This window comes from Clostridium sp. UBA871, from assembly GCF_002295255.1.
Classification (GTDB): Bacteria; Bacillota; Clostridia; order Clostridiales; family Clostridiaceae; genus Clostridium_J; species Clostridium_J sulfidigenes.
In genome coordinates this window covers 230,687-288,357 of sequence record NZ_DBFV01000004.1, presented here as the reverse complement: position 1 = coordinate 288,357, position 57,671 = coordinate 230,687, and the positions used below count along the sequence as shown (strand labels likewise).

At 29.1% G+C, this 57,671-nt stretch carries 59 protein-coding genes and 1 other RNA gene (2 of these 60 running past the window's edge); 16 read left to right on the top strand and 44 right to left on the bottom strand.

The genetic code is table 11. The features are described 5' to 3' along the window. A protein-coding gene (locus B3086_RS07365) for a hypothetical protein (RefSeq protein WP_346848182.1) crosses the window boundary here: on the top strand, window positions 1-289 show its 3' portion. The gene continues 254 nt to the left of window position 1, outside the view; 289 of the gene's 543 nt are visible here — the last part of the coding sequence; its start codon lies beyond the left edge, outside the window; its stop codon occupies window positions 287-289. Window positions 290-400: 111 nt separating this feature from the next. Here the strand turns inward: B3086_RS07365 and B3086_RS07360 are convergent, their stop codons facing one another. From B3086_RS07360 to B3086_RS07345, 4 genes are all read right to left on the bottom strand, one after another. Beyond that, window positions 401-1,792: a hypothetical protein gene (locus B3086_RS07360; RefSeq protein WP_346880290.1), complete on the bottom strand. Its 1,392-nt coding sequence runs from the start codon at window positions 1,790-1,792 to the stop codon at window positions 401-403. A 222-nt stretch (window positions 1,793-2,014) separates the two neighbouring features. Continuing rightward, entirely contained in the window at window positions 2,015-2,521 is a 507-nt protein-coding gene (gene lepB, locus B3086_RS07355; RefSeq protein WP_346848184.1) for a signal peptidase I, read from the bottom strand. 153 nt (window positions 2,522-2,674) lie between these two features. Continuing rightward, window positions 2,675-3,046, bottom strand: a complete 372-nt coding sequence (locus B3086_RS07350) for an antitoxin Xre-like helix-turn-helix domain-containing protein (RefSeq protein WP_346848185.1) — start codon at window positions 3,044-3,046, stop codon at window positions 2,675-2,677. Beyond that, complete coding sequence (locus B3086_RS07345) at window positions 3,043-3,264, bottom strand: ParB N-terminal domain-containing protein (protein WP_346893360.1); 222 nt, start codon at window positions 3,262-3,264, stop codon at window positions 3,043-3,045. Before B3086_RS07345 ends, B3086_RS07350 begins: the two co-directional genes overlap by 4 nt. 69 nt (window positions 3,265-3,333) lie before the next feature. On the opposite strand from B3086_RS07345, the gene B3086_RS07340 reads away from it, so the two are divergent. Further along, entirely contained in the window at window positions 3,334-3,831 is a 498-nt protein-coding gene (locus B3086_RS07340) for a DUF4829 domain-containing protein (protein WP_346848186.1), read from the top strand. A 510-nt stretch (window positions 3,832-4,341) separates the two neighbouring features. On the opposite strand, the gene B3086_RS07335 is transcribed toward B3086_RS07340, so the two are convergent. The 4 genes from B3086_RS07335 to B3086_RS07320 form a co-directional block, all read right to left on the bottom strand. Next, a complete protein-coding gene (locus B3086_RS07335; RefSeq protein ID WP_346880291.1) occupies window positions 4,342-4,749 on the bottom strand; it encodes a helix-turn-helix domain-containing protein in 408 nt (135 codons plus the stop codon). A 2-nt stretch (window positions 4,750-4,751) separates the two neighbouring features. Continuing rightward, window positions 4,752-5,051, bottom strand: a complete 300-nt coding sequence (locus B3086_RS07330; RefSeq protein ID WP_346848188.1) for a tyrosine-type recombinase/integrase — start codon at window positions 5,049-5,051, stop codon at window positions 4,752-4,754. 1 nt (window position 5,052) lies between these two features. Continuing rightward, entirely contained in the window at window positions 5,053-5,640 is a 588-nt protein-coding gene (locus B3086_RS07325; protein ID WP_346880292.1) for a tyrosine-type recombinase/integrase, read from the bottom strand. Window positions 5,641-5,786: 146 nt separating this feature from the next. Continuing rightward, window positions 5,787-7,802 (bottom strand): ATP-dependent helicase, encoded by a 2,016-nt coding sequence (locus B3086_RS07320; protein WP_346848190.1) that lies wholly within the window; start codon window positions 7,800-7,802, stop codon window positions 5,787-5,789. A 169-nt stretch (window positions 7,803-7,971) separates the two neighbouring features. Here B3086_RS07320 and B3086_RS07315 point away from each other — a divergent pair, with 169 nt between their 5' ends. Together B3086_RS07315 and B3086_RS07310 are read left to right on the top strand one after the other, a co-directional pair. Beyond that, window positions 7,972-9,450, top strand: a complete 1,479-nt coding sequence (locus B3086_RS07315) for a nicotinate phosphoribosyltransferase (protein ID WP_346848191.1) — start codon at window positions 7,972-7,974, stop codon at window positions 9,448-9,450. Window positions 9,451-9,485: 35 nt separating this feature from the next. Further along, window positions 9,486-9,872: a hypothetical protein gene (locus B3086_RS07310; protein ID WP_346848192.1), complete on the top strand. Its 387-nt coding sequence runs from the start codon at window positions 9,486-9,488 to the stop codon at window positions 9,870-9,872. A gap of 142 nt (window positions 9,873-10,014) precedes the next feature. Here B3086_RS07310 and B3086_RS07305 read toward each other — a convergent pair whose 3' ends face one another. The 3 genes from B3086_RS07305 to B3086_RS07295 all read right to left on the bottom strand — a co-directional run bounded on the left by B3086_RS07305 (window position 10,015) and on the right by B3086_RS07295 (window position 11,693). Beyond that, the gene (locus B3086_RS07305) at window positions 10,015-10,236 is read right to left on the bottom strand and encodes a hypothetical protein (RefSeq protein WP_346867269.1); all 222 of its coding nucleotides are present in this window, start codon (window positions 10,234-10,236) and stop codon (window positions 10,015-10,017) included. Between the two features lie 184 nt (window positions 10,237-10,420). Then, window positions 10,421-11,020: a hypothetical protein gene (locus B3086_RS07300; RefSeq protein ID WP_346848193.1), complete on the bottom strand. Its 600-nt coding sequence runs from the start codon at window positions 11,018-11,020 to the stop codon at window positions 10,421-10,423. 61 nt (window positions 11,021-11,081) lie between these two features. Continuing rightward, complete coding sequence (locus B3086_RS07295) at window positions 11,082-11,693, bottom strand: CoA pyrophosphatase (RefSeq protein WP_346848194.1); 612 nt, start codon at window positions 11,691-11,693, stop codon at window positions 11,082-11,084. A gap of 174 nt (window positions 11,694-11,867) precedes the next feature. Here B3086_RS07295 and B3086_RS07290 point away from each other — a divergent pair, with 174 nt between their 5' ends. Beyond that, window positions 11,868-13,124: a D-alanyl-D-alanine carboxypeptidase family protein gene (locus B3086_RS07290; RefSeq protein ID WP_346893125.1), complete on the top strand. Its 1,257-nt coding sequence runs from the start codon at window positions 11,868-11,870 to the stop codon at window positions 13,122-13,124. Window positions 13,125-13,331: 207 nt separating this feature from the next. Here B3086_RS07290 and ppaX read toward each other — a convergent pair whose 3' ends face one another. The 5 genes from ppaX to B3086_RS07265 all read right to left on the bottom strand — a co-directional run bounded on the left by ppaX (window position 13,332) and on the right by B3086_RS07265 (window position 19,249). After that, the gene (ppaX, locus tag B3086_RS07285; protein WP_346891616.1) at window positions 13,332-13,961 is read right to left on the bottom strand and encodes a pyrophosphatase PpaX; all 630 of its coding nucleotides are present in this window, start codon (window positions 13,959-13,961) and stop codon (window positions 13,332-13,334) included. Between the two features lie 6 nt (window positions 13,962-13,967). After that, window positions 13,968-14,699 (bottom strand): hypothetical protein, encoded by a 732-nt coding sequence (locus B3086_RS07280; protein ID WP_346848197.1) that lies wholly within the window; start codon window positions 14,697-14,699, stop codon window positions 13,968-13,970. A gap of 118 nt (window positions 14,700-14,817) precedes the next feature. After that, window positions 14,818-17,085, bottom strand: a complete 2,268-nt coding sequence (locus tag B3086_RS07275; protein ID WP_346848198.1) for a VIT and VWA domain-containing protein — start codon at window positions 17,083-17,085, stop codon at window positions 14,818-14,820. A gap of 133 nt (window positions 17,086-17,218) precedes the next feature. Beyond that, a complete protein-coding gene (locus tag B3086_RS07270; RefSeq protein ID WP_346848199.1) occupies window positions 17,219-18,160 on the bottom strand; it encodes a dipeptidase in 942 nt (313 codons plus the stop codon). A 96-nt stretch (window positions 18,161-18,256) separates the two neighbouring features. Continuing rightward, window positions 18,257-19,249, bottom strand: coding sequence for a WG repeat-containing protein (locus B3086_RS07265; protein ID WP_346848200.1), 993 nt, complete (start codon window positions 19,247-19,249; stop codon window positions 18,257-18,259). 257 nt (window positions 19,250-19,506) lie between these two features. On the opposite strand from B3086_RS07265, the gene B3086_RS07260 reads away from it, so the two are divergent. Continuing rightward, complete coding sequence (locus B3086_RS07260; RefSeq protein ID WP_346893123.1) at window positions 19,507-20,724, top strand: 6-phosphofructokinase; 1,218 nt, start codon at window positions 19,507-19,509, stop codon at window positions 20,722-20,724. A 67-nt stretch (window positions 20,725-20,791) separates the two neighbouring features. Here the strand turns inward: B3086_RS07260 and nagB are convergent, their stop codons facing one another. From nagB to B3086_RS07245, 3 genes are all read right to left on the bottom strand, one after another. Continuing rightward, window positions 20,792-21,535 carry a glucosamine-6-phosphate deaminase gene (gene nagB, locus B3086_RS07255; protein ID WP_346848202.1) on the bottom strand — a complete coding sequence of 248 codons (744 nt, stop codon included), beginning with the start codon at window positions 21,533-21,535 and terminating at the stop codon, window positions 20,792-20,794. Window positions 21,536-21,891: 356 nt separating this feature from the next. Next, the gene (locus B3086_RS07250; protein ID WP_346848203.1) at window positions 21,892-22,296 is read right to left on the bottom strand and encodes a type II secretion system protein; all 405 of its coding nucleotides are present in this window, start codon (window positions 22,294-22,296) and stop codon (window positions 21,892-21,894) included. A 182-nt stretch (window positions 22,297-22,478) separates the two neighbouring features. Beyond that, entirely contained in the window at window positions 22,479-24,557 is a 2,079-nt protein-coding gene (locus B3086_RS07245) for a hypothetical protein (protein ID WP_346893121.1), read from the bottom strand. A 197-nt stretch (window positions 24,558-24,754) separates the two neighbouring features. Between B3086_RS07245 and msrA the strand changes: the two genes are divergently transcribed. Next, window positions 24,755-25,321 carry a peptide-methionine (S)-S-oxide reductase MsrA gene (gene msrA / locus B3086_RS07240; RefSeq protein WP_346893119.1) on the top strand — a complete coding sequence of 189 codons (567 nt, stop codon included), beginning with the start codon at window positions 24,755-24,757 and terminating at the stop codon, window positions 25,319-25,321. 26 nt (window positions 25,322-25,347) lie between these two features. Continuing rightward, entirely contained in the window at window positions 25,348-26,694 is a 1,347-nt protein-coding gene (locus B3086_RS07235; RefSeq protein ID WP_346893117.1) for a [Fe-Fe] hydrogenase large subunit C-terminal domain-containing protein, read from the top strand. A gap of 91 nt (window positions 26,695-26,785) precedes the next feature. Here the strand turns inward: B3086_RS07235 and B3086_RS07230 are convergent, their stop codons facing one another. Then, complete coding sequence (locus B3086_RS07230; protein WP_035131426.1) at window positions 26,786-27,148, bottom strand: metal-dependent transcriptional regulator; 363 nt, start codon at window positions 27,146-27,148, stop codon at window positions 26,786-26,788. A gap of 230 nt (window positions 27,149-27,378) precedes the next feature. Between B3086_RS07230 and B3086_RS07225 the strand changes: the two genes are divergently transcribed. The 4 genes from B3086_RS07225 to B3086_RS07210 all read left to right on the top strand — a co-directional run bounded on the left by B3086_RS07225 (window position 27,379) and on the right by B3086_RS07210 (window position 30,097). Next, on the top strand, window positions 27,379-27,588 hold the full coding sequence (locus B3086_RS07225) for a FeoA family protein (protein ID WP_035131427.1): 210 nt from the start codon (window positions 27,379-27,381) through the stop codon (window positions 27,586-27,588). 21 nt (window positions 27,589-27,609) lie between these two features. Beyond that, window positions 27,610-27,831, top strand: coding sequence for a FeoA family protein (locus B3086_RS07220; protein ID WP_035131429.1), 222 nt, complete (start codon window positions 27,610-27,612; stop codon window positions 27,829-27,831). A gap of 87 nt (window positions 27,832-27,918) precedes the next feature. Beyond that, window positions 27,919-29,943 (top strand): ferrous iron transport protein B, encoded by a 2,025-nt coding sequence (gene feoB, locus B3086_RS07215; RefSeq protein WP_346876243.1) that lies wholly within the window; start codon window positions 27,919-27,921, stop codon window positions 29,941-29,943. Window positions 29,944-29,956: 13 nt separating this feature from the next. Next, complete coding sequence (locus B3086_RS07210; RefSeq protein WP_150845475.1) at window positions 29,957-30,097, top strand: FeoB-associated Cys-rich membrane protein; 141 nt, start codon at window positions 29,957-29,959, stop codon at window positions 30,095-30,097. A 133-nt stretch (window positions 30,098-30,230) separates the two neighbouring features. Here B3086_RS07210 and brxC read toward each other — a convergent pair whose 3' ends face one another. Continuing rightward, on the bottom strand, window positions 30,231-33,761 hold the full coding sequence (gene brxC / locus B3086_RS07205) for a BREX system P-loop protein BrxC (RefSeq protein WP_346893115.1): 3,531 nt from the start codon (window positions 33,759-33,761) through the stop codon (window positions 30,231-30,233). Window positions 33,762-34,046: 285 nt separating this feature from the next. Between brxC and B3086_RS07200 the strand changes: the two genes are divergently transcribed. After that, window positions 34,047-34,604 (top strand): hypothetical protein, encoded by a 558-nt coding sequence (locus B3086_RS07200; RefSeq protein ID WP_346848209.1) that lies wholly within the window; start codon window positions 34,047-34,049, stop codon window positions 34,602-34,604. A 148-nt stretch (window positions 34,605-34,752) separates the two neighbouring features. On the opposite strand, the gene B3086_RS07195 is transcribed toward B3086_RS07200, so the two are convergent. Further along, window positions 34,753-36,012 carry a cytochrome P450 gene (locus tag B3086_RS07195; protein WP_346893113.1) on the bottom strand — a complete coding sequence of 420 codons (1,260 nt, stop codon included), beginning with the start codon at window positions 36,010-36,012 and terminating at the stop codon, window positions 34,753-34,755. A 214-nt stretch (window positions 36,013-36,226) separates the two neighbouring features. Next, complete coding sequence (locus B3086_RS07190) at window positions 36,227-37,240, bottom strand: type II CAAX endopeptidase family protein (protein WP_346893111.1); 1,014 nt, start codon at window positions 37,238-37,240, stop codon at window positions 36,227-36,229. A gap of 310 nt (window positions 37,241-37,550) precedes the next feature. On the opposite strand from B3086_RS07190, the gene ssrS reads away from it, so the two are divergent. Further along, a non-coding RNA gene (gene ssrS / locus B3086_RS07185) (6S RNA) lies at window positions 37,551-37,743 on the top strand. Window positions 37,744-37,913: 170 nt separating this feature from the next. On the opposite strand, the gene abc-f is transcribed toward ssrS, so the two are convergent. The 4 genes from abc-f to B3086_RS07165 form a co-directional block, all read right to left on the bottom strand. After that, the gene (gene abc-f, locus B3086_RS07180) at window positions 37,914-39,890 is read right to left on the bottom strand and encodes a ribosomal protection-like ABC-F family protein (RefSeq protein WP_346893109.1); all 1,977 of its coding nucleotides are present in this window, start codon (window positions 39,888-39,890) and stop codon (window positions 37,914-37,916) included. A 524-nt stretch (window positions 39,891-40,414) separates the two neighbouring features. Beyond that, window positions 40,415-40,990 (bottom strand): GNAT family N-acetyltransferase, encoded by a 576-nt coding sequence (locus B3086_RS07175; protein ID WP_346876715.1) that lies wholly within the window; start codon window positions 40,988-40,990, stop codon window positions 40,415-40,417. Window positions 40,991-41,132: 142 nt separating this feature from the next. Beyond that, complete coding sequence (locus B3086_RS07170; RefSeq protein WP_346878847.1) at window positions 41,133-41,702, bottom strand: HD domain-containing protein; 570 nt, start codon at window positions 41,700-41,702, stop codon at window positions 41,133-41,135. Window positions 41,703-41,878: 176 nt separating this feature from the next. Continuing rightward, entirely contained in the window at window positions 41,879-42,382 is a 504-nt protein-coding gene (locus B3086_RS07165) for an Rrf2 family transcriptional regulator (protein ID WP_346871548.1), read from the bottom strand. Between the two features lie 206 nt (window positions 42,383-42,588). Between B3086_RS07165 and B3086_RS07160 the strand changes: the two genes are divergently transcribed. Then, entirely contained in the window at window positions 42,589-42,960 is a 372-nt protein-coding gene (locus tag B3086_RS07160) for a pyridoxamine 5'-phosphate oxidase family protein (protein WP_346880311.1), read from the top strand. A gap of 256 nt (window positions 42,961-43,216) precedes the next feature. Here the strand turns inward: B3086_RS07160 and B3086_RS07155 are convergent, their stop codons facing one another. The 13 genes from B3086_RS07155 to B3086_RS07095 all read right to left on the bottom strand — a co-directional run bounded on the left by B3086_RS07155 (window position 43,217) and on the right by B3086_RS07095 (window position 54,445). Further along, the gene (locus B3086_RS07155; protein WP_346876719.1) at window positions 43,217-43,345 is read right to left on the bottom strand and encodes a hypothetical protein; all 129 of its coding nucleotides are present in this window, start codon (window positions 43,343-43,345) and stop codon (window positions 43,217-43,219) included. Window positions 43,346-43,729: 384 nt separating this feature from the next. Next, window positions 43,730-44,572 (bottom strand): hypothetical protein, encoded by an 843-nt coding sequence (locus tag B3086_RS07150; protein WP_346880312.1) that lies wholly within the window; start codon window positions 44,570-44,572, stop codon window positions 43,730-43,732. A gap of 186 nt (window positions 44,573-44,758) precedes the next feature. Further along, window positions 44,759-45,415: an HAD family phosphatase gene (locus B3086_RS07145; RefSeq protein WP_346846887.1), complete on the bottom strand. Its 657-nt coding sequence runs from the start codon at window positions 45,413-45,415 to the stop codon at window positions 44,759-44,761. Window positions 45,416-45,562: 147 nt separating this feature from the next. Continuing rightward, on the bottom strand, window positions 45,563-46,120 hold the full coding sequence (locus B3086_RS07140; RefSeq protein WP_346893107.1) for a hypothetical protein: 558 nt from the start codon (window positions 46,118-46,120) through the stop codon (window positions 45,563-45,565). 131 nt (window positions 46,121-46,251) lie between these two features. Beyond that, window positions 46,252-46,722, bottom strand: coding sequence for a GNAT family N-acetyltransferase (locus tag B3086_RS07135; RefSeq protein WP_346893105.1), 471 nt, complete (start codon window positions 46,720-46,722; stop codon window positions 46,252-46,254). Between the two features lie 188 nt (window positions 46,723-46,910). Next, window positions 46,911-47,363, bottom strand: a complete 453-nt coding sequence (locus B3086_RS07130; protein ID WP_346880315.1) for a GNAT family N-acetyltransferase — start codon at window positions 47,361-47,363, stop codon at window positions 46,911-46,913. Window positions 47,364-47,743: 380 nt separating this feature from the next. Beyond that, a complete protein-coding gene (locus B3086_RS07125; RefSeq protein ID WP_346880316.1) occupies window positions 47,744-48,157 on the bottom strand; it encodes a RidA family protein in 414 nt (137 codons plus the stop codon). A gap of 177 nt (window positions 48,158-48,334) precedes the next feature. Then, window positions 48,335-48,604: a CD3324 family protein gene (locus B3086_RS07120; protein WP_346876724.1), complete on the bottom strand. Its 270-nt coding sequence runs from the start codon at window positions 48,602-48,604 to the stop codon at window positions 48,335-48,337. Window positions 48,605-49,135: 531 nt separating this feature from the next. Continuing rightward, window positions 49,136-51,538: a heavy metal translocating P-type ATPase gene (locus B3086_RS07115; RefSeq protein ID WP_346893358.1), complete on the bottom strand. Its 2,403-nt coding sequence runs from the start codon at window positions 51,536-51,538 to the stop codon at window positions 49,136-49,138. A gap of 107 nt (window positions 51,539-51,645) precedes the next feature. Further along, window positions 51,646-52,014 carry a metalloregulator ArsR/SmtB family transcription factor gene (locus B3086_RS07110; protein ID WP_346880317.1) on the bottom strand — a complete coding sequence of 123 codons (369 nt, stop codon included), beginning with the start codon at window positions 52,012-52,014 and terminating at the stop codon, window positions 51,646-51,648. A 307-nt stretch (window positions 52,015-52,321) separates the two neighbouring features. Then, a complete protein-coding gene (locus B3086_RS07105) occupies window positions 52,322-53,233 on the bottom strand; it encodes a metallophosphoesterase (RefSeq protein ID WP_346880318.1) in 912 nt (303 codons plus the stop codon). Between the two features lie 102 nt (window positions 53,234-53,335). Beyond that, on the bottom strand, window positions 53,336-53,905 hold the full coding sequence (locus B3086_RS07100) for a hypothetical protein (protein ID WP_346880319.1): 570 nt from the start codon (window positions 53,903-53,905) through the stop codon (window positions 53,336-53,338). Between the two features lie 249 nt (window positions 53,906-54,154). Continuing rightward, window positions 54,155-54,445: a cytochrome b5 domain-containing protein gene (locus B3086_RS07095; protein ID WP_346880320.1), complete on the bottom strand. Its 291-nt coding sequence runs from the start codon at window positions 54,443-54,445 to the stop codon at window positions 54,155-54,157. Between the two features lie 254 nt (window positions 54,446-54,699). Here B3086_RS07095 and B3086_RS07090 point away from each other — a divergent pair, with 254 nt between their 5' ends. Beyond that, window positions 54,700-55,047 carry a four-helix bundle copper-binding protein gene (locus B3086_RS07090; RefSeq protein WP_035131464.1) on the top strand — a complete coding sequence of 116 codons (348 nt, stop codon included), beginning with the start codon at window positions 54,700-54,702 and terminating at the stop codon, window positions 55,045-55,047. 165 nt (window positions 55,048-55,212) lie between these two features. Here the strand turns inward: B3086_RS07090 and B3086_RS07085 are convergent, their stop codons facing one another. The 4 genes from B3086_RS07085 to B3086_RS07070 form a co-directional block, all read right to left on the bottom strand. Then, window positions 55,213-55,743, bottom strand: coding sequence for a dihydrofolate reductase family protein (locus B3086_RS07085; RefSeq protein WP_035131467.1), 531 nt, complete (start codon window positions 55,741-55,743; stop codon window positions 55,213-55,215). Between the two features lie 164 nt (window positions 55,744-55,907). Continuing rightward, window positions 55,908-56,417, bottom strand: a complete 510-nt coding sequence (locus B3086_RS07080) for a shikimate kinase (protein WP_414632275.1) — start codon at window positions 56,415-56,417, stop codon at window positions 55,908-55,910. Between the two features lie 84 nt (window positions 56,418-56,501). Then, window positions 56,502-57,131, bottom strand: coding sequence for a hypothetical protein (locus tag B3086_RS07075; RefSeq protein ID WP_346880323.1), 630 nt, complete (start codon window positions 57,129-57,131; stop codon window positions 56,502-56,504). Window positions 57,132-57,250: 119 nt separating this feature from the next. After that, window positions 57,251-57,671, bottom strand: the 3' portion of a protein-coding gene (locus B3086_RS07070) for an SDR family NAD(P)-dependent oxidoreductase (protein ID WP_346880324.1). Its footprint extends 788 nt past the window's final position; only the last 421 of its 1,209 coding nucleotides appear in the window; its start codon lies beyond the right edge, outside the window; it ends in the stop codon at window positions 57,251-57,253.

Here is a 57,671-nt window from a genome sequence, read left to right as displayed (position 1 = left end):
AAATCTAATGGATGAAGATTTACGGGATAGTAATGTTATTATTCTTATCGATGATTTATTAGCAGACCGAAGAATAGATAGTATGAAATTTGAAAAAGAGTTATTGATAATTATGCGTGATGCACTTAATCAAGAGTTAACATATAATATTGATGATAATAAATATTGGACTGAATTTCCTGCTGGTAAACACTTGTATGATAAGCTAAAAGAAGTATATGCAAAATATGTAATTGGTTATTATCAATCTATGATAGAAATAGCTCGAACTGATGTATATTATATATAAAGTTATTATCACGTTTTATACCTAAGTAGTATGTGTAGATGAAGACTAAGGCTGTCCCCAAAATGGTACGGTCTTTTTCTTCACAATAAAAAAGAGAGCTTTTAAACTCTCTTAATCATTTTTATATTCATTTATTAATTCGCGAATTGTTTTATTAAATGGCATTCTTTTCAATTCTTTTATATCTTTATCTCTAATCTTGTTAATTGAAAAATTATTTTTATAACTAAAAATCTTATACACACTTCCCTTAATTCTTTCTTTAATAATACCTTCAAACTTCATAATTATATTGAAGTTAGTTAATAAATAAAAATCAGCATTTGTAACAGAATTAAATGTTGTTATTGTATATTTTTTTATTATCTTTTCTTTAGTACTATTAATCTCTATTTCTATCTCTAGAGATAATTCAATGGTATTTGTATTATATATAATTTTTTTATTTGGTATGTATAGAATATCGTCAATTAATATATTTGTAAAATCTAAATATGTAATCCTATTATATCTTTTTAAAAATTCCAACGTGAGTCCACGTAATATACAATTATCTTTTTTATCAAAAGATAATTTCTCCGTTTCTATGCACTCAATATATTTAACATCAATAAAAATTTTACCATTGTAATTAAAGTTTACTATGCGGAAACACAATCCATATTCTAAATTTCTATTATTGGAAGTAACTCCTAATCTATAATGGTAATCTAAATTATTCACCAATGTATCCAGAGACATAAATTTCAAGATATGTCTAATGCTAAAATATATTTCATCATAATACGTTGATTTCATATCATGAGAAAATAACTTATCTCTAGATAATTCTTTTAATTTATAACTATATAAAATGCTTCTAACTTTATTTATTGGTATATTTTCTTCTACTTTAACATTTAATTCTTTTCCAAAATTAAAATCAAATTCATCTATATATATATCCCCAACTATATTATTATCATCATCTATATATGCTCTATAAGAAAATGTTTTCTTCCGATTTAATTTATAAGATACTTCTATGCAATTTCCGTTTATTTTTATATCTTTTATATCAATATCGCTCAAATCAATGAATATATATATCCAGAACTTTTCTTTTTTATTATAGTACTCTCTACTATGTTCTATTTTAGGAATTATCGAACTCTCAATAATATCCAAATTAAATATAATTAATTCAATATTAGAATTTTTTCTAATTTCTTCATAAATTAGTGGCTCTTTATTATTGCAACTTCCACCAAATAATATTCCTTTCATCGGTTTACCAATATTGTTGTTCTTAATAATATAATCTAAATTCCAGTAATCATCTTCCTCTATATCTTGATATTTAACCTCAATCACATAGTAATAATTTTCATCTTTAGCTAATAAATCTATTGCTTTTAACTGCTCCAAGAAATTTACTTCATTTTGTAATATATAACTTCCTCTTCCATTTAATAATTTTTCAATATGTGGATAAAGTATTATTTCTTTTTGTATATTAATCACCCTCCTATTTCTCTATTACTTATTCGGCTTTTAAAACTGCATAATTTCAATGTTTCCAACCCTTAATATATACCTCTTAGTGTAGTACAATTTTATAGGTATAATTTAAATTATATAAATCTTTTATTTAAGCATAAAAAAGAAGTGCTAATTAAACACTTCTAATACCTTTAAATTATGAGGTTTTATTTGGTTAATTCACCCTCTAGCATCATTATCAATTTATATCCCATTAAACAATCTCTCATTAAAATTAAATCTATATATAGCTTTACCTAGCACATCTTCTATTTTAACTACTCCTATGTGTCTACTATCTTTACTATTCCCTCTATTATCACCTAGTACAAATATATGACCTTCTGGAACAATAACTTTCATATCAGGATATGTTCTAATGTCCTTATCTAAATATTCTTCCTTAAGTAACTCTCCATTTATATAAATATAACCATTCTTAATTTCAACTGTTTCATTAGGTAACCCGATTACTCTTTTAATTATCCTTTTATCAAGAATTTCTTCATTGATAACAATTATATCCGACCTATTATAATCATCTGTAAACTGCTTATATTTCTCAAGTATAACCTTATCATGGGATTCATTTAAAGTTGGATACATAGAACAACCTTGAACACTTATAACATCTATTACAAACAACCTTATAGCTAATACAAATATTATTATTAATGCATATTGACCATACTCTTTAAATTTACTATTCATATAACAAACCACCTACTACTCTATTTTTATATTCATCACTTACTGATAAATATAAAAGATATTTGACTGGATATTTTTCTTTTTCAATTTCAATTTCAATTTTCATTTTTATACCCCCAATATTTATAATTACATAATAATATTAACATGTTTTCAAATATTAGTATATAACTGTATATATTCCTCTGTAGCTTTCTGTGTAAGACTTTTAATCTTATCTCTACCTAAGTCCTCTATAAGTTTAGATTGTTCTTCTTGGCTTAATTTAGACCATACAGAGAGTGCTGTAGTGTACTTTACCGTACCATCTGATATTAATTCTTGTAGGTCAGGGGATAAGGTTTGAAGTTGCTTAAGTCTTTGAAGTGTTCTAACATCCACTCCTAATCCTTTAGCCATTTGTTCTTGGGTTGGAGCGACATTTTGTCGTTCTAAACTTATTTTTCCTGCACTACCCTGTCTTACCCCACATAATTTTTCATATTCTCCAAATACTCTCCCTTGTTTAACTGGGTCATTTTTCAATCTTCCAAAGTTTGTTGCAAGAAGTTTTTAAGTTTTTCATCTTCTTCAATTAAATCTTCTTTTATAATTACTGGAATTAATTGAATACCTAAATCCTTACTTGCTTGATATCTTTGATGTCCACTTATTATTGTCATATCAGGACTTACTATTAAAGGTGTTAGAATTCCATCTTCTTCTATTGATTTTTTAAATTTTTCATACTGTTCTCCTTCAATATCAACATATACAAATATTTTTAAAATGGTATAATCATATTATATATTACAAATATTGGAGGAATTGTAATGAATGAGATGAAGGCTAAAATTAATCATTTATGGAAAACGAACAGAAAAGAATGTAAAATTGCTATTTTTATTCTAGTTGTAGTTATTGTTTTCATTATTGGTATAAGTACAACTAATCAAGGTGGTATAACTGATAATGTTGTAGTAAATATTGGAGAGTCTTCTAAGTTTACTGAAGAAGAAATAAATAAAGCAGTAGATTGTGTAAAGAAGGATTTTGATTCCGGTTATACAGGATGTACTCTTACTAAAATATGGTATGACGAAGAAAAATCTAATTCTGCTGTTGAAGAATATTTACAATATGGAGGAGGTTCAGTAAATGGAGTTAGTCCCGAAAATGTTATTATTTTGTTATCTAATTTTGATGTCGATGATTCAGGTGATAGTCTTGCTTTAAATCCAAATTCAACTTATACAAATTATAATTGGGTTTTAATAAGAACTAGCAAAAGAAGTAAGTGGAGAATTGATGACCGTGGCTATGGACTTTAACAAATTAAATGAAAAGAAATTTCACACTAAAAAATATTTAAATGAGGTTGTCTTTTTATAGTGAACTTCATTTAATGTAGTAAATCAACAATTTTAAATACAATGCCATTTAAAAGCTCATATCGAACCATATACGAGACGATACTTTGAACTTAAACAATAAAGGAGAGAATGCTACAATAGTATCAAGGTTATTGAGTGGCTCTTAATTTTATATTTATATATGTTGACTGTAGCTATATAGCTTATTAGTTTTTTATTATTAACCTTTTAATTATTAGTGCTACATTGATGTCATATGTAGTTAAAATATCATTGTCTTAGGGATATGACATATAACTCATACATCCTATTAAAAAGTGAAAAAAATAGGTTATATTTTTTAAAATCTGAACATGACAAATAAACCTATTGCATACTAATTTTTAAAAATGATATAATAGATTCAACAATTATTTTATTTATTCAGTTCTTGAGTCTTATGCTATCGTTACTAGCAGGGACTCCTTTTTATGTCCACCCTAAAAGTTTCTTCTCTAATTCTTCCATATTATAATCTCGTTGTTCATAACTATGGAATTTATTTTTCTTTTTATTATAAGTGCTTTTGACTTTATTCATAGCAGTTTTTACAGTTGTAACTGTTCTATCTATTACAGGTTTTAATAGAGTGTATATATTAACACTACCTAGTTTTCGCTCTATTGTTATATAACCTTCAGAAATAAGCCTTTTTAAACTCCTCTGGACTGTTCTAACGCATATATTAAGCATCTCAGCAACTTTTCTTTGAGAAGGGAAACATTTATCACTGTTGAAGCAAAAGGTCGAGAATGCACAAAATACAGCTTTGTCGGTAGTAAATAAAGACTTATTATACATTACTTCATTATAAAATGTAGTGAATCCTTTACTCATGATTATTTTCCTCCCTTTCTGCTTTTTCTATCAATTTTTAGCTTTTTATTATCTTTGGAAAGCACATCAAGGGGATTATATTTCAATAAATCTTCTGAGAAATCTAATGGTAATAAATTAACATATCTTTCTGTGGTTTTTATATTATTATGAGCGAGTAAAACATTAAGCCTATAAATATCTCCACCATTTTTAATAAATAAAGTTGCAAATGTATTTCTAAAAGTATTGACACCTCTCATTTTTACTTTGCAATGCTTAAAATAATTTACTAGATTTTGATGTAGTGTATCATAACTCATTTTATTTCCATCTAATTTTGGGAATAAATAATCGTCTTCTTTTAATCCCATTATAGCAATATACTACTTTAAGAGTTTTAGATAGGATTACAGTAACTTGCTTTTTTGTTTTCATATGTCTAAAAAGAATACTTTCATTAAGAAAATCGATATCTTTTACTTTTACATTTAATAATGTTGTACTCCTGCATCCTGTGCCTAATAGAAAGTTAACAGTTGTCCAACTTCTATAATCGCCTACAACACATGTATTTAAATTAGGTTTTTTAAGTAATTTATTTATTTCAGCCTCAGTATAAACTTCTTTTTTCGCTAAAATGATATTGGGAATTTTAACTTCAAACTTTTCTAAATACTCCCTAGTAAAGCAGTATGTTAAAAATGCTCTAATTTTTATAACATAAGTTTGATAGTAATTACCCTTATATCCTTTATCTATCATATAGTTTATATGTTTTTGTATTTTATCTTTAGTCAATGTGTTAATATTGTCATCCAAATTTACTATTTTACTTAATTGATATCTCTTAAATCTTTCTTTACTGCTTAAAGTTCCTTCTCTTTGACCTATACTTTTACAGTAATCCATGTATTCTTCATAACACTCTTTAATAGTTTTTTTGCATTTCTGTCAGCTCTTATTGTTTTTAGTTTTAATTTTGACATAAAAAATCGCTCCATTCATGTATCTGTTTTTTAATCAAACAATGAATGGAACGAATCTACATAACTTTTCTATTCCTCCAAAACCTCTATAAGCCCATTGGTTACAAGGACATCAAAGTCAAATTTTCTCTCCAAATCAGAAAATTTAATAGAGATATTACTTTCTTCTAAGGCTGTTATAGTTCCTGTTCCATAGAATTTATGGGTTACAGTTGTTCCAACCTTAAATTTAACTCTTTCTAGTATCTCTTCTTCTAGCTGGCACTCACATAGAAATTGAGATTTATTTTTCTTTTCACCTCTTATAAATTGAGGGAAAAGAAATATTAAGTTGTTAATAGCTCTAGTAACTCCTACATAAAATAGTCTTCTCTCTTCCTCTATATCATTATTTTTATAGGGAATAGCTCCATCTACTGTGTTAATCATAAATACCGTATCAAATTCCATTCCCTTAACACCGTGAATAGTACTAAGAATTACGCCTTCATTTTTATCCTTATTTCTAGAGCTAGCTTTCTTTGTTTCCTCTTCTACAGTATTTACATGTTCTAAGAAGTCTTTAATAGTTTTAAATCCCTTCACGCTTTCTTTAAACTCATTTAACACATTTTCTAAATCTTCTATGGAAAATTTATATTTCTGTGCATATTCCACCAGATGTTTATGATACATTAAGTCTCCTATAATAAATTCTACGGCAGAAGGTAGTGAAATTCTATTTAAGCTAGAAATATCCCTTTCGAGTTTATCTAATATTTTTAATTGAAACACTGGAGTACTATCTAAGTTTTTTAATTTAGTAAAGATACTGCCTAAGCTATTGCTCTTTTTAACTTCTTCTATACTATTTTTACTTATATACCTATAGGGTTTATTTATTATTCTAGTAAAGCTATCCATGTTTAGAGGATATATGCTTAACTTTAGATAAGCTAATATGTCTTGGCATATGAAGTGAGAGAAAAAATTATATTGTCTATCTAGTAAGGTAAAGGGAATTTTTTTTCTAATAAAACTATCAATTATACTTCTACTTTCTATATTAGTTCTATAAAGCACTGCAAAGTTATTAAAGTTATTATCTTCACTTTCCCTTACCTTAAGAATATAATCACTTATATATGTACCTTGAGCTGTTTCATCACGAACCCCTTGAGCCTTTATTATTCCATCATCAGTTTTACTGGCTCTGATATTCTTTGAAGTTCTAATCTTATTATTTTTTATAGACTTCATAGATAATCTTACTATATTCTGCTTTGACCTATAATTTGTAGATAGATATAAGGTTTTACCTTCTTTAAATATATCTTTAAAGTTTACTATATAGGTTGGATTAGCTCCTCTAAAACTATAGATGCATTGATCCTCATCCCCTACTACAAATAAGTTATTCCCCTTATTTAAAAGCTTTAATATGTCCACTTGTACATCATCACTATCTTGAAATTCATCAACTAATATATGTTTAAATTGATTTTGATATGAATTTAATATGGAGCTATTCTTAATAAATAAATCTCTACACATTAACTGTAGATCTTCAAAGTCAAGGAGGGATTTTTCCTTTTTATAGGATTCATAGAAATTTACACAGTTTTTTAAAAGTTCTTTATCGATTTGATTATTTCCATCTCTATTATATTCTCCCTTGCATTTATAGATGGATATGGCATTTACATATTCCTTAACTCTATCTTCACTAACATCCTCCACATAGGCAGTTAAAAAGTTTTTTACTACTCTATAGCTTTCAAAGGGCTCTATTATATTAATTTCTCCATAATAGGACTTTAGTATTTTATAGCAAAGTCCATGAAAGGTTCCAAAGAAAGGACTTACCTTATTCTTATCTATGGCTAGGAACCTATTTCTCATATTAGTTGCTGCTGCCTTGGTGAAGGTTATTATAACTATATTTTTAGGTGATATGTTTTTATGCTTTATAAGCTCATAAACTCTATTTACAATAACTACAGTTTTCCCACTTCCAGGACCTGCACTGACTATTATATTTTCATTTGAACAGTTAATGGCTATTAACTGTTCTTCACTTAAAGTGTTATTTTTGTTTCTTATCATAATATAAATCTTTCCTTTTACATACTTTCAATTTAATAATATTACCATATTATTTGTCCATATACTATAGAAATGAAAGTTTTCTTATGGTACGATATATAGGATGTAAATGTTAACCTATGGAGATTTTATAAAATTTTATGGTTTATATAAGTGAGGAGAACTAAAAATGGATACAATTACTAGACTTGACCTAAGAAGCCAAAGAAATCTTACCATGTTAGTAGATTTTTATGAGCTTACAATGGCTAATGGTTATTTAAATACTGAAGCAGATGATACCATAGCTTATTTTGACATGTTTTTTAGGAAAATTCCTGATGGTGGTGGCTACTGCATAATGGCAGGAGTTCAACAATTGATTGAATATTTAACTAATCTTAAATTTACTGATGAAGATATAGAATATCTAAGAAGTAAAGATTTATTTAGTAAAGAATTTTTAAATTATTTAGCTAACTTTAAGTTTAGTTGTGATGTATGGGCTATTCCAGAAGGTACCCCAGTATTCCCTAATGAACCACTTGTAACTGTAAGGGGTCCAGTTATGGAAGCTCAGTTTATAGAAACTATGATACTACTAACAATAAATCATCAAACTCTAATTGCTACTAAAGCTGCAAGAATTTGTGAAGCTGCTAGTGGTAGACCTGTAATGGAGTTTGGTTCTAGACGAGCTCAAGGCTATGATGGTGCCTTGTATGGAGCTAGAGCTGCAATTATTGGTGGATGTAATGCTACTGCTTGTACTATGGCAGATGAATTATTCAATGTGCCTGTAACTGGAACTATGGCACACTCTTGGATTCAGCTTTTTGATAGTGAATATGAAGCTTTTGCAGCATGGGCTAAAACTTATCCAGATAATACTGTACTTTTAGTAGATACATATAATGTTCTAAAATCAGGTATTCCAAATGCTATAAAGGTTTTTGATGAAATCTTAAAACCTATGGGTAAAAGACCTAAGGCTGTAAGAATTGATAGTGGCGATATTGCATATCTTTCTATAGAAACTAGAAAAATGCTAGATGAAGCTGGCTATGAGGATGTAAAAATCACAATTTCTAACTCTTTAGATGAATTTATAATTAAAGCTGTTCTAGAAAATGGTGCTAAAATAGATAGTTTTGGTGTTGGTGAAAGATTGATCACTGCAAGAAGTGAGCCTGTATTTGGTGGTGTTTATAAGCTTGTTGCTATAGAAAAAAATGGAACAATTATCCCTAAAATTAAGATAAGTGAAAATGTAGAAAAAATCACAAATCCAGGGTTTAAATCTCTTTATAGAGTTTATGATAAGAAAACCAATAAAGCTATTGCAGATTTAATTGCTTTAAATGATGAGAATTTCGATAATAATAAGCCTTTGCAGTTGTTTGACCCTAACTACACTTGGAAGAAAAAAAGAATTAAAAATTATAATATAAAAAATCTCATGGTACAAATATTTGATAAGGGTAAATGTACTTATGAAAGTCCTTCTGTAATGGAGATAAGAGAATTTTGTGGTAAGGAAAAAGCTAGTCTATGGTCAGAGATAAGAAGATTACAAAATCCTCATCAATACTATGTAGACTTATCTAAAAACTTATGGAATTTAAAAGAATCATTATTACACGAATACTCTTCAATATATGAAGAATAATATTAATATACTATCTATGAAGGGTATGATATCTATTGAATAAGAAACTTAAAATAAAAATTTCTAATGATGCCTTTGATTTTATTATTAAACTACTGGAATTTCATGATGAATATGATTGTATAGCATTAAAGGAACCTGAAAATGGTGGATGTTGTAAAAATTCTAAGGTTGATATAATTTTAGATAATACCATTAACTACAATGTTATTGAAGATATACAGGGGTTAAATATTGCTTATAGTGAAGATTTATCTAGTAATTTTAATGAAATAATTATTGTACTAAAGAAAGATTCTCTCTACCTAAAGGCAACACCTTCGTTTACTAATAAATCTAAGGGATGCGGTGGATGTGGTGGATGTGGATCAAAGTCAAAGGATTGCACATCATGTTCAGGATGTAGCATGAAATCAAAATAGTTAATAAAAAATCTCCTAGCCTAGGCTAGGAGATTTATATGTTTACTGAAATATACTAAATAACACACTTGGATTAGTTTAATTTGGTTGGAGCTTAATATAGATATTATGTTATAAAAAATCTATATTAAAAACAATTTAATTATAAGTAGCTGTCTTTGTATAAAAGAGATATAGGCAACGACTTATCCTCCTTGTACAAATCATAATCATAGAGATTTTTTATTTTGCTCCCCTTGCTACTAAGCTCTTTAAAGGGGCACTTATTATTATTTTCAGCCCAATTATAAAGGGCACAGTCCTTTGAACACTCTACATACTCATCATAAGTTGATAAAAAATCACACTTAACCAAGCATACCACCCCCAATAAATACACATTTAATACCCTAAATTATAAATGAGAATTTTCACAAAATAAAGTATTTTTAGTGGATTTATTGAGGGGTTTTCTATATTTAAGAATTTTCCAATATTTTTTAAATATAATTTTAGTATTTTAAAAAATATTGGAGTTATACTACAACTACTAAAATATATATATAAATTTATCCTATGAAAACTACACTTATGTCAATATTTATATTTTTATGTCCTACATTTCTTTGAGTATTATGGATATTCAAATTACTATCTTCTTTTTTTGCTATATGATTTTTAAGGTTAATAATCTTTTCACTATCAATATTCATTATTTTTTCATATATAGGAAGTAGCTCATTAGGAATCTTATTATTTAAGCCTATATTAATGACTGCTATTTTTTTTATTCCATAAATACAACTTAACAAATCTTCATTGTCAGTGATATAATGAGAAAATTCAGTAAACTCGTCCAACAAGTGGCTACAACCATATAAATCTAGTTCGGAAATAGTTGAGGGTCTTTTTTTACCCTCTTTGAAATCTAAATTTCCTACTTCATTATTTAGTATGGTACCACCTTTTTCTATGACAGCTCTTTCTAAGTTTAAATCATTTAACTCTAAACAATCATCTATTCTTACTTGAGTTCCAATATCTATATGATACATAATAAAATTTTTAGCTTCTTCCTTAGATCTGACAAGAATACTGTGAATACCAATTTCCTCAAGTTTATTCATCATATCTTGTATTAATATGCTTACAGAAGTTCTATTTACCATACATATTACACCTCCTAAGGCAGTTAAATATTTTCTTTACTTATTTATATGGATGTAATTACTATTTTATGATATCAATGAAAGATTTTATAATATGAGCTGTAAAACCCCAAATTACATAATTATTCCACTGATAAAAGTATTCATCTAATACCCCCTTTGAAAATTTATAATCCTTACCTCCGTTTATTAAATGAAAGGGAAATCCATCTTGATTTATTGGGCCAATATCCATTTTATATAGTAATGGTTCTGTATCAATAAAAAATTTTATTGGTACCTTAAATATATGATCAACTTCACTTGTATTAAACTTAATATTATTTGTATTAAGTTTAGCGATATAGGGACGCATTATCATGAGGTATGGTGATAAGAAATAATCCATTTCACCAATAACTTCAAAATCTTCTTTTTTAATATTCATCTCTTCCATGGTTTCTCTTATTGCAGCATCTCTAAAAGACTCTCCTTCTTCAACCTTTCCACCAGGTAGACAAACATCTCCAGGCTGACTATTTAATTTTTTAGCTCTAACTTGAAAAATTATATAAACCTCATCATCTATAACCTGTAAAAGAATCATCACTGCTGCTTTTTTCATAGGTTTTATAGATGTGGACTCCCTATCTTTAAAAATATCATTTATTCTATCAATATTTATATTTGTCATCAGTTCACTGCTCCTTCTAAATATCTTATATATAGCATACCACAATATTAGATAATAAAAATATAACATATTATTAATAACATATTTTTTCTTTGTCCTTGTTGAAAATTACAGTAAATGTTATACTAGATAGGACTTATTTAATTCTAAAATATAAAATTGGAGAGATGACTTGTGAAAAAGAGAATTTTATCATTATGGGTATTTTTTACTTTAGTATTTACCTTTTCTTTCTCAACTATAGCCATTGCAGAAACTCAACCTGAAATCGTTGGTACTTCTGCTATTGTTATGGACTTAGAAACAAAGGAAATAATCTATTCTAAAAATATCGATGAAAAGAAACAACCAGCCAGTATTACTAAGCTGATGACTGCTTTACTATTAGCTGAAAATAAAAGTAAAACTGATTTACTTACTTATCCAGCTGCAGCCTTAAAAGAAGAGCCTTATTCTTATGGACTTAATGTTCATCCAGTAACTCCTGGAGATACATTTACCGGTAAAGATGCTATGGACATACTACTTCTTTATTCAGGTAATGATATTGCTTATATGGTTGCTGAAAATATTGGTGGAACAAAGGAAAAGTTCATTACAATGATGAATGAAAAAGCTAAAGCTTTAGGTATGACCAATACTAATTTTGTAACACCTAATGGCCTTGATGATAACACTGATGATCACTATACTACAGCATATGATTTATCCCTATTATTAAATGCAGCTTACGGTAATGAGTGGATTAGAGAAACTATGTCTAAAAAGGAATCAGAAGTAAAATCTACTAATGGACCATCATCAATAGTTGAAAATAGAAATAAACTTATAGGTGTAGATGGAAACATTGGCGGAAAAACTGGTTATACAGAAAAGTCTGGAAGATGCTTAGCAGCTTTATATCAAAGGAATGGACATACTTTAGCAACGGTGGTATTAGGCTCAGATTATAATTTTCCAGTAGACACTCAGGTTTTTGAAGATACTACAAACTTAGCCAATTATGGCTTCAATGCAGAAAAAAAAGTCTTCAAAGCTAAGAACACTGAAATTTCAGAAGTTACTATGGAATATAAAATTTTACCTCTTATAGGACCTAAAAAAGCAATTAAAGTTCCAGTTACTATTCATGAGGATATTTCATTATATCCAACAGACTTAGAACCAGAATTTAATTCTGAAGTAGGTAAGATAAATATTTGGACTTTAAGTAAAGATAAATCTATTGGTAAAGCTACTGTTAATATAAAGGGATATGAAAAACAATATGATATATATTCTGGACTATCCAATATGGATATAATAAAAAGTAATATCCTTTATTATGTATTAGCTCTATTAGTATTAATAATAATAGCATCTTTAGTAATACTAATAATATCTAAAATAAACAAAAAACGTAGAAAAAAAAGAAATCGTATATATAGATAGCTTTAAAGATTCCCTATGTTAATATTAATCATAGGGAATCTTTTTTTTGTGTAAATATTTGTAATTTTATGTATAGTATGTTTTTCTACTTCTAATTAACTTTATTTATCATAATAAATTAAATTTAAATTTTACACTTTTTTATTTTATTATTTTCAATTATGACAATGATACTTATGATAATTTTTGAGGTAAACACCTAAAATACTAAATAAACTTTATAATGTCTTCAATTTTATCTATTATATAATCAGGATTATGTGCTTTAATCTTTTCTATATTTAGTGCAGTATAATTTACTAGACAAGTTTTTGCTCCTGCATTCTTTCCGCATAATATATCATTATGGCTATCTCCTACCATTATAGTTTCATTAGGATTAACTTTTAAGACTTCACAAGCTTTTAACACTGGTTCACCATCTGGTTTATGTTTCCTACTATCTTCTGGAGTAATTATTACATCAAAATATTTCTCTAAGTCAAAACAATTAAGTCCTCTTAAAGCCGTTCCCCTTTTCTTAGATGTAACTATTGCTAATTTTAGTCCCTTATCTTTTAGCTTTAGTAGTCCATCTTCCACGTGATCATAAGATTTTATGTATTTATCATGGCAATTAAGACAGTATCTTATGTATTCATCAACTAATTCATCAGCTCTCTCCTTATCATATTCACTCAATACATCCTTAAGTGGTATGCCAAAGGATTCTACAATTTCCTCCTTTCCTATATTTAATCCTAAATAATTATTTAATACATAATTAAAGGAAGTTAATATTAATTCATTGGTATCTATTATTGTACCATCTAGGTCAAACAGTATTGCTTTAATCATATCTTTCTACTCCTTATTTATAAGTAATTTTAGCGGTATGTACCACTTTGAATAACTCAATCCATGGTTATCTCTATATGTACCCTTTATATCCTTCACCATCACTGTAGCTCTTTTATTAATATTGCTAATTATTCCTTCATACAATATACCTTTGTATTTAAATTGAACAACTTGTCCTTTAACAAATGAGTTATTTATGGTTTTATTGAAGGCATCTTTACTCTTTAATATTTCATGATAACTACTCGTATGTCCAAATAAATTAAAGGCTATATTCTTAAATCTATTACCTTTACAATTAGAGTTTCCATACTCACTAAATTCTATGACATGGCAAAGCTCATGCTCTAAAATAAGCATAAGAGCTTCTAGTGCATCCTTAGCTTCTATTCCACATACAACTTTACTTCTATTATCTTCTATATATTCTTTTATGACTCTATTACTTATTCTAATCTCATAGGTACATTCTCTTCCTCTTTTTGAAAAGATAGTCTTTCCACCACTTGAAGTCATCCTATTGGATAAGGATACTTTAATACCCTTTGGTATAGCATTTACTAAATACCCCTTTAATACATAACCATCGTATATATCTATAAGGTTAGAAATGTTTTCTAATGTCAAAATATCTAGAGAATTTAGCACATTAAGTTTATGTCTTCTGCAAAAATCTTTCTTTATAAAATCTCTCATATTCACTTTATCATTTTTGTTAACTTCAGCGTCAATCATTAGGTATGTACTACCTTCCTTAAATAGATTTTTTCTATAAAAACGCTGAGCATGCATTTTAATTATATTACATGCTCAGTGCTTATTTAATATTTAGAGCATTTTAACACAGACTAACTTAATATTTTATTGATTTATATATAAGTCTGCTTAATTGATCTTTTTCTTTTGCGCCTTCTATACTACTTAAAATTTCCTCATTAATCTTACTTATATCAATATTTAATTCTTCAATATGACTTTCTAAGGAATTTATTGCATTTAAAAGCCTTGTCTTTTTATTATCTTTAACTATTACCTTATCTGCAAAAGATTTAAGAGCAACATATGTGGAGATTAGCACATCTTCATTCTCTACAAATTCTTCATAATTTTCCACAAGATATACTACAGCTTTAGTTAATAGATTTTTATACATTTCTATACCTTCACCGTGGTGAGTAAAGGCTACTATACTTCTAGCAGTATATATAACCTTATCTATTTTATCATCTTCTACAGATTTACCAAAGGCACCACTTGCTAATTGCTGTGTTGCTAGCACACGTAAGAACTCTGATTTATCTATACCCTCATCCATTAAATTTTCTAACTGCAATTCATCTAGACTTTGACTATAATAAAACTTTGGAGAGATTATATTTGTATCACCCTTATTGAAATCTATGTTAACTGGTAAGAATTTTCTCATAACTCCTCCCAGTACAGGTTCATAAATTTCTTCTATTAAAATAAATGATGTCTCATCACTTATAATTCCAATGTCAGTAGATAACTCTATAATCTTATTTTTCATAGCCTCATGAACTTCTCCACGTTCATAGACGATTCTATTCTCTAAAGATTCTATCCTTTTCTTATACCAAACCTTTTCAATTAAATTTGCATTAACCTCTAAGTCTAATTTAGTTAGAACTATTCTTCGTTGTATTCTTCTATCTCCAACCATACCATTAAGAGTAACAATACCTTCTAGATTCCCATCCATCTTAGCAAATATTGAAAATGGTTCTCCATCATACATATATTCTATGGTTCTAGGGTAAGTTTTCTCAACCTTCATTCCACCCCAATCAATTTCAATATCTGTTATTTGTAGTCCTCTTATTCTATTGAACTGATTTAAGATTACATCTTCTATTCTAATACTTCTATTAATAAATTCTGCTTTTCCAAAGGTAATTCTTGCTATTTTATTGATGAAATAGGTATTAACAGAGGCATCTATTCCAAAAGGAAAAATTCTGCTTCCTACGCAAGTTTTTTCTACATAATCAAGGATATCTTTCTCATCATCCACTACGTCATCAGTAAATAAAATTATAGTATTTTCTTCTCCCTTATCTTCATTTAAAAAGGCATATTTTATTCCATCAAATATATTAGCATCATTTTCACAAGTTAACTTATCTATCCACTTAGATGCTTCCTTTAAATTTTCATCATTAAATTCAACTCTTCTACTCTCTGAAAAATGCTTTAGGGTGTCACCCATAGCAACTATGTTAAAGGTATCACCTTTATATAAATTTCTAAGACATAAGTGTAAAGCAGTTTTAGCCTCCTTTAACTTATCTCCTTCCATAGATTCTGATATGTCTATAAGGAATATATAGTTACCACTTTTCTCTTCTACATCCTCTTCAATTTCAGGTAGAAACCTCAAATAAACAATTCCATTGTCTTCGCTATAATTCTCATATATAATTCCACTTGTTTCGCTGGAATTTTCTTCTAAATAAATTGTCATAGCACTATCCAGGATTTGCTCTTCACCATGAAGGGTTATTTTGTATAAATTGCTCTCATCATCCTCTTCTTCTTCTACCTGAATTTTATGGGTATTACAAGAAAATTTAGCACTTTCAAAGGTCTCTACTAATAGATTTAAAGATAATTTATAGTCTTCTTGTTGACTTTGTTCTTCATTATATGGATTTTCCGGAAGTACAATCTTAGGAATAATTAACTTAAGCTTAGAATGTTCATATACTAGCTCTTCAATATAAGAAATCTTTATAACTACAGTTTCACCTTTTAAGATTGTTCCAATTGACATTTTAAAATAGTTGTTATTTAGTTCTTCTAATATAAGTTTACTTCCTGAATCTTCTCCAATATTTTCATAAATTTTCTCTATTTCTTTTTTATCTTCTACTTTACCTTTTATAACACTGCCACCTATATTAGCTTCAAAACCTGATATAACAGCAGTATCTGGTATAGGGAAGGTATAAATTCCTTTTACATCATCTTCACCAATATTTTCATAAACATGGCTAATTGTAAATTCAACAAACTCTCCACAAATATTACCGTCTATATCTACCTTTTTTAACAATATTTCTCCCTTAGAAATATTGTTCTGTAACTTTTCATATTCCATAACCTCACTCCTTTTATGTTATCTACATTTGCTTCAGAAGGAGTTTTACCTCCCTCTGAAGGATAAATTATTATCTAGGTACTTAGCCATAGTCATATAATTTAATATAAAGGTTTCTATAAATTATATTGTACTACATAACTTCTTTTATTACTCTCAAAGCATTCCTATATAATATTTTTTCTATATGACTTTCATGATATCCTTCTTTTTGTAATGCAGTTATGAGTTTATCTATCTCTCCCATGTTACTAATTTCTAGATTTTTAGGGTTTATTCCATCAAAATCACTACCAAGGGATAATACATCTATACCCCCAACATTACAGATATGATTTATATGTTTAACCATATCTGTAACAGCACTTTTACTTCCGCCTTCTATTAAGAAAGATTTTTCAAAGTTGATGCCAGTTATGCCCCCCTTTTCACTGAGAGTTCTAATCATATCATCAGTTAAATTTCTGCTGTGATTACATACAGCTCTACTGTTTGAATGTGATGCTACAAAAGGTTTCTTACTATATCTTGCCACATCATAGAACCCTCCATCGGATAGGTGTGAAACGTCAATAATCATGCCTAGCCTATTCATTTCTTCGAGGGTTTCTAATCCAAAGATTTTTAACCCTTTATTTCGAAACTCTTCTCTGCAATTTGGATAACCTATACTATTTTCATAATTCCAGGTTAATGTCATAAGTCTAACTCCTAGGTCATAAAAATTTCTTAAATTCTTAAGAGAGCCTTCTATAGCTTCACCTTCTTCAATGGTCAAGAAAGCTGATATTTTATCCTCCTCCTTATTCACTTCAAAATCCTCATAATTTTTTGCTACAGATATTTCATGATTATTTTTTTCTAACTCTTCATAAAATTTATTAAGCATATCCATGGCTCTATTAAATGCCTTAGGATGCTCATTAAGATCAATAAACAAGGCAAAAAATTGTGCTAAGGAATTACCTTTTGTTAACTTTTCTAAATCAATAGCTAGATGATTTCTCTTTAATTCCATATCCTTATTATCTATTAAATGACAAATTGTATCACAATGCAAATCAATTATACTCATACTATATCCCCCTTAATTCTAAGACTATATCTTCTATTAAATTACGAATTTACAAGTTATTTATAACCATAAATATTAAAATTCTATCCCTATTATCTATATTATAAATTCTCCTTCTTTATTTATATATCCTTCTTTTTCATCTATTATAACCTTACATATTCCATTATAAAAGTTATCTACTTCATGAAATTTAGGTTCTATAACTATATGACCTTTTAAATCTACAAAACCCCACTTCTCGTTAATTTCAACAGAAAATAAACCTTCACTGTACTCTAAAACATTATCATACTCTATAGGTATTATTATGTTCCCACTTCTATCTATAAATCCATATTTATCTTCTATGGAAACTGCTGCATAATCTGTATTGAAATTATCTGCCCAGCTATATGTTTTTTCAATAACAAAGTCACCAGAATTATTAATATATCCCCATATATTATCTTGGGATACAGCTGCAAGTCCATTAAGAAATTCGCTAGTAAAATCAAAATTTCCTTCAATCTTTATATTAAAGGTTTCATCCACATATACATTTTTACCTTCTAATCCCACATTGGCTAAACCCTCATTAAAATTGTTAGCATATTCATATATAAATCCGCTAATACACTGACCTTCCCCATTTATATATCCATAGTTCTCACCTTTTCTAACTATAGCGAGGCCATTCTCTTCAAACTCATTAGCTTCATCAAAGGTAGGTGATATAATCATTTTGCCATGTCTATTGATATATCCCCACTTTCCTAATATTTTCACTGCTGCAAGTCCTTCAGTGAATCCTTTTCCTTCTTCATATTTTACTTTTATTACCTCATTGCCTTGTAAGTCTATATATCCATATCTATGGTTTAACTCAACTAAAGCCATGCCTTCATTAAAATAATTTATATCATCATATTTAGGAGCTATTATGTAATCTCCTTGTCTATTGATAAAACCACATAATCCATCCACCTCTATAAAGCCCATTTCATCCTCAAATTCATCGGCAAAATCAAAAATAAAAGGAACTATAGTTTTTCCATTTTCATCTATATAACCATATTTATTATCTAATTCAACGGGATACATTTTCATAATCTTTTCTCCTTTGCTTTTTAAATATATGAATATTATACCATTTATACGAATAAAAAGTCTTATATTAACCTAATTAAAGATAACCTATTCTATATATTTAACTATTTAAAAACTATTATCTCATACCTTATATATTATTAATACAATGTCTATTTAATTATACTAATTGTTAGTAATTATAATTTATATTATAATTAAAAAGATGTAATAATAAGTGTAGGTATCTCTACACAATACAAAGGAGTGTTAAATATATGAAAAATTGTATAGTAGCTCAATCTGGTGGTCCTACATCTGTAATAAATGCCAGCGCTATGGGAGTATTTAAAGCAAATGAAGAACTACACTATTTTGACAATGTATATGCAGGAATTAACGGTATTGAGGGAATTTTAAATGAAAATATAATAAATCTTTCTCAGATTGACAGTGAAGTTATTGACAGATTAATTTATACACCATCTTCAGGACTTGGATCTTGCAGATACAAATTAAAAACCTATGAAGATAACAAAGAAGAATACATAAAACTTTTTGAGATTTTTAAAAAGTATGAAATTGATACTTTCTTTTACATTGGTGGAAATGATTCTATGGATACAGTTCATAAACTAAGTAACTATGCAAAGGAGCATAACCTTCCTGTAAAATTCTTTGGAGTTCCTAAAACTATAGATAATGACCTTCCAGTAATGGATCATACTCCTGGTTTTGGAAGTGCTGCTAAGTTTATATCAACTATAGCTCTAGAAAACAAACTAGATGCTAGTGTTTATACTGCAAAAAATGTATTTGTTATGGAGGCAATGGGACGTGATACAGGATGGCTAGCTGCTAGTTCTTGTATTGCTACATTAAATGGAGAACCAGTGGTAGATTTAATTTATCTTCCTGAAGTTGCCTTTGATGAAGCTAAGTTTTTAAAAGATGTGGCTAAAAAATTAGAAGAAAAAAATTCTGTAATTATAGTAGTTTCTGAAGGAATAAGAACTGCAGATGGTACTTTCCTTGGTGAAATGGGTGGTACTGGTCTAGATAAATTTGGTCACGCTCAATTAGGTGGTGTTTGTAGTTATATCAAAAATGTAATCACTGAAAATGGAGTTTGCAAAAAAGTAAGAGCTATAGAACTTTCAACTATGCAACGTTGCGCAATGCACTTTGCTTCTCAAACTGATATTGATGAAGCCTTTAATTGTGGATTTGCTGCATTAAAATACTCTGCAGAAGGTGAAAGCGGTTATATGATAGGTATTGAGAGAGTTTCTAATGCTCCATATAAATCAGAAACCTTTGCAGTGCACACTTCAAAAGTAGCAAACTCAATAAAATATTTCCCTAAGGAATGGATCAATGAAGAAGGTAACAATGTAACTAAAGAAGCTTATGAGTATACACTACCTCTAATCATTGGAGAACCAAAAATTCAATACGAAAACGGTCTTCCAAAATATGCTTTCATAACAAAATAGTATTAACAATTTAATTTGCCTATATTAAAAGGAGTGATTTTAAATAAAAAATCACTCCTTTTATAAATTAAATTTTCGCCTTTTTTTCAATGGTAGAAAGAGCATCTTTATCTGCGATAACAGTTAAATTAGGATGTAATTGTAATATTGAAGCAGGAACTTTTGGTGTAATTGCTCCTAAAAGAGCTTCATACAAAATGTCCGCCTTACTAATTCCATTTACTACTAAAAGAATTCCTTTTGACTGCATAATAGCCTTTATTCCCATAGTAATAGCATACTTAGGCACTTCTTCAATACTATTAAAGAATCTTGAATTAGCATCAATAGTCCTTTTATTTAACTTAACCTTATAAGTGTTCTTTTCAAAGACTTCTCCCGGTTCATTAAACCCTATATGTCCATTATGACCTATACCTAAAAGTTGAAGATCAATGCCTCCAAAATCTGAAATTAATTTATCATATCTACTACACTCTAAATCAATATTAGAAGCGAGTCCATTAGGTATATTAATATTATTTGACGGCATATTAATATGTTTAAAGAAATTTTCCTTCATATAAGAATGGTAACTTTGATTATGGTCTGGTGCCAAACCATAGTATTCATCTAAATTTACACTATGTACCTTTGAAAAATCCAATTCTCTATCATTATATATATCAATTAACTGCTTGTATACTCCTAATGGAGTAGAACCAGTGGCAAGTCCTAATACAGAGTTTGGGTAAAGTATAACTTGAGCAGAAATTATATTGGCAGCTTTTCTACTCATACTTTCATAATCTTCTGCTTTAATAACATTCATTTTTATTCCTCCTCTGTGCTTAAGTTCAATTACAAATAGGTTGTTTGCTTTCCTTAAGTTTAATATATGTTATAATAGAATATATATTTTATTATAACATATATTAGATAAGTAAATTTTAATATAAAGATTTAATTTCGTAACTTATGCCAATAAAAAAAGAGTAGAAGATAATTGCATTCACCTTCCTATGAACTACTTTCAAGAATAGTTAATAGGAAAAATGTTTAAATTCCACTCTCTTATATTTTATATATTATAGAAGTTTGTAAAATATATCGTTTTATTAGGCTCAGATCATTAATTATGTATTATCTAGATATATTTTAAGATTAATTTACTAGGTTATATATCTATTATTCTGTATCTTTATCATCCGCTCCTAATATATACTCAGGGTAAAATTGTGTTCCTTTTCCAGCTGTAACAGTAATTACATTATTAGTTAAAGCTACAGTAAAATTAGTTTTTAAAGATTGTGATGTTGGAAATTTACCATCAAAATATTTATTACCTATTTCCGTTATATCACTTTCATCAATAGGTCCTGAAGCTTTTATATCTCCCTCTATTATCTCGGTTTTAACTGCCATAGCTATGGCATTAGCATTTGAAACATCTGTTTTTTCTTTAGCTTCACTAACCTTAGACACCATTGTTGGTGCTACTGCTAAGGCTAATACACCTATTATCCCTAAAACTACTAGTAACTCAATTAAGGTAAATCCCTTTTTCTTAGCTCTATTAATTTTCTTATTCACACTATTCCTCCTTTCCTTTTTGATTTAAGAATTTATGTAACAATTTATGCACATAAACTATGTTATCCATTAAATCCATTTTTATACATTATTTTATATTTTTTATAACTATAAAATATTTTCTTCATAAATAAAAACACCTAGGCTTTATTTTAATCCTAGGTGTTTACAATATTTACATACTAATTATCAGTTAATTTTTCATTACATTTTTCTTTTATAAGAAACGCTTCATCATAATGATCGTCAATAACTATAGCTTCTTCTGCACACTTTAATGCTTCTTTAAACTTTCCATCTTTAAAATATATTTTAGCTTTAAGCAAGTAGTATCTTTCATCATCAGACACCTCTATAGCATTATTAATAAAGGTTAAGGCTTTGTCATATTGAAAATCAACTATAGCATAAAAATAATAAGCTATTATATAGTAAATTTTATCTTGTCTTGTATATAAATTAAATATACCCATTAAGAAACTAAGAATTTCCTTTCTTGAAAGAAAAGTTTTTCTTACGGTACCTCTGTTCATATCTTTATAGGACATCTTAAATAAATAATCCACTGCTTCTGTGTACTTATATCTTCTAATATAAATACACACCTTATTTAAATTCATATATAAATCATTAGGTGCTAGGGTAAGTGCTTGTTCCATATATCCCATGGATTTCTCATATTCTCCAATCTCAAAATGGGTTCTTGCTAAAAGGTTAAAGTATTTACCATTGTCACTTTTCAAACTAATAGCCTTATTAAGATTGTATATAACCTCTGAATAAGAAAAACAGTCTAAATTATGAACTCCAACTAAATCCTTTAAGGAGGTTTTAGAACTATTTAAAAGTCGCAATACTAATACAATTGCCCTTCCTTTTCTATAGTACCCATGGGGACCATCACTTTTCACCTCAATGAGCCTATCATATATATTTATGGCTTTATTATAATTTTGTATCACTTTATATACTGATTGGTTTTTTACAATAACTTCATATTCCTCACCTAATTCTAAAGATAACACTTCTATATAATCATACCAAAAGTCATTATCTAGTTCTAAATTAATAGCCCTCTTGCAGTTGTGTATTATTCTGTCACATCTATCATCTAAAGTTAAATATTCATCTTCCTTTATCCTATGAATTTCATCTCTAAGTAGATCTGACATACTTTTTTTATACTCATCATAATTTCCCTTATATATATCTTCAGCTTCATACATTTTTTTAATTATACACTCATAGCTTTGAACTTTTATATTATAAGGTGAATTCTTATCTCTAGTTATGCCATCTAATACCTCTAATGCCTCATCATATCTTTTTAGTTTCATAAAAATAAAACCTTTATGATACAAGTAGTCATAGTAATCTCTATTTTTAATGCCTATAACTTCATTTAAAACCTTTAAAATTATATCTACATCCTTAGTAAGTGAAGTTCTTTCCATAACAGCATCAATAAAGTCCCTCACCTTATTGTCTATATAGATTTTATTAATATACTCCCTATCCTCATACTCTGAATTATTTTCTATTTGATATAGAATTTTATAAATATTAATCATCTCTAAAAAGTAATCATTATCAATTAAAATATATTTTCCTTCTTCAACTAACTCTAGATATTTTACACTTACATATTCAGAACTACTATGATAGTGATCGTTTTCTTCTTCCTTAAGAATAACTTGAAGAAGTTTCATATAGTTTTCATAAAGATTATAATAATCTCTTAAATTTATAAATTTCTTTATGTTATCTAAATATTGATTTTTTAAAATTCCACCTAGTCTAGCTAAGTTTTCACCAAATATCTCTACATCTCCATAACTACTATAACTAGAGAGAGCATAATTAAGTCCTTCATAATAGGCTTCAAAAGCTTCTTCAAACCTATCTAATCTTTCTAAAGTTTTTCCTTTATGATTATAAATATATTCATCTACTGTTATTCCAAAGGATAAATTTATATAATAAAGTGCTTTTTCATAATCTTCTTCCTCATAATAGGCAAAGGATAAAAGGTCATATACTTCATCAGTTTTATTAAAGGTCATAGCCTTTTCTAAGGCATGAAAAGCATCCTTCATTCTATCCAGCTTAAGGAGCATCTTTCCCTTTAATATGTAATAATCATATCCTTTATCATGATCTATCACACTATCTAATTTTAACAGTATCTTTTCAGCTTCTACCTTGGTTATATTATTATAATTGTCATACTTTTCTTCTATGTTAAATTTGTTGTAATCCATATTTCCTCCTAAACATAAGATAAGCCCTACGCATCCATATTCAATTTTACCATATATGGATATAAATCTAAATTAATAAATGATTAACTTTCATATATTGTCATATTGTTTATATTTTATATGGACTATAATTACTATATATTTCTTTAAAATATGGTAATATATAATTAAAAACAAAATTTAGGAGGCAATTGAAAATGCAGAATATTAATAGTGAAAATTACAAAACTGCTATATTTGCTGGTGGCTGCTTTTGGTGCATGGTATCCCCTTTTGATGTATTAGATGGAATTATAAGTGTTACTTCTGGGTATACTGGGGGTGAACTAAAAAGTCCTACCTATAAAGATGTAAAATCTCAAGGTACAGGTCATTATGAAGCTATTAAAATTATATATGATTCTACTATCATCTCCTATGAAAAGCTCCTGGATGCCTTTTGGAGACAGATAGATCCAACGGATGATGAAGGTCAATTTCAAGATAGAGGTTCTTCCTACATTGCTGCTATCTTCTACATGGATGAGAATCAAAGAATAGTTGCTGAAAAATCTAAAAAAGCTCTAAACCATTCAGGTAGATTCCCTAAAGAAGTAGTTACTAGGATTCTTCCAGCATCAAACTTCTATGAAGCAGAAGAATATCATCAAGAATTTTATAAAACCCATCCTACAGAATATAAAAAGGATAGAAGTATATCTGGAAGAGATGAGTTTATAGCAAAATATTGGGGTGATGATTATTATAAAATATATGAAGAATAAAATATTTTAAGATTGGATGTGCTGTTATGAAAAAACAACATAGTGAATTATTTAAAACCCTTATCAATGCCTACTATAATGATAAATTAGAGAATGTTATTGAAGAATTATTAAAGGATAACACAGTTGATAAAGTAGTCTTAGCTGCGGAAATTTCTTCTCTCTGTGGAGTGAATTTGTCCTTTAATAATAATTACATAGAAGATTTAAAAAAAGCCATAAATAATTATGAATCAGATCATAAAATTGTTAATAAAATTAAACTATGTAAAATGGAGTGTAAGGTAGATTGTGATGGAAAGACAAAATGTCAAGAAAGCTGCCCTTTTGATGCCATTTTATATGATGAAAAAACTAAGTGTACTTATATAGATAATGATAAATGTACTGATTGTGGGTTCTGCGTGGAAGGATGTCCAACTGGAAGCATTCTAGATACTGTTGAATTTATGCCTCTTGCTAAACTTTTAAAGGAAAATACTCCTGTAGTAGCTGCTGTAGCCCCTGCTATAATGGGTCAATTCGGGGATAGTACCATTGAACAGCTTAGAACTGCTTTTAAATCTCTTGGATTTACTGATATGGTGGAAGTAGCATTCTTTGCAGATATGCTTACCCTTAAAGAAACCATTGAATTTGATGCTCACGTTAAAACTAAATCAGATTTTATGATTACATCTTGCTGCTGTCCTATGTGGGTTGGCATGATAAAAAAAGTATATAAGGATTTATTGCCACATACATCTCCTACTGTATCTCCAATGATTGCAGCTGGTAGGGTGTTAAAAAAATTAAACCCAGATGTAAAGGTAGTATTTATAGGACCATGTGTAGCAAAAAAGGCAGAAGTTAAATCTCCTGACTTGATTGGTGACATTGATTTTGTTCTTACTTTTGCAGAATTACAAGAAATTTTTGAAGCCTTTAATGTAGTTCCAGAAACCCTTGAAGGCACTACTTCCATGGAATATGCCTCACGAGGTGGAAGGCTTTATGCACGTACCGGTGGAGTTTCAATTGCCATTGAAGATTGCATAGAAAGAATGTTCCCTGAAAAATATAAACTTGTAACTCCTATTCAAGGTAACGGAATAAAAGAATGTAAGGAAATATTACAAGATCTTCAAAAAGGTATTATAAAAGGAAACTTCATTGAAGGGATGGGATGTGTAGGTGGATGCGTTGGTGGGCCAAAAGCTATTGTCCCTAAAGATAATTCTAAAATAGCCGTAGATACCTTTGCAGATAACTCTAAATATAAAGTTGCCTACGATAGCCCAGTAATGAATGGAATCTTAGATGCCATTGGCATATTCACCATAGAAGATTACAAAGATGAAAACAAAACTGAAATATTCCATAGAGACTTTTAAAAAGACTCTCTCTATGAAACTTCCTACTAGATTAATTTATCTCTCACAAAAATTGAGCATGCACTTTAATATAAGTGGATGCTCAATTTTTTTATTTATATAATTCCTTCATTTTTTCAAAGGCTTCATTACTTAGAATGTGTTCTATGCGGCAGGCATCTCCATCAGCTACTTCTTTAGATACTTTTAAAGTGTCCATGAGATATTTAGTGATGAGAGTATGTCTTTCATATATTTCACTGGCCTTTTTCATGCCTTTTTCTGTGAGAGTTATCTCCCCTCCTTGTTCCATGGTTATAAACTCAGCTTTTTTCAGTATGCCCATGGCTCTGCTAATGCTAGCCTTTGTATAACCTAATTCATTTGCTATATCTATAGAACGTACAGAGCCCTTTTTTCTCTGAAGCAATAAAATAGTTTCTAAATAATTTTCTCCGGATTCATGTATTTTCATAATAATCTCCTGTATAGTTTCTTTTAACCTATTTTATCATAGGTTAAATTTTCATTCAACTTTCCAAAATTATTCTTTACTTATTTAAAATAACCCAATATATGAAAATTATTCTCATTTTCAGTTGACATCATAAATCATTTATAGTAAACTCAAAATATAGGTTAGTTAAAGCTAACTTATGTTTTTCAATATTAGTTAGCTTGTGCATACTTAAAGGAGGGATTTATATGCCACTTACTATGGCCAAATCTGGAGAAAAAGTTTTTATAAAGAAAATTAATGGTAAAGAAGAAACGGTGAGATTTTTAAAAAGCCTAGGATTTATTGTAGGCGAAAGTATTACTCTTATTTCAGAGTTAGGTGGAAATATAATTATTAATGTTAAAGATAGCCGTATTGCTATAGATAAATCTATGGCAAATAGGATTATTATATAGGAATTATTTTAGGAGGTAATTATGAATACATTAAAGGATGTAAAGCCAGGACAGACTGTTACAGTACTTAAAATTCAAGGTGAAGGTGCTGTAAAACGTAGGATTATGGATATGGGAGTTACTAAAGGCTCTTCTATTCATCTTAGGAAGATAGCTCCCTTAGGAGATCCTATTGAGATAACTATTCGAGGATATGAACTTTCTATTAGAAAATCTGATGCTGAAAAAATATTAGTTGAATAGTTTTTAATCTAAAATTTTCACAGAGTTAAATCTCTGTATATTTTTCATTAGTAAGTTAGCATTAGCTAACATTTAGGGGGGATTAAAATGGGTATAAAAATAGCTCTCGCTGGAAACCCAAACTGTGGTAAGACCACAATTTTCAATGAACTTACAGGGAGTTCCCAATATGTAGGAAACTGGCCTGGGGTAACTGTAGAAAAGAAAGAAGGAAAATTAAAAGGACATAAGGATGTAACTATCGTTGATTTACCAGGGATTTATTCCCTATCACCTTATACCTTAGAAGAAGTTGTAACTCGTAATTTCTTGATTGATGAAAGACCAGATGTGATTATTAATATAGTTGATGGATCAAATATTGAAAGAAATCTTTATTTAACAACTCAACTCGTAGAACTTGGAATTCCTGTAGTTATAGCCTTAAATATGATGGACGTAGTAAATAAAAATGGAGACATAATAAACACTTCAAAGCTTTCTAAGTCACTTGGATGTGAAGTATTAGAAACCTCTGCCCTTAAGGGAAAAGGTCTAAAGGAATTATCTGATAAGGCTGTAGAAATTGGTAAAAGTACTCCAAATGTTACCTTATTAAATACCTTTAGTAAGGATACAGAAGAAGTTATAAGTAACATAGAAAAACTATTAAAAGGAAATTCTTTAATAAAAAATCCACGTTGGTTTTATATTAAACTCTTTGAAAGAGATGAAAAAGTTCTAGAATATTTAAAACTAGATAACAATACAAAAGATAAATTAGATAATTTAATTAATAACTATGAGGAATCTCTTGATGACGATGCGGAAAGTATTATTACCACTGAACGTTATGACTACATAGGTAAAATAATTACCTCCTGTGTTAAGAAGAAAAATAATTCTAATTTATCTACTTCAGATAAAATAGACAAAGTTGTTACTAACAGATGGCTTGCCCTTCCGATTTTTGCACTAGTAATGCTAGGTATATATTATATTGCCGTTACTACCATTGGAACCATAGCCACTGATTGGGTAAATGACACCCTTTTTGCCGAGCTCATTCAAGGAAATGTTTCTAACTGGTTAATGAATATGCAGGTAGCTGACTGGTTACATGGACTAATTGTAGATGGTATTATCGGTGGTGTTGGTGCAGTTCTCGGATTTGTACCACAAATAATGGTATTATTCTTCTTAATATCTTTACTAGAAGACTGTGGATATATGGCTCGTGTAGCTTTTATCATGGACAGGATCTTCCGTAGGTTTGGACTTTCCGGTAAATCTTTTATACCTATGTTAATAGGTTCTGGTTGTAGTGTTCCTGCTGTTATGGCAAGTAGAACCATTGAAAATGATAGAGATAGAAAAATGACTATAATGCTTACTCCATTTATTCCATGTAGTGCTAAACTACCAGTATTTGCACTACTAGCTGGTGCCTTCTTCCCTAGTCAACCTTGGGCAGCACCATCAATGTACTTCTTAGGTATAGCCATGGTTATACTTTCAGGAATAATCCTTAAGAAAACTAAGCTATTCAAAGGTGATCCAGCTCCTTTTGTTATGGAACTGCCACAATACAGAATACCTAGCTTAAAAGGACTTCTTATCCACATGTGGGACAGAGGAAAAGCCTTTATCATAAAAGCTGGTACCATTATCTTTGTAGCTTCAGGTCTTATCTGGTTTTTACAATCCTTTAGCTGGTCTTTACAAATGGTAGACGCACAAGATAGTATATTAGCTTCCATTGGAAATGTAATAGCTCCGATATTTGCACCTCTAGGCTTTGGTAACTGGCAATCTGCCGTTGCTACTGTAACAGGATTCTTAGCTAAAGAAAATGTAGTTGCTACCTTTGGTGTCCTATTCGGACTTGGTGCTGAACTAACAGAAAGTGACCCTAACCTAGTTTCAACTATGGGACAACTATTTAATGTAGTTAGTGCTTACTCTTTCATGGCATTCACCCTACTAGCTGCTCCATGCTTTGCGGCTATAGGCGCTATTAAACGTGAAATGGGTTCTTGGAAATGGACATTTATCGCTATAGGATATCAAACAGGTTTAGCCTATGTGGTTTCCTTAATAATATATCAAGTTGGACGCTTAATCTTTTTATAAAGGAGGTGTTACTATGGCAACATTTTTAATAGGTGCTGTAGTTATAGGTGCTATGATATTAGTATCAGTAAAACAATTAAAAAAACACTCTAAAGGTGACGGTTGTGGCTGTGGTTGCTCAGGCTGCTCCCAGGCTAGCAAGTGTCATAGATAAAATAAAGGGGCTTTCGCAAAATAGATAACTCTATTTTGTGATTGTCCTATCAAAAAAACTGAAATCAAGATTTGATTTCAGTTTTTTTATTGAAAATATTTCTGAAAATATAATCTTTTATTTAAATTATGGTTTAAACTAATCTTATTGTTGTATCTTCCTTCAACTCTTCTTTTAATCGCTTTCTTAAGTTTTCTAATAATAATTCTATGTCCTCATGATTTTTTATAGCCTTTTCATCCTTAACCAATTCCATCACACTAAGTACTTTAGCAATGTTTTCTCTTCCAGTTTCTAAAGTAATTTCATTTAACCACCTTAACTTTAGTTTCTCTCCAAGTTTATACATTGATAATATAACTGGAAAACTCTTTGAACATAGAGTTTTCTTAGTAAGGTTTTCAAAGTCTTCATTAATTTTAGCTTCAATTTCATTATAGAAATCATAGCCCTTCAAGTTTTCTATAACTTCATCCTTACAAGCTTTAATAAATTCTATTGCTGGAGTTATATCTTTATTTAATAGATCTAACACCCTATTATTATACTTTTCTATAAGTGTTGGTAGCTGAGGAATCCTGTTATATGGCTCTTTCATCCTTAAAATACCATATAGTTCTTCTACTAGTCCTTCTATTTCAGAATCATATATAAATTCCTTATTTTCTTCAAAGGAATTAAGGATGTCTGTAGCCGCATCAAAGATTATTCTCTGCTCTCCTCTTACATTTAAGTCAACTGTATTGTTTTCTTTTATATAAAAAAATCCCTTTATATTATCAACATAATCTATATAGTCTAGGAATTCTTCTTCTAAATCATAGACATACTTAAAAAATTCTTGGATGTCATCTATATTAAGTAGACCTTCAAATAACTTTTCACCTAGAAATACTATTTCTTTTCCAGGATAATCTTTATTTATTGAATAATTAAAATTCATATCCTTAATTTTCTTAAGTTCTTCTTTGCCTAATTCTTTGAAATACTTCATTAGAAGTTCTTCATCATTAGGTATAGAGCCTCCTCCAAAGAGTTCTTTAATTAACTCCCTAGCTGCATCTATATATTTACTAGGTACCTTTTCTCTACTAATAACTATAACCTTTTCTTCATACTCTCCCTTAACTAGGTAATCTACTATATCATTGCTATTAGAAGACACTACCTCATTAGCATATATAATACTTATATATTGCTTTTTAAATAGCTTCAGGAGTATCCCTTGAATATCTAGGTCCTTCCAACCATAGGGTGGACTTGTAAATCTAGCTAATATGCTTTTCACCGTTAATTTAATACTTCTCATGGTACTAGTTAATATATAATTATTTACTTCCTCCAAGGCTAATTTATTTGCCTCATTATCTTCTATACTTCTTTGACGAGTATCAGCTTCCACTATATTATATAGTTCCCTACTATTATATATAAACTCTGTAATGTAGTTTATTTTGTTAAACCTTGAATCTACAAGGGTTCTTAATCCCTCATTGATTCTAATCACTAAACCTTTTACCTTAATGTTTAAAAGAGAGCCACTTACATATATATCTGACCACCTTAAAGCTTCCTCTATTAAGAATTTAGCCCTTTTTAACCTGAGTTCTCTTTCCTTAGTTTTTTTTATCTTAATATCCTCCATGTGAATAGTTGATATTAGGGTACCTTTAAGCCTTATATAACCCTCTATTTTAAGTATATTTTCAATTTCCTCTATATAATTATCCTGGTTTGATATATCAATTATCACATTATTTTCTCTATCAGATAATTCCTTAAGATAATTTTTACTAACCCCTTCTACTAAATTATAATTAGCAGTTATAATCCTAATTCCTACAGGATTTTTTTTAGACCCTCTTACCTTTTCATCTATTAACTTATTAAAACTAAAAGAATAAATTTTAGAATAGGCAAACTTAGAATTTTCATATATATGTTCAAAAACTATCTCACCTATCCTTTGAGCAATCTCTCCACTATCAATTGTCATATTTTTTATCTCTTTATTTACCTCTTGTTCCTGAATTGTTAAAAATACAAATTCATCACCATTTTTTTCAACCAGAGTTTCTCTGATAAGTTTACTTAATGACTCTTGCACCTGCTCCTTAACTTCTTTCTTTGAGGCTTCTATATTATCTATTAAAAGAGTAGATAAGTTCTCAATATTACCCTTTATTCCCCTAGCATATTTTATAAGGAATAGTAATTTAAGGACTTTAACATCATAGCTATTTAGCTTTTCATTATTTTCAGCATAACCAATAACTGTTCTAATAGAAGGGTCTAAAAAAGTCTCTATAGTATTATAAAAAGCTGAGAATGGAACTAAGGTTCCTATGTTTTTGTCCATATACTCAACTGCCACTTGCTTATACGCTCCCAGTAAACTTCTCTCGCCTTTAGACAAGCTTCTTCCAGCTACTCCATGGCTTCTTATGCCATTAAAAACATGTTGTAATAAGTTAAACTGATAAGGTACAAAGGGATAAACCTGTGCAAAATTATCCATGTCCTTATATAATTTCATGTCCACAGTATCTGTGGTGAAGGTTAAAAGATTTCTAATAAAAGATTCTCTCTCCTCATATAGACTTTGTAGCATCTCCATTGCCTGAGTTTTTTTTCTCAAAATACGTTTTTTAATTACTTCATCCACATTAGCAGAAGATAATGACAATCTTGTATTAAACCTTCCTTGAATCTTAGAAAAGTCATTGCCTTTACCTAAAGTAAACACATCTAAATCCTCTTGAGATGTAACAATAACCCAGCATCTACCTTCACATTTGCTACCTAAATCCTCCACCACTGTCTGAAGATTTAGCATAAGCTGAGTATCTTCTCCTAAATATTGGCCAATTTCATCTATTAAAAATACCACATGATGATTATTTCCCTTTAAATCACAATACTCCCTAACCCTAGAAGAAAACTTATCTATAGTTAAGGAATAATTTTCTTCACATTTACTATACCAGTTTCTTGCAGCATCTTCACTCATCTTAGTAGCCTTTGATAAAGCCTCTATTAAGGCATCCTCTTCATAATAAAAATCTTCCCTACCCTGAGTCCAAGGTTTTCCTGATATATGATGAAACACTTCTTTAAAATCTTCATATACCCCATCTTCAGTCATCTGTCTTTCCATATCAGCAATCCAAGGCATAGATCCACAAAAACCCTGCATTTCATTGAAAACCCTATTAAGTACATTAACAATAGCATCCCTATGGGATTCTGAAGCCCGGTCAGACTTAGAATCTATATTAAAAAGGATAGTATCTGTAGATTGGTTATTTATAAGCTCCATATTCCTTAGGGTAGAATCCTGTAGTTCCTTACTATAAAAATAGTCTAAAGTACTTTTATTTCCTATGGTTTCATTAGATAAAACATAGGATAAAATCTTTAAAAAATGAGATTTACCGCTACCGAAAAATCCTGAAATCCATACTCCAATCCTATCAGTACTATCTAATATGTCTCTGCTGTATGCCTCAAAAAACTCATTAAAATTACTACGTAGCTCATCCGTAATCACGTATTCTTCAAGTTCCTGCTTTATATTCTCCTGGTCACATTGACCTACCTTAATTACACCTTTTATATCTCTATTAATTTCTTTCTCAAATAAATCCTTTAACTTTATGTTCATTTTGTTCCCCCTGGTTACTATTAACTTATTCCTAGACCTAGGTTATAAACAGGCTTTTCACTTAAGCCTTATGTAAACTTGCTTTAATATTATACCATATTACAACTAGCTGTAGACATTAATATAAAGCATATACGAATTCTATGGTTAATAATGTAATCTTAAACATTATTTACATACTATATTGCATATGATTTAATATAAGTAAGAGAATATTTCCATATGCTTATGGAAATAGAAAGGGGTACAGCTATAGTTAATAAGAAATAATAAGGGGTGCATAAAATGATAGAAAAGGGATTAAATAATTTTTTTTGGGGATTCTTGTTTATATCTTTAAACTTTAGAATTTGTGGTTTTGATATACTCCCCGATGTAATTGGATTTATACTATTTGCTATGGCATTTAGTCAGCTTAAAGAGCATAGCGAGCATTTTTCAAAGGCTTCAACATTAAATATCTTTACCCTAATACTTTCTATTTTTTCAATATATGAAGTTAAAAACAATAACGGTGGTATCACCTTTGGAATTTTAGGACCATTTGGTATTCTAGTAGGATTAGCTTCCTTAATATTAACCTTATATGTAATATACAATTTATTCATGGGTATGAAAGAAATGCTTAACAATCATGATAAACATATGTTAGCTGAAGAAGCTGATGATAGGTGGAATCAATATAAAGCATTAACTATTGCAAGTATATTAGCTTTTATAGTAATATTTATACCTGTAATAAATATCTTATATGTGTTAGGGTTATTTATTTTTGGTATAGTTTTCTTAGTAAAAACCATGCAATATTTTAGTAGTTGTAAAGATAGCTTTATTACCTCATAAAATTTCTTAATAAAAAAGTATTTGTTAACACCTTGATATCTGTAAACAACTTATATATTTAGTCTTAAAATCATTCACTATTCTTTATAAAGTGTTGAGCATGTAATTTAGTATTATTGCTAGTACATGCTCAATATTTATTAAAATCCTATGATTTTCTTCGCACATTCTTAATTACAAATCCACTTTTAGGTAATGTAGGCATTCTTACTAAACTATAAGTTAAATCTTGATCAGGAGTTTCAAACTCAATTTTGTTAACAAGAAAATCAAGGTATGCTTTCATTATTTCCATAGTGATATTCTCCCCAGGGCAGCGATGTCCCTTAAAGGGATTACCTCCACCTTGAGGTATGAAATTAAATAAGTTATCCTCCCATTCCTTAAAACGCTCTGGGCAAAACTCATAGGGTTTATCCCAAATTCTAGAATCGTGATTCGTGCCATATACATCAAGTAATACAAGCATTCCTTCTTTAAATTCATAATTACTCCAATTGAAATCCTTTTTTACTATCCCACCAAGAAAAGGTGTAAATGGATAGTAGCGGCGCACTTCTTGTATGAACATTTCAAGATAATCACTACCACCTTTTAATAGCTTTTCTTTATATTCTGGATGTTTATATAGAGCTAAAGCTGTAAATGTAATAAAAGTTGAAATAGCAACAATGGGTCTTAGTACGTTTATAAGTTCTATTGCTGCCATTTCGTCACTAAGTTCTTTACCATGAAGATCTTTATGAAAAGCCATTGAATAAAGTGCTGAATCTTCTTCTACCTTTAGCTTGTAAGATCGTACATCTTTTATTATACCAACTATCCACTCTTCAGATTTGTTTCTTGCAATTCTGCCTTTCCAGTGACGTGGTCCAACTGCTCCAAATGCATCAACCATTGCACTAAAATCCTCAGCTCTCTCTTTAACATCAGATTCTATTAGCGGAACTCCAGCCCACTTGCATGCAACTCTACATAAAATCTCTTTAGATTCTTGAAAAAGTATGACTTCATCATTGACTTTCCACTTATCAATACTAGCTTCCAAATCCTCTGATACAAGTTTTGCTAATTGTTCCCCATGGAATGGTGTCATTAAGGCCATGAAAAGTTTCTTTCTATGAAGATGTTCTCCTCCATCCATTGTTTGAATGGCATTCATACCAAATAATGTTTTTTGTACTCGTTTGGGTAATGCATTATTTTTTTTAAATCGTTCTTGGTCATAAAATATTTTTGCTCCTTCTCCCCCACTAATGCAAATAACTTTTTTCCCTAATAGTCGAGTCTCAAAAATATTAGTCTTAAACTGATCCATTCTATTTTTTATAAACATATATCCTTCCCGAGATAAATTAAAAAAACTCTCTATATCTTTATCTTTTTTATCAACTTCATCTATTATCATCTACTATCTACCCCTTTCTATCCACCTATATTTCCCACACTATCTAAAAATATTCGTGAAACTCAAATTCAATAGATTTTTATTTAAAAATTATAAAGCCAATGCTTAATTTAAAATCATAAGCACTGGCTTTTTACTATAACTATTAGTGTACATTAAAGATAAATATAAAGATATACACCTATGTAGTTTGGGTGGGTATCTTTATATATTCCTATTCATTTATTTCTTCTGAAATATGAGTTTTCTTTCTATATTCTTTTGTAGCTAAAAATGGCAAATAAATAATACTAAAAATCACAAAGGACAAAAGGACATCTTGCCACCTAATAACAGTATTTGAACCATCTGCACCAAAGAGTAGAAAACCAAGATTATTGTTTAAATAATGTATCATGGACACAGCCCAAATATTTTCCGTCTTAAGATATACATAGCCAAAGAAAACAGAGTAACATATACAAACTATAAGCTGAGTAACTATGCTATAAAAAGAGGTCTCTGGACTATAATAAAATAAATTTATTGGGAAATGCCAAAGTCCCCAAATTACTCCAAGTAAAAGTACACCCCATCTTTTACCAAACTTGTCCTGAAGTACTGGTTGTAAGAAATACCTCCATCCGTATTCCTCTCCAAAGAAAAGAAAATAAGTAAATAAAAAATTTAATGGTAAAAGCAGAAGTAATTTTAAAATAGTCGGATACTTAAGGTATGTAAAAAAATCATCAAGGGATCCACTTATAGCACAGGATATTAAATTTGCTAATAAGTAAAGTACAACAAAAATAAGAATATAGAATAATGATTTCTTACCATTCTTTTTTATGCTAAGTCCAAACTCTTCCCTGGTTTTGCTATCTTCAATACCTAGCATAATAAGTCCCAGAAAACTTCCTGCTGTGACTAATATTCCAGCTACAATCTCTGGCTCACCATATCCAGTAAAGGTCTGTATAGAAAGTATAATTACTGATACCATTGAGAAAATCAAAAATACTCCAAAAAACTTTTTAGGTGCCCTTGTTCTTATTTCCTTGTTACATAAGAATGCAAACATAACTCCTATGGATGGGTAATACATTTGTACGAGGGGAAATGCACCTACAGCCCCTTTAGAATATGCAAAAGCCATTAAAAATCCCATTAGTGCTGTCATTCCAAAACATACTATAAAGAATATAATAACAGTACCTTTGCCACTGTGTTGCTTATCCAAATTTTCCATAAATACTCTCCTTATATTTATTACTGTTATACTAAGACAAGTTATATGAATATTTATGTAATTTCATTATATAACTAAGTTTTTACCTCATATAACTAAGTTGCTACCTTAAAATATAATAAATAAAAAACATAAATATTCAACAATTTCATTATATCAAAATTACTAAATATATACAAATCATGGTATTTACGTTAAATTAAAGTAAAACATCAAAGGATTAATTTACCATAAAAAAATATATTGTACATTAAACTAAAATATGATATTATAATCTCACACCAAGGAAATGACTAATAAATAAAAAGTTAAATTTCTGGAATATGCGTTAAGCTCTTATTTTGAACCTACATTTAATTTTAGGGAGTTCAATATTTAAATGAGGAAATGTACCTTCTTGTGAGTCCTTTTCACGGCATTGAGGGCGATTGAGACATCTGTGAGGACACCCACCTATCGTGAGATAGGCTTCAAAATTAGAGTACCGGTATTTTGGATTTTATATTAAAATTTAAGCCAAGCTTATAGTCTTAAGCATTGGCTTTTTGTTTTATCCGATGAATATCAGCTCTAATACTCCCATCTTCTTCAAAATGGTAGTAAAGAGAAGTTACGTCCCTAGATAACGATTTCTACAACTTTCCACTAATCTAATTACAGTTACCCATAGGTATTAATTTAAACTTACCCACAATTCCATAGCTTCATCACGCTTACTACTTAACTCTTCTTTTTTGCAGTATAACTTATTAAGATTTTCATAATCCAACTTTTCATCAGTCATGGCAACATCAATATCCTTTATTTCATTTTCAAGGACTTCAATGATTCTTTCAACCTTAGCCTTTTCCACTTCCTTCTGTTTATCCTCATCAACCTTTTTAGGTTTCTTAACTTTTTCCTGTTTTATCACGGGCTCTTTAATCTCTTGTAGCTTAAGCTGTTCTTTTACATTTTTATAATAATCATAATTTCCAGGATAGCTTTTAAAACCATTATCTTCAATGGCAATTACTCTTTCACTTATTTTATTAATAAAATATCTATCGTGGGATATGAAAAATATAGTTCCTTTAAAATCTTCTAGAGCTTCTTCGAAGTTTTCTATGGAATCAATATCAAGATGATTAGTAGGCTCATCCAATATCAATAAATTCACGTCTTTATATAATAGCTTACCTAGTTTTAGTCTTATTCTCTCTCCCCCAGATAAATGCTTTACTTTTTTAAATACACTATTCCCATAAAACATGAATTTTGATAGATATTCACGTGCTTGACCTTCAAGTATTGAAATATCTTCTCTAAAGCACTCTAGTACAGTAAACTCCTCATTTTTAAAGGTGATTTTCTGTGGTAAATATGCAGCCATTACATTAGCACCTAATTCCACTACACCAGAATCTGGCTTTTCTTCATCTAAAAGCATTTTCAAGAAAGTAGTTTTACCACTACCGTTTGGGCCTATTAATGCTGCTCTTTCACCGAAATGAATCAATAAATCTACATCTCTTAAAATAACCTTATCATCAAAAGATTTAGAAAGCCCTTTAGCCTTAATTGTCTCATTACCAGATCGTTCACCATCTTTAAAGTTAAGCTTCATATTCTTTCTTTCAAACTTTGGTTTTTCAGTTCTTACATATTGACCCCTGGTTCGATAAAATTTATCACTTTCAGTATCACTACTTTTCATTTTATCAAGCTTTTTTTGTAGACTAGCAGCTCGTTTAAAGAATTTATTATTATCTACCCTAGCTGCCCAATCCCTTAACTCCTTTATAGCGTTCTGTACATTCTTAATCTCCTTTTGCTGCTCCTTATATTGGTGAAATTGTTCAAGGATATTCTCTTCTTTTTGCTTTGAAAAATCAGAATAATTTCCTTTATAAGTCTTACTTTCCATATCCTCTATTTCTATAATCTTTGTTACCACATTATCTAAAAAGTATCTATCATGAGATACAATAATTACAATACCATTGTAGCTTTTAAGATAAGCTTCAAGCCATTCAGTTGACTCCATATCCAGATGATTTGTAGGCTCATCTAGTAGTAATATATCTGGGTTATCTATGAGCAGTTTGCCAAGGACAACCGTAGTTTTTTCGCCACCACTTAATAAATTAAATTCTTTATTTAAAAAGCTTTCATCTAATTTTAACCCAGTACAAATCCTACTTAATTTTTCTTCTGTATTGTATCCATCTTTAACTTCATATAATTCAACTAATTGGCTATACTGCTTCAGAGCTTTTTCTAAATTATTATCTTCTAAAAACTTCATTCTATCTTCTAATTCACGCATTTTATTCTCTATGCTATAAACTTCTTCAAAAGCTAATTTTAGAACATCAATAACCTTTATGCCATCTTCATACTTAGGAATTTGCTCAAGGTATGCACAAGTAGCTTCTCTAGGCTTACAAATGAAACCTTCATCATATCCTGGACTTGTAGCTCCCGGATACCCAATACAATAATTCATTGGTAACACTCCTGCTATTAACTTAAGAACAGTACTCTTTCCACTTCCATTAACCCCTACTATACCAACTTTTTCTCCTGAAAAAATCTGAAAGGATATATTTTTAAGAACAAGAGTTGCATCCATATATTTTTTTACACCATTTAATGTTAATTCGAACATAAAAATTCCTTCTTCCATCAATAATTCTAATTATGCATTTCATGGATAGGCACAAAAACACCTTAATTATTATAACTTTTTATTATTTAAAAATAAAAAACTGTAAGAAGATGGTTTCTTCTTACAGTCAGAAATACTCTAATACTATTATAATTTACTTAAATAAGATATAGGTTAAAAACATATCATTATGCTATATATCCCATTATATACTCTTCAAAGCTTTTTCTCCAATAGTTAAAGCTTTTTGAAATATTATAAATTATAGTATCAATTTCAATAAAGTAAGTTACCTTCTAAATGCCTTATTCCATAAAGAGCACAACAATAAAACCTAAATATAATTAGGTAAATTAAAACTCATTATAAAATATATTAATTATTAAATTAATATTAGCAAATAGCTGGTTTCATAACTTACTTCCTCCTCTTGGCGTTTTTTTTATTATACCATTTTTAATATATTATGTAAATACATTTAAAAACTGTATCAACATAGCTATTTAAATCCACCAATTTAAGACCTATACTATGATTTTCTGTGCATTTTCATGGGTATCATCATATTCTTCTCTAAGTAGTGAACACATATATCTATCAACTAGTTTCCCCTTATTTTTAACACTTTTTCTCATTAATCCTTCTACTTGAAATCCTAAACTGGTTAATAAAGCTAAAGAGCCTGTATTCTCCTTTTGTAAAGTTGCATATATCCTAGCTAACTTTAGTTCCTGAAATGCATACCTAATAAGCATTTGTGCTGCTTCTTTGGTATAACCCTTATTCCAAAATTTTTTTCTTATCCAATATCCAATTTCTCCATTTTCATATTGATAATTAATATTACTTAAGGAAACAACTCCTATAAAGTCATCTGTATTTCTATTGAAAATACCCAGTTCTATGCAAGAATCATCTTTTATAGAATTTAAGTACTTTATATAGCTTTCAGCATCTTCTAAAGTATATGGGTATGGAACTTCATGCATATATTTTGTCTGTTCAAAATCATTTATGTTTTCTTGAAGGGTCTTTGCATTAACTTTGGTTGTAAGCGTTTCCAAATAAATTCTTTCACCTATTAACAAAAGCTTTCTCACAACAACTACTCCTTTTAAAATTATATTTTTAGGTAAATTACAACTTTACCTAATTATAACTCAATATATAAAAAGTTCAATGATAATTTTATAGGGTGAATAAAAATTCACCCTATAAGTCACTGTTATTTATTCTAAAAAACTAAGCTTCATTCTTATGAGCTATTTTTTCTTTCGTTCTTTGGTCAATTTCTTTCTTCAGCTCTCTTAAATAAGGAGAGAATTCCACCTTATCCGCACCATAAGTAAGTTGCAAGTCATATTCTAGCGGAATCCAAGTACTAATATCCGCCTCGTTATGCTGAATGACTGCTTCTAAATTGTCTAAAGCTTTATAAAGCTTTGCTTCATCAGTCTCAAGTTCATTCATTTCCTTTAAAAGTTCTGTGAATTCCTCACGATAAGGAGTATGGAAGGTTGCGATCCATTTGAAAAACATCTCATCCTCTTTTTCACTATCTTCTTCTTTCTTCTCAAATGTAGGAATATCACCAGTAAAGGCTTCACCTAAATCATGAATCAAACACATACGAATTACCTTGTTCATATCAATCTCTGGAAATTCATCACGCATTAATAATGCCATTAATGCAGTACGCCAGCTATGTTCTGCTACACTTTCATGGCGTCCGCTCGATGTCCATGAGTGCCTAGTATTGCATTTTAGTTTTTCTGCTACTGTTAATATTTCTAGAAATGTTGCTGTATTCATACGAAGGTCCCCCTAGAATTTTTATTTGTGGAATATTATAACAAATACATATAAATAAGACCACGCCTATTTGGCTAAAAGTAAATAAATGAAGTTAATTTAAATTATAGATTTCCTAAAATATAATGAAAAAAATCTAAAATATGGAACTTCATTAAGGTGTAGTTCACCTTATTTTATTTTCTTTTATTACTAAACCATTCAATTGTTGCTTTTTCCACATCTTTTGGAAGCTTTTTATTATACACCTCATCATATAGCCATGCCAATGTCTTATTATTTAAATATTTTTTCATTTCATCTTCTGCTTCTAACATTACAACTTTTATTAAACAAGGACATTTGGTATGTGTATCTGGCAAATTCTCTTTATCTAATAATATATTTTTTTGTCTAATTTCTGCACATTGAAAAAATGATTCAGTTCCTTCTACTGCTTCAACAACATCCCAAAATGTTATTTCTCCTGCACTACGAGCTAGTGCATAACCACCTTTTACACCTGGTATAGATTTTACAATTCCTGACTTACTTAATTTTGCATATACTTTTGATAAGTAAGTTTCTGAGATACCTTGAAATGCCGCCAAATCCTTTATTCCCACAGATTTACCTTCTTCTAAATTTACCATATATAATAAACAATGTATTGCATATTCTACTCCTACTGAAAATTTCATTTTTCATACTCCTTTGATATATATAGTCTTTTATTAATAATATCCTATTATTTATTCTTCTTCAAGATAATCATGTTCCATTAAATATATACTCTCTTACAAAATATCTCCATTGACAAAAGGGAAAAAAAATTATATTCTTATTAAAGACAACTATTGTCCACGATAATTCTTATCCATAATTTATAAGAAAGAAGGAATGTGAAATGTTTACAGATAAATTTTTTGAGGTACTAAATCATAAAGGAGTAGTTTCTATTGTTACTTGTGCAAATAATACAGCTCATGTCGCTAATACATGGAACAGTTATTTAATTGTTGTAGAAGAAAATAAAATCTTAATTCCTGCAGCAGCTATGATTAAAACAGAAGAAAATATTAATGCTAACCCTAAAGTTAAATTGACTCTTGGTAGTAAAGAAGTAATGGGTTACAAATATATGGGAACTGGATTTTTACTTGAAGGAACTGCCAAATTCCTAAAAGATGGAGATAACTTTAAGATGATGAAAGAAAAGTGCCCATTCCTTACAAGAACATTAGAAGTTACAGTTACCTCATGCAAACAAACACTGTAAAGAATATTAAACTCAATCAGAGAAACTATGCTAAGAAAAATAAGGCCTAGAATTAGTTCTAGGTCTTATTTTTTATATCTTCTTTCTAACTTTTTAATTCAAAAATAAAAAAATGCTTCATAAAAAATATTATCTAATTAAAATTGAACCTCTACCAAAACTAAATACTACTTGGGCTGTCAAATGAGCAATAGCTAACTATTGGCATTTTTTATCAAATAGAAATTAGTGTTTTACACCCTTTTCATAATAAATGCTACCCTCTATTTGTCAAATATTCTCCTTTACTTTCACCGAATCTAATGTCTTCATCTGTATAAGCAAGTCTTCTAACCTCTATGATATTATGAGCATCTTCAATTTTAACCTTTTCAAGATGTAACATAGATTAATCTCCAACATTTTATATTTTTCATTTTTAGGTATATTAAATCCCACTTTCAAAATATGAAAACCTCTGAAACCAACATGGCGACAACAACTAGTTTAATAGTTAAATATTTTTATAGTTAACTATGTTTATATATTTATAGTTAAATAGTTCTCTATATACATTTTTACCTATGTAAATAGTTATGTATATACCTAGATGTGTTCTAAATTAGGTAAAAGTATAATTTTTTTTATTTTAATATATCAATTGACTTATAGACAAGATAAGAAAAATATGAAGTAATTAGATTTTAACTTGTCATTTGAAAACCGAGCAATACTGTGAAATAGTTATCTGATATATAGTTTAAAAATATTCTTTTAGTATTAGTTTATTTTAGTCCAAATTAAACACTACACATATAAGTAATCCTATTTCACAAATCGAAAATAATTGAGCACAAAAATAAGTTTTATAGAAATCATCGGACTGTCGTTTTTCAAGTAAATATATAAAAAATATCATTAATGAAAATATAATTCCTATAATTAAACCAAATATGCCTTCATTTTTAAACGAAAACCAAATACCATTTTGTATTCCATATTTTGTAAAATAATAAGCAAATGTCGGAATGGCAATTATATTTGTTGGTATGAATACTTTCAATTTAATAAATTGTGAAATAAAAGCTAAAAAGAATATTGCACCTAGTATAGCAAGGAACAACAAGATATCTTTAAAAGGAAACCCTATAACTTTTCCTGCCTTTTCATTATTACTGCCCAAAACGATTTTCTCACAATAAATTGCTTTATGGGTATGGGTTAGATATCCTATTTTATAAAAATCATATTTACTTACACCAGATGAAAAGAAAAATTCAACCTCTTCTCCTGTAGACAGATAAACATAGTCTGTTGGGTCTTTGCTATAATGTTTTATTTCTACTACTTTCCCAGTGACATAATTTAGTTTTCCAGTTATTAATTGAGGAATATCAAGAAAGTTCGGTTTAAGAAAGTAAATTGTTATGCCCATAACGATTATAAACCAAATAACTTTCCATGGACTAACCTTACTTATATCCCATCTTTTTCTTTTAGAAAAACTTTCTAAATAATTATATCTATGTTTTTCTTTCGTTGCATTTTTTTTAATGCCTAAAAGCCAATTAGAATTTAATGCTATTATAAGTCCTATTATTAACCAGAATATGATTCCAATTATAAAAAACATGTTTGAAACATCCTCATTCTTTTACCACCTTAAAATTTTCAATATATATTAGGGTTTATTCAATGTATATCGCTCTTATTTAATTGAATAATGTTCGTACTAATTTACAATTTTCATTTATAAATATAGTTATACAAACTTATTGTAACATAATTACAATATTTAGTTTGTTATATTAGAACTATGTTAGTGATAAAAGCTATCTGCCAGCTCTATTCTCTTAAGAATGTCCGTTAAATCGTCTGTATCAACTACATACATCGCACTCTCTTTAACTTTCGGTGAGCTGTTTATTGCGATAGAGCCTCCACAGTATTGAAAAATTGGAATATCTGTTGAACCATCACCTACAGCAATGCATTCTTCGGGTTTAATACTATTGTTACTACAAAAATCTTGTAAACACTCAATTTTTTGTTCCGCCCCAATATAATTAAGGATTTTTCCAGTAAATACTCCTTCAACTACTTCATAATCACTACCATAATAATAATCAAATCCCCAAATATCACATACAACTTTGGCTACTTGCTTTGGACCGACAGTAATAACAATACATTTAATATTTTGTTCATGTAATGCTTCAACTACACTCTTGATATTTTTTAAAGGTTTTGCAATCTCTAAAAAAGATTGAGCGATTTTACGTTCTTCAAGACCTAAAAGCAATTCTGATCTAAGGTAATCTGCTGATATATAGTCAAGCAGTCCTTTTTCTTCCTGTTCTTGAATGAGAGAGTGCTCTTTTTCTTTCCCATTTAAAATGCATGGCAACATAACGGAATGAATTTCTCTAATGAGAGTATCATCCAAGTCAAAACAAACAAGTTTCAAATTTTTCACTCTAAATACACCATCCTAAAATATAAGTTATACAATTGTAAACTTATTATAACATAATTACAATAATATGTATGACTATATATTAAAAAGCACCTCCTTTAAGAGATGCTTTAATTCAGTATCTATTAAAATTATTCATTAATATTGTTATGATATAGCCATACTTATAACTTCTAATTCCCATTGACCATTTTTATAGACCGCTTTATATTTTGGGAAAACTGCTCCTAAGTTGCCAAACCAGGAAGTAGATTCAACCACAGCTTTATTATTCTTAAATTGCTCTACTTTAATTGAAAGCATTGTTCCATTTAAAGTTCTTGACATCATGCCATTGTCATCAAATTCAAAAAGTGATTTATCATCTTTAACATCTTCATACCAATATACATTTTCTGTTAGACTTTTAAGTCCTTCAAGTACATCTTCCTTTGCCTTTTCTTCTATAAGTCCGTCTAATGTGTCTTTTTGTACAGCAATGAAGCCGTTTCCTCCATTCTCTATTTGAAAGGCTGCACTCATAACTGCAACATACAATTTAACCCGTTTAACCTCTTCTTCAGTGTACTGATTATTATCATTCTGTATTGGGTTAGTAGTCTCCTTATAAATAGAAATATTTGTCTTTGTATGTGATACATATATAGCTACGGCTATAGCTCCAATAATGCATAGAGCTAAAATTCCTATAATAATTTTTTTCATTGATTTGACCCCTTTCATATATCTAATATTTAAACTTATACCATAAATAAATATAAAATATATACGAATTTAAAAGGTCACTAGTTCTCAATAGGTTACAATATAACTTCAAATCTTTTCTTCCACGTTATTTATATTATTTTTTTCATCTTAATAAACTCAAACTCTCCACCATTTGTTTTTTGCATATATTTCTCTACAAACTGGAAGCCTATGTTCTCATATACTTTTATTGCTCGCTTATTAAATGAGGCAACTGCCAACATAATATAATCTTTCTTATACTCAAATTCTTTTATCCCAAAGTTAATACCAGCAACTACAAATTCAGCCCCGATCCCTCTTCCAGTTAATTCAGGCTTTAGACCAAACCCTATCCACAGAATACCACATTCAAAGTAGTATGAGTAATAAGCAATTAACTCACATTCATCATTAAGAACTGCGAAATAATGTCCTTCCCAATTAGCTTCATTAAGAAATTCTTTTAAATCTTCTTCGTCAGCTATCATGTCATAGAATGAATATACTCCATTATATTTCCAATTATATGCAATCTCATTTGCATATTCTTTATTCATAGGAATAAAAACATAATTCAAAATATCCCCTCCTCCTTTGCAAATTGTTATATATTGTCTTAAAACGGTTAATTTGTAGTTTTAACACTACAAACTTATTGTAACATAATTACAATAAAGTGTTTGTTTATATATAAAAAGCACCTCATTAAAGAGATGCTTAAGAATCAAATATAATTACCGTTTCTGTATAAAAGCATAATAAATAACTATTTTAAAATCCATTCATATATGCACTCTTGTCGTTCTCCCTCTAGATACAGTTCATTATATGGTGGCAAATCTACTATCTCTTTAAGTTTAAGTCCTGCTTTTTCGCAGGTTTTTCGAGATGGGTAGTTCTCTGGATTGCAAGTTATTATAAGTCTATTCATTCCATGTGCAATGGCTACATATTTGATAATTTTACAAGCCTTTGAAGCATAATTATTTCCCCTATAGTTTTCTTCAACTCTATAACCAATATGACCACCATAATATAAATTTTCATTATACCCAATTCGTATATCAATAGCACCTATACTATCATCTGAATCATGTAGCGTAATTCTATATTTATATGCAGGTACATAACCTTTTTCCTCATTAGCTGGAGTTTTTTCAACAATTTTTAAATCAATCTCGCCATCAGTTAAGTAATCAAAATCTTTGAACTCAAACATCTATATTCCTCCTTTATTTTAATCAATTTTAGCCTTATGTATTATAAGATTATTAATGTTCCAATAATCAAAATTTCCATTTTTAACTCCAATCACTATAAAATAAGTTCATATTTTTGTACAATAGATACTTATATTTGATTTTATATCCTATATTGTAACATATTTTACAACATATATTAATATATTATAAAAGAACAATTATATAAGAACTCACGGTTGGTATGTCTCTTGGTTATCATATTATTTATTTCAAATGCGACGTAAAAAACACTGTAAAATTCAAATTTGAATAATACAGTGTTTTAATGAATCGCTCGTCTTTTCAGTTGTTACGTTAAATAAGAATGGTGTAAATTAGTTCACCTCTATCACTTCAATCATTTTGAATTATTTTCTACTGCTGCTACTGCTTCAATTTCTACCAATTGATTTGTATATCCTAATACTGTAACTCCAAATAAGGTGCTTGGAACATCATGATCACCAAACTCTTTTATTATTTTTTCCCATGCAGTTACCAAATCTGACTGATTTTGAGATGCTACAAGAACTCTGGTATATACAACGTCTTCCAAAGTGGCCCTACAGTCCTTCAGTGCTTCCTTCAAATTCTCTACACAAAGTTTTGCCTGAAGCTCATAATCACTCAAATTAGGTACTTCTCCATCTCTATTAATGGGACATGCACCCGCCAAAAATAATAAGTCCATTCCTGAAGGTATACGTCCAGCATAAGCATAATCTACTGGAGCTAAATTTGTAGAATGAATTAATGATATTTTTTTATTCATTTTGACTCTCTCCTTTTGTTCTAATATATACGAGAATAATTAAAAATTCATTTTTAAAATGAATTTTATGTTCAATATCATTTTAAAGCTTCTATATTTTTTATGAAAGATAATAATCGTTTCTATATCATCTTTTATACAAAAGCTACCACACATTACAAGAGTGGTAGCTTTTTACTAGTTATCTTTTTTATATACAATTTTCTTAATACTACTATGTGAAAGGAAGAATTCTTCAGCAAGATTGCTAATTGATTGCCCACCTATATATTGGTTTAATATCTTTGCATTTCTAGCTTTTATATAATCTCGGCTTTTAGATTTTTCACCCCATCTTTTTCTCTTTTCAGGAGGGGAAGGGACATATATATATTCACCTTGAATATACTTTTGAATTTCTTTAACTAAATCATCTGGTAATATTCTATCAATTCTTACATATTTCATAAAGCTCACTTCCTTAAATTTATTATTTAATTAAGGAAACAAAGCCTGTATATGTATGAATTTATTTATGAAAAGCGACTAAAATCTATCTCTGTGCAAATTGTCGCCCAAACTCATACTTACAGACTTTGCACAGAGTATTTTAAGCATTTTTCTATCCATGAGATTAATATTCATGATATCACACTCCCTATTTATATTAAGTCAATTATATTATTTATTAAGACGATACGCAATTTTTTACTAATTTAACTTAATTAATGGTAATTATATTATTATATCATATTTACGCTGCCTTATATGGTTATTTTTGTAACAAAAATCAAATATCTTACTTCTTAACACTGTATTATTCAATTCTCAAAGAACATAATTTATTGTCTAGTTCGCATTTTCTACAAATTGCATAATATATTTGAATTACAAAACAAAAATACCGCATATTCATATTGAATAATACGGTATTTTACATACGTTATTTAATTAAATATTTGTTACGCTATTTAAGAATATTGAGATCTAAGAATTAATTTATTGCGCTGTTTTCATTGCTCTCATAGAGTTTAATACTGCAATTAGTGTTACACCTACATCACCAAATACAGCCTCCCACATAGTTCCTAATCCAAGAGCTACAAGTACTAATATTATTGCTTTAATACCTAAAGCAAAGACAATATTTTGCATAACTATTGCTCTTGTTTTCTTAGCTATTTTTATTGCAGATGCAATCTTTGAAGGTTCATCAGTCATTATTACAACGTCAGCAGCTTCTATTGCTGCATCTGAACCGACACCACCCATAGCTATCCCAATATTTGCTCTTGCTAAAACTGGAGCATCATTTATTCCATCACCAACAAATATTAACTTGCCTTTAGAGGATTTTTCTTTATCTAATGCTTCTACTTTTTCAACCTTTTGATCTGGTAATAACTCTGAATATACTTCATCTAACCCTAATTGCTTGGCAACTTTAGTTCCAACAACTTTATTATCTCCTGTAAGCATAACAGTTTTTCTAACACCAATTTCTTTTAAAGCTTTAATTGCCTTAGCTGAATCTTCTTTCACTTCATCTGAGATAACTATATATCCTGCATACTCTTTATTAACAGCAACATGCACTACAGTACCTATTGTTTCAACTTGTGCATAGGATATATTTTCTTTACTCATTAACTTGTAATTACCTGCTAAAACTTCTTTACCTAAAACAGTAGCTTTTATACCATGTCCTGAAATCTCTTCATAATTTTCAATTGATTCATTATCTATTTCCTTACTATATGCTTTAACAATAGAAGTTGCTATTGGATGATTAGAAAAGCTCTCAGCAAAGGCTGCATAAGTGATAAGTTCGTCCCTTGATACATTGCCTTGAGGTTGTATTTCTGTCACCTTAAATACACCCTTAGTTAATGTTCCAGTTTTATCAAATACTACAACTTCTACATTATTTAATGCCTCAAGATAGTTTCCACCTTTAACAAGTATTCCATTTTTTGAAGCTCCACCTATACCACCAAAGAAACCAAGAGGAATAGATACAACTAAAGCACATGGGCAAGATACTACTAAAAAGGCTAATGCTCTATATATCCACTCTGAGAAGGTAGCTCCACTTATAAATAGTGGTGGTAATATAGCTAATGCTAATGCAGAGAAAACCACAGCAGGTGTATAATATCTTGCAAATTTTGTTATAAAGTTTTCTGTGGGAGCTTTTTTACTACTTGCATTTTGAACTAAATCAAGTATCTTAGCAATAGTAGAATCTCCAAATTCTTTTTCTACTTCTATAGTTAATAGTCCATTTTTATTAATAACTCCGCCTAGTACAGCATCTCCTATTTCTACCTCTCTAGGAACTGATTCACCAGTAAGTGCAGAAGTATCTACCATAGAAATTCCTTCAATTACTTTACCATCTAGAGGAACCTTTTCCCCAGGTCTTACAACTATAATGTCACCTATATTAACCTCTTCTGGTGATACCTTTTTAATATCACTACCAATTTTTAAGTTCGCAAAATCTGGTCTTATATCCATTAATTCTGCTATGGATTTTCTTGAGCGATTTACAGCCATACCTTGGAATATTTCACCTAATTGATAGAATAGCATAACTGCTACACCTTCTGGGAACTCACCAATAGCAAAAGCTCCTATAGTAGCTATACTCATAAGGAAGTTTTCATCAAAAATTTGACCTCCTCTAATATTTTTCAATGCTCTTAACACAACTTCTCCACCAACAAGGAGATAACTAACTAAAAACAATGATAACTCAACATAAAAATTAAATTTAAAAGCTGTAGCAATGGCAAAAATTGCTGCGCCAACTCCAAGTCTTACAAATTCCTTTTTGCTATTTTCATGCTCATGATCATGATTATGAGCATGGGATCTTTGCTTTCTGTTCTGATTTCCTTCTTCAACATATACTTTTACATCAGGTTCAATCGTTTTAACAATTTGTTTAACCAATTCAACAATGTTATCTTTATCGCTATTGTTTTCCACTTCTAGAATAAGTTTTTGAGCTACAAAATCAACTACAGCACTACTAACATTAGTAATATTTTGAGATTCTTTTTCAATTTTTGATGCACAATTTGCACAGCATAACCCTTCAAGAATTATCACTAATTTGTTTGACTTTCCTACAGACTTTTCTTTGACTTTTACATGTGATTCTATTTTGTTTATTGACTCTATAGATGAAGCAACTAATTCATTAACTCTACTTATTTCTTCTAACTCCATAGTTAAAGTTTTAGTGATAAAATTTACTGATGCATTGGCAATTCCATCAATACTATTTAGTTTTGTCTCTATTTTTGATGCACAATGTGCGCAGTCTAACCCTTCCAAAATGAATTGCTTTCTTACTTTTCCAGGGTTTTTCTTTGTCGTTGTTCTCAATTCCATAATAGTATTTGATTTATTATTTGATTGAGATTTTATTTGTAATGACTTATCTTCTTTAACGTCAGGTTTTAAAACTTTATTACTCATTCCCATGCCCCCTAAATTCCTTATTTCTCATATAAATGTTCTAATCCTTGATCAAATATCCCCTTAACATGATCATCATCCAAGGAATAGTATACAACCTTACCTTCTTTTCTATTCTTTACCAACCTAGTCTGTTTAAGAACTCTCAACTGATGGGATATTGCTGATTGGTTCATTCCAAGTAGTGCCGCAATATCACAAACACACATTTCTGCTTGGAATAATGCACAAATAATTTTTATTCTTGTACTATCTCCAAAAACCTTAAATAAATCTGCTAATTCATATAAATCTTCTTCATCTGGAATAGTTTCCTTTACTCTCTTAATCACATCTTCATGGATAGTATTACAATTACAGGTACTAATTGTTTCATTTTCGTTATTCATTTATATATCACCTCATTAGAATGTATGCACACATGTTCATATGTTTATATATTCAGTATATGTATCTTTTTCATATTTGTCAAATATTTTTATTATAATTTTAAAAATATTTTTCAAAATAAAAGTGGCTGTATATTTATGTTATATGAAAGATTTCTAATACAGCATTATTCAATTTATAAAGATCATATTTTACTAATTGATTTGCATTATCTGCAAATTCAATAATATATCAAATTGAGAAATAAAAAAACTACCGTAAAATTCAATTTTGAATAATACGGTAGTTTAGGGAATCATAAAAGTACTATATATCCTTTAATGAAGATACTCTTGGTAGTATAGAACGACCATTCCACCTATCACCAATGCCCAAGTCTTTTGGGATGACATTTTGGTAGTTTCCATTGATACCTTGTATATGTATGCCCCCATCTTTGTTAATTGTAACAATGGCATATAGCCCCTCATTATATAATACTAAGTCTTTTATAAAGGGGTAATCTTCATGTATTTCCTTTGAGTAAGAGAAATGCTCATATTCAGGCCCAACCCATATATATGACATAGCATTAAGACCAAAGTAATATGTTTGTCCTATTTTTTCAAGAGAATCTCCATGGTCATGACCATTTACGGATAAAAGCACCTTTTTTCCTGTATCATTTACTCTGTTTATCAAATCTCTAACTTCACCCTTGTTATATACTCCTCTTTTAGCAAATTTATTTTCAAAACTATGGTGTGAAAAAATAATGTAATACTCACTATCATCATTGAACTGCTCTGCCAGCCAATTAAATTCATAATCTGGAAGAATTGGATATATGTCCTTTGACTTATCATAGTTTCTCTTACAATAGGGTATATATCCATTATCAGTTTTTATAAAACATGTATCTAATACAATGAACTTAATCTTATCCATTTTAAATGAATAGTAACTATTGTCCATTTTTAAAAACTTCATAACTTCTTCTCTTGGGAATGAATCAGAATCATGATTTCCAATGGTATGATAATAAGGCTTCCCTATACTATCAAGGATATCAAGTAAAAATCGATTTTCTTCTTTAGGCATACAAAAATCCCCAAGTTGAATAACAAAATCCATATCTAAACTTTTTACATTGGTAATGAAGTTTTCAAGTCTTTCATAACCATCATGGATATGATCATAATGTAAATCAGTAAATACTGCAAATTTAACGCTATCCATCAATATATCCTCCTTCATACCTCAATATAGAGTTATGTGATAATCGCCAGGTGAAATTCCTTGCAATTATTCATTTACAGTTACTATACTTTCAATGTGTAGTTAAAATTTATATTTAAAATATTCTCTAATGAAGTTAGCCATAGGATTTTCTTCATCTTCATCTCCTATGTAGTCTAAATCCGAATCATAAAAATATAAATAAGCTATACTTTTTTTATCTTCAGACACTCCAATCATTCCAAAAGATTTAGGGAATTCCGTATTTGAAGTATCATTTTCGTCTACAACTCTAAAATCATAGCTTTTCAAAGAAAACTCATATTCTGGAATATAATATTTACTTTCATCAAAACTAGACTTGATTTTTTTATCTAAAAAAGTATATTGCTCGTCTATTTTCTTCTTTTCACTCTCAAAAGTATTGTCATCATATTTTACAATTAATGCAACAGAGTCAGATTCAAAAATCAATAGGGATTTATGTGTATATCTATATTTGATATCCTCATATTTAGGCAAGTCATCTAGCTCTGGCATAATATCTTTCGCATTTGAATCTATTGTTTTCCCAGTATTGAGATAATTATCAATTTTTGAACTTGAATTACTACAACCAGTAATACAAAGAATAAAAGCAATTATCATAACAATTAAATATTTTTTTCTCATTTAAAATCACCTCTCTAAAAATAAATAGTCCTGAATTCTTAAAATGTCATTTGCTAAATTTTAGTTCCTAAAACTTACAATTGCTTACCTACTGCATAAAGGTAGCCAATTTACCCCATGACTATCAGTTTCTAATACTCCTATCTCCTTCAAAGTGGAGCAAAGAACCCATTTATTATAACATAATTAGTATAAATTGTATATTAAAGCAAAAATGGCCTTGATTTTTAATCAAAGCCATTAAATAATTTATTTCTTAAGTACCCCAACTTTAGGTAATTTATTAAGTTTAGTCATTGTATGACAAGACTTAAATTCACTTGTTAAATCTTGACCTGCAGTATTACCAAAGTGTTTTCCACCTGCCCACTCTGCTACTTTGCTCACATCATATACTATACCTTCAATTGCCACATAGGTAGGTTTTCCGTTACTTCCATCATACTGTGCTAACTCTTCTAATGTAAATTCTTTCTGTTGTCTATAGTAATTATGCCCTATAAGTTCTTCAATGGTTTTTAAATCAAAATAAAGTGCCATATATACCTCTAAAATATTTATATATATAGCATATGATTATACTTGAGAAGTTGTTCAATTAATTGCTTTTTAAATATATTGATCAATAGATTGAAACCTAACCATCTAATATACCTTTATTTCTTATTTATCTAATGAAACAGCTGTAGACATTTATTTATGGGAATCATTTCTACAAACAATATTTGAATAATAATTAGCCTATTACAAATAATAAATTTTGTACTATAAAACTATTTTAGGAGGACTATATAATGGGAATAGTAACTAATTCAACAGACAAATTTCAACCATGTATTGATGAATGTAACAAATGTGCACAGGCATGTCATGAGTGCTTTACAGCATGTTTAAACGAGCCTGATGTTGCAGCAAGAAAGAAATGTATAAGCATTCTTACTGAATGTGCATGTATGTGCCAAATGTCATCAGCAATGATGTCTATGAATGGCCAATTTACAAAAGAACACTGTCAACTTTGTGCTACTGTTTGTGATAAATGTGCTCAAGAATGTGAAATGTTTAAAGATGACCATTGTCAAAAATGTGCTCAAGAATGTAAAAAATGTGCTACTGAATGTAAAAACATGGCTAGTATGTAATAACCTATAATATAGAAGCCAATAGTGTTATACTACTGGCTTTTGTACTATTTTAAATTACCTTTAGTGTAAAAGGCTAATTAGTACTATACTAATTACACTTCTTAACTCCATCTTACAAATAGTACATCATTTAAGAAAATTGTGAACTAAATATTAATTGTTTTATTTCATCTCGTAATGGAGTTCAACAAATTGATTGAATCTCCTTATCCCCTTTAACTTTAGTTCTAACTCAAAATCATTTTTTTTAAATAAAGGTATTCCATGACCTATTAGTGTAGGTGATATAGTAATAATAAATTCGTCAACTAACCTTTCTTTAATAAAAGAATTTAGAAGAACACCACCGCCAACAAGCCATATGTTTCCTCCATCCAGTCTTTTTATTTTATTTGTAAATTCCACTACATCTTGATTAATAAATTCTACATTTTCATTCTTACCTTTTTCTGATTTAGAAAATACATAACACTTTTTATTCTTGTAAGGAAATTTACCTTTTTCTTTTTCAATTATCCAGTCATAAGTTCTTTTACCAATTAGAATAGTATCAACTGTATTGTAGAATTCAGAATATCCATTATCTCCTTCGCCTTCAGTTTTAAACAACCATTCCAAGGAATCATCTTCTGTCGCTATGTAACCATCTAAACTTGTTGCAATATATAGAACTAGTTTTCTATTGTTGTACATCTATAAACCTCCATATTATAAAATTCAATCTAATTTTAAAACACAATTAGTGAACAATATTCTACAATTATTCATTTGAAAAATCAACCTATTAATATCTCACATGACTTATAAGCAATATCAGAAGAATACGAATTAAAGTTTATAGTTATGCTAATCAGATATTACAGCTCAAATTGCTCTTTTATTATCTGTGCAACAATTTCCGCCGAAAGATTTGTATTGTCGATTTTTATATAGTTATCATAAGGAATCTCACCATCATTACTTACACAACGATACTTGTTATCATCATTTATAAGCCTTTGATTTGACAGTTCTATATCTCGTTTTGAGATTTTATTTTTCAGACGATTTTCAGTAGCATTTCTTTCTAATCTGATTGCTTGAGGAGCAACAAGCTCCACATAACATATATCTGCATTATATTTTCTGAAAATATCACAAACATATTCAACATAATCCCAATCAGATTGCTGATTAAATGCCCACATATATGTGAAAATTAATCCATAGTGTTCGGATTTTGCAAACTCTTCAAAAATAACTTCTCTCATGCCAGAGATAGCTTTTCCATTAAAATATCCGAATATCTCCAGTACAGGTTCAATCATCATATGATTATGGAATAAACGTAAATCCGTAATTTTAGCTAGTTCTTGCCCCACTGTCATTTTGCCAACAGCACTGTCTCCGATTATAAGTACTAATTTCAAAATATCACCTCTTTTATCAAATATAAATAATCTTTTTTCATCCTATTTTACTTCTGTTCCACCCCATTCAATAACGGTAAATCCCTTTCTTTCAAAAGATTTAATTTCTTGTTCTTCTATTTCTATAGGTTTATCTAATGATTTAAAGAGCATCATTACCCTTAATATCGAATCTGGCTTTGGAGTTATATTAAGCTTAGCTAGATTTTCATACTCTTCCCCTGCAAAAGTAATCAAGTTGTATTTATTCTCTTGCATAATTGGTAACCAATACACTATAAATTCGTTATATTCCCTTGGAGTTAATCCCATGTATTCAAGCTTTTCTTGCAGAAATTCTTCAGTATCTTCTCCTTTTACTACAAACCCTTTTGACATATCCCATTGATTTTGTGAAATCCCTTCCCAATATAAATAAGAATACTTCCTCTTATCTCCAATATTAGTTAATGTACCATCAGGCTCTGCTATTACATTCCAACCATCTTTGTATTCTGGATAAGTACAAGTAAGCTCTCCATTATAATCTAGTTTAACGCTAACTGATTGCTCTGAAGTTGGATACAAATAAATTACAGGTTTCTTAGTCATATCTTTATTTGTACAACCTGTAAATGTTATTAAAATAAGAGATAGTAATATAATAAGAAATTTTGCTTTATTTGTTTTCATATTAACCCCCTAAAAACTTTTTTAATTATATTATTATTAATCTTTAAGATATGGTAAGAATATGTCATTACACCAACGTTCCATTGATTTCTCAATCATGGCTGATTATAAATTTCTATTCAGCTTTCATTATTAAGTAAAATATCACAAATAGTTTTTAAATCCTCAATATAATGCAAAAGTGTTATAGAATATTCTTTGAGTTTTTCAGGGTTTTTTTCATATCCTTGTAGCAATGTATATTGTCGCTTATAATATTCCATCAATTTTTGAAAATTAGATGAATAGGTGCTTATCTCTTGAATCTTTTTATTAATAACAACGTATTCAATGTGTTGCATAATTTCAAGAAACTGGTCAGCAGAATATCCTACTGTTTTCTTAAAGTCACGCAATACCCATTGACGTTCAAAAACATTTCTTTTCATCCAACCATAATATTGTTCTTTATAAACTTTTACCACATTCAGAACAGTTGGAATAATGTTTTGATAATCATTACTTTTTGTGTTTTCACTACTATCTAATTTTTGTAGTAAG

What these genes read in the sequence shown, in the direction of transcription:
- lepB (WP_346848184.1), bottom strand. Translation starts at nt 2,521, where the DNA reads ATGAATAGTAAATTTAAAGAGTATGGTCAATATGCATTAATAATAATA.
- B3086_RS07340 (WP_346848186.1), top strand. Translation starts at nt 3,334, where the DNA reads ATGAATGAGATGAAGGCTAAAATTAATCATTTATGGAAAACGAACAGA.
- B3086_RS07335 (WP_346880291.1), bottom strand. Translation starts at nt 4,749, where the DNA reads ATGAGTAAAGGATTCACTACATTTTATAATGAAGTAATGTATAATAAG.
- B3086_RS07330 (WP_346848188.1), bottom strand. Translation starts at nt 5,051, where the DNA reads ATGAGTTATGATACACTACATCAAAATCTAGTAAATTATTTTAAGCAT.
- B3086_RS07325 (WP_346880292.1), bottom strand. Translation starts at nt 5,640, where the DNA reads ATGGATTACTGTAAAAGTATAGGTCAAAGAGAAGGAACTTTAAGCAGT.
- B3086_RS07320 (WP_346848190.1), bottom strand. Translation starts at nt 7,802, where the DNA reads ATGATAAGAAACAAAAATAACACTTTAAGTGAAGAACAGTTAATAGCC.
- B3086_RS07315 (WP_346848191.1), top strand. Translation starts at nt 7,972, where the DNA reads ATGGATACAATTACTAGACTTGACCTAAGAAGCCAAAGAAATCTTACC.
- B3086_RS07300 (WP_346848193.1), bottom strand. Translation starts at nt 11,020, where the DNA reads ATGGTAAATAGAACTTCTGTAAGCATATTAATACAAGATATGATGAAT.
- B3086_RS07295 (WP_346848194.1), bottom strand. Translation starts at nt 11,693, where the DNA reads ATGACAAATATAAATATTGATAGAATAAATGATATTTTTAAAGATAGG.
- ppaX (WP_346891616.1), bottom strand. Translation starts at nt 13,961, where the DNA reads ATGATTAAAGCAATACTGTTTGACCTAGATGGTACAATAATAGATACC.
- B3086_RS07280 (WP_346848197.1), bottom strand. Translation starts at nt 14,699, where the DNA reads ATGATTGACGCTGAAGTTAACAAAAATGATAAAGTGAATATGAGAGAT.
- B3086_RS07275 (WP_346848198.1), bottom strand. Translation starts at nt 17,085, where the DNA reads ATGGAATATGAAAAGTTACAGAACAATATTTCTAAGGGAGAAATATTG.
- B3086_RS07270 (WP_346848199.1), bottom strand. Translation starts at nt 18,160, where the DNA reads ATGAGTATAATTGATTTGCATTGTGATACAATTTGTCATTTAATAGAT.
- B3086_RS07265 (WP_346848200.1), bottom strand. Translation starts at nt 19,249, where the DNA reads ATGAAAATGTATCCCGTTGAATTAGATAATAAATATGGTTATATAGAT.
- B3086_RS07260 (WP_346893123.1), top strand. Translation starts at nt 19,507, where the DNA reads ATGAAAAATTGTATAGTAGCTCAATCTGGTGGTCCTACATCTGTAATA.
- nagB (WP_346848202.1), bottom strand. Translation starts at nt 21,535, where the DNA reads ATGAATGTTATTAAAGCAGAAGATTATGAAAGTATGAGTAGAAAAGCT.
- B3086_RS07245 (WP_346893121.1), bottom strand. Translation starts at nt 24,557, where the DNA reads ATGGATTACAACAAATTTAACATAGAAGAAAAGTATGACAATTATAAT.
- msrA (WP_346893119.1), top strand. Translation starts at nt 24,755, where the DNA reads ATGCAGAATATTAATAGTGAAAATTACAAAACTGCTATATTTGCTGGT.
- B3086_RS07235 (WP_346893117.1), top strand. Translation starts at nt 25,348, where the DNA reads ATGAAAAAACAACATAGTGAATTATTTAAAACCCTTATCAATGCCTAC.
- B3086_RS07230 (WP_035131426.1), bottom strand. Translation starts at nt 27,148, where the DNA reads ATGAAAATACATGAATCCGGAGAAAATTATTTAGAAACTATTTTATTG.
- B3086_RS07225 (WP_035131427.1), top strand. Translation starts at nt 27,379, where the DNA reads ATGCCACTTACTATGGCCAAATCTGGAGAAAAAGTTTTTATAAAGAAA.
- B3086_RS07220 (WP_035131429.1), top strand. Translation starts at nt 27,610, where the DNA reads ATGAATACATTAAAGGATGTAAAGCCAGGACAGACTGTTACAGTACTT.
- feoB (WP_346876243.1), top strand. Translation starts at nt 27,919, where the DNA reads ATGGGTATAAAAATAGCTCTCGCTGGAAACCCAAACTGTGGTAAGACC.
- B3086_RS07210 (WP_150845475.1), top strand. Translation starts at nt 29,957, where the DNA reads ATGGCAACATTTTTAATAGGTGCTGTAGTTATAGGTGCTATGATATTA.
- brxC (WP_346893115.1), bottom strand. Translation starts at nt 33,761, where the DNA reads ATGAACATAAAGTTAAAGGATTTATTTGAGAAAGAAATTAATAGAGAT.
- B3086_RS07200 (WP_346848209.1), top strand. Translation starts at nt 34,047, where the DNA reads ATGATAGAAAAGGGATTAAATAATTTTTTTTGGGGATTCTTGTTTATA.
- B3086_RS07195 (WP_346893113.1), bottom strand. Translation starts at nt 36,012, where the DNA reads ATGATAATAGATGAAGTTGATAAAAAAGATAAAGATATAGAGAGTTTT.
- B3086_RS07190 (WP_346893111.1), bottom strand. Translation starts at nt 37,240, where the DNA reads ATGGAAAATTTGGATAAGCAACACAGTGGCAAAGGTACTGTTATTATA.
- abc-f (WP_346893109.1), bottom strand. Translation starts at nt 39,890, where the DNA reads ATGTTCGAATTAACATTAAATGGTGTAAAAAAATATATGGATGCAACT.
- B3086_RS07170 (WP_346878847.1), bottom strand. Translation starts at nt 41,702, where the DNA reads ATGAATACAGCAACATTTCTAGAAATATTAACAGTAGCAGAAAAACTA.
- B3086_RS07165 (WP_346871548.1), bottom strand. Translation starts at nt 42,382, where the DNA reads ATGAAATTTTCAGTAGGAGTAGAATATGCAATACATTGTTTATTATAT.
- B3086_RS07160 (WP_346880311.1), top strand. Translation starts at nt 42,589, where the DNA reads ATGTTTACAGATAAATTTTTTGAGGTACTAAATCATAAAGGAGTAGTT.
- B3086_RS07155 (WP_346876719.1), bottom strand. Translation starts at nt 43,345, where the DNA reads ATGTTACATCTTGAAAAGGTTAAAATTGAAGATGCTCATAATATCATA.
- B3086_RS07150 (WP_346880312.1), bottom strand. Translation starts at nt 44,572, where the DNA reads ATGTTTTTTATAATTGGAATCATATTCTGGTTAATAATAGGACTTATA.
- B3086_RS07140 (WP_346893107.1), bottom strand. Translation starts at nt 46,120, where the DNA reads ATGAAAAAAATTATTATAGGAATTTTAGCTCTATGCATTATTGGAGCT.
- B3086_RS07130 (WP_346880315.1), bottom strand. Translation starts at nt 47,363, where the DNA reads ATGTTTGAGTTCAAAGATTTTGATTACTTAACTGATGGCGAGATTGAT.
- B3086_RS07125 (WP_346880316.1), bottom strand. Translation starts at nt 48,157, where the DNA reads ATGAATAAAAAAATATCATTAATTCATTCTACAAATTTAGCTCCAGTA.
- B3086_RS07120 (WP_346876724.1), bottom strand. Translation starts at nt 48,604, where the DNA reads ATGAAATATGTAAGAATTGATAGAATATTACCAGATGATTTAGTTAAA.
- B3086_RS07115 (WP_346893358.1), bottom strand. Translation starts at nt 51,538, where the DNA reads ATGGAATTGAGAACAACGACAAAGAAAAACCCTGGAAAAGTAAGAAAG.
- B3086_RS07110 (WP_346880317.1), bottom strand. Translation starts at nt 52,014, where the DNA reads ATGAATAACGAAAATGAAACAATTAGTACCTGTAATTGTAATACTATC.
- B3086_RS07105 (WP_346880318.1), bottom strand. Translation starts at nt 53,233, where the DNA reads ATGGATAGCGTTAAATTTGCAGTATTTACTGATTTACATTATGATCAT.
- B3086_RS07100 (WP_346880319.1), bottom strand. Translation starts at nt 53,905, where the DNA reads ATGAGAAAAAAATATTTAATTGTTATGATAATTGCTTTTATTCTTTGT.
- B3086_RS07095 (WP_346880320.1), bottom strand. Translation starts at nt 54,445, where the DNA reads ATGGCACTTTATTTTGATTTAAAAACCATTGAAGAACTTATAGGGCAT.
- B3086_RS07090 (WP_035131464.1), top strand. Translation starts at nt 54,700, where the DNA reads ATGGGAATAGTAACTAATTCAACAGACAAATTTCAACCATGTATTGAT.
- B3086_RS07085 (WP_035131467.1), bottom strand. Translation starts at nt 55,743, where the DNA reads ATGTACAACAATAGAAAACTAGTTCTATATATTGCAACAAGTTTAGAT.
- B3086_RS07080 (WP_414632275.1), bottom strand. Translation starts at nt 56,417, where the DNA reads ATGACAGTGGGGCAAGAACTAGCTAAAATTACGGATTTACGTTTATTC.
- B3086_RS07075 (WP_346880323.1), bottom strand. Translation starts at nt 57,131, where the DNA reads ATGAAAACAAATAAAGCAAAATTTCTTATTATATTACTATCTCTTATT.